Raw genomic sequence first — 43,809 nt, forward strand, 5'->3', positions numbered from 1 at the left:
TGAAGGGGAAAAGCAAATCCTCATCATCGGTCACTACGATACCGTATGGCTAGAAGGAGAGGCGGCTCGCCGACCGTTTACCATTCGGGATGAGAAAGCGTACGGACCGGGCGTATACGATATGAAAGCGGGCGTTTTGCAAGCGATGTTTGCGATGCGTGCATTGGTGAAGCTGGATCGCCTGCCTACAGATAAAAAAATTGTGCTCCTGTTAAACAGTGACGAAGAGATTGGCAGCCCGACTTCTCGCAGACTGGTTGAAGAAGAAGCCGCGCGTTCGGTGGCGAGCTTTGTGTTGGAACCGCCAACCGAACCGAGCGGAGCACTCAAAACATGGCGGAAGGGAAGCGCCTACTTTACCTTGACAGTCAGCGGCATTTCCTCACACGCTGGTGTCGATCATCAAAAAGGTGTCTCTGCCATTGAAGAGCTGGCGAGACAGGTGCAATTTCTGCATGCCTTGACCGATTACGAGAAAGGAACGACGGTCAATGTGGGCGTCATCAAAGGCGGAATCGGCTCCAATGTCGTAGCCGATTCGGCTGAAGCAGAAGTTGATGTGAGGTTTATCTCGATGGAAGAGGCATTACGCATCGAGAAGGTAATGAGTGAACTCACGCCAGTACTCACGGGGACAAGCGTCAGCGTAAAGGGAGGCATTCGCCGACCGCCGATGGAGCGAACCGAAGAGACAGGCAAATTATTTTCCCTCGCACAATCTATTAGCATCAATGAACTAGGGATGGCTTTGGAAGAGTCGGGTACAGGTGGAGTAAGCGATGGAAACTTCGCTGCTGCTTGCGGAGTCCCGACACTGGATGGACTTGGTGTAAAGGGTGGCTACGCCCACTCGCCAGATGAATGGATCGAACTGGGAGAAATATCGACGCGCGCTACCTTGTTGGCGCGGTTGATAGAGGAAGTATAGAGAGAAAAGAGAAAAAGCACCTGTCCTGATGCGTGTGATGTTGCATCGGGGGGGGTGCTTTTTGTATAAAGTTTGGATATCAGACGTTATCGATCAATATGAGCTCTTTCATCTGTATAGCCCCTTCAGAGAGGGAGGAGAATGTATGTCAATATTGAAGGGATTAACACCCAGCAGTCGAATGCGGAACACAAGAGCTACGTGATGGTAGGAGCAAGGCAGAGGTGTCCAATGCCGATACATATATATTACGAATTTGGGACGGATATTTTGATGAAATAATGAGACAGATAGAGCCAGAAGAAGACGGCTGGACTGGTTTTGCCTATTACTACAATGTTGAGGAGCCTTGGTGAGAGCAACCTTGGGAAATTCCAGGCATAGCTGTGGTATTAGAGCAACTGAAAAAAATAAAAACAGCCTCTTTAAAAGAGACGGAAAAGGAACTACTTGAAGATCTTTGCAAGATGTTTTCAAGCGCTAAGACGAGCCTGTCTGGATTGCTGATGAATAGTTTCATATCGATCTGAAAATCGAGGTTGTATCAAACAACTAGAAAACCAAATCCTAAATATACTTCCAATGCTTACCCCCACTTGGAACGAAAAGTAGGAGTAAGCTTCTTTATGTATTGTGAGGTGGGTTAACTAAGTCACACACATCATTATTTCAAGAAAGAGTAAATGAAAGACTTTTATATGTGCTACAGAAGTCATTTCCCGAAATGAGGACCGCATATTTCATAGGGCACACACCTGAGCAAGGAGAAGACCTTTATACCATTCTTGTTAATACGGATACTATTGGCTGCAATTCAGTTAGATCGGTATAACCTTGATGCAAAACCTATTGTTGGAAGACTATCCTTGCAAGATTATTACAAAGGACTTAGTGAAATAAATCAATTAAAAATAGCTGTTGCTCTTGATTTAGCCCAGAGAGACTTAGAAAACCTTTAGGTACTTGAGTATTTCAAACTTAAATCATGCGCTAGGAAAGGGATTTTTTCGCACAAATCCCCTCTCCAATAGGAGATAATGGAAGAGCACTCCTATTTTGAAAAGAGGTCGATTACAATATGAAATACTACCGACTCGGTGGCAGTGGATTGAAGGTATCGGCATTGGGATTAGGCACGAACTCATTCGGAGGGCGTGCGGATGAGCAAACGTCTGTAAACATCATTCATACCGCGATCGAAAACGGGATTACCTTTATTGATACGGCGAATATTTACACGCAAACAGAATCGGAGCGAATCATCGGGCTGGCGCTTTCAGGGAAGCGGCACGAGGTCGTCTTGGCGACCAAGGCTGGTTTGGTAAAAGGTGAAGGACCGAATCAGAGAGGCTCATCGCGTTACCATCTGATGCTGGAGCTGGAGAACAGCTTGAAGCGTTTGCGCACCGATTATGTGGACTTATATCAAATTCATACTTTTGATCCAGAGACACCTTTGGAAGAAACACTCCGCGCACTTGACGACATGGTTCGATCCGGGAAGGTGCGTTATATCGGGGCTTCCAACTATGCGGCTTGGGAATTAATGAAGGCAATTGGCATTAGTCAGCGGGAAGGGCTGAATCGTTACGTATCGACGCAGGTTAGCTACTCGCTGGCGGATCGAACACCGGAGCGTGAACTCGTACCGCTTTGTCTTGACCAGGGGGTGGGGATCATTCCGTACTTCCCGCTTGCTGGTGGAATTTTAACAGGCAAATATACCTCCGCAGAACAGGCCCCGGCTGGTTCGCGGGCAGACAAAGAGCCGCGTTTTGTCCGGTTGCTGAGCGAAGACAAGCTGGAGTTTGGACGCAAAATCAGTCAGGTAGCGGCGGAGCTAGGAGTATCCTCCAGTGTGCTGTCCTTGGCTTGGCTTATGCACAAGCCAGCTGTCTCTTCGGTGATCGTGGGCGCGACGAGTGTAGAGCAGCTTACGGATAATTTGCAAAGTGCATCCGTGGAGCTGGATAACACAACTTTGGCAGAGCTGGACCGCCTAAGTGATGCATACAGAAACGGAGAGCCGTTTGCGGTATATCGGTTGCCATAGTCATCGTGTTTTATTGAGGGACCTCCCTGCGGGGCAATCCCGAAGCCGCCTTTAGGGTGGCTTTTTTGTGTTCTGCTGGACCTGAGTGCTCTGGGAGAAAGACGGACTTGGCTTGTACAAGACGAAAGGGATGTCTTTCCGCGATGTGACATTTCCTTATGAATGAAGAAACAGTCTGCTAGAACGCTGCAGACTGTTTCTTGCTTCCTCACGAATCAATTGTATTACTCGGCAGCCATGCTGCTTTCTTTCAAGATAACGTCATGTGCGCCGCCTTCTACCAGGCTAGTAGCGGAGATGACTGTGATTCGTGCTTTTTGCTGAAGCTCTGAGATGGAGAGCGACCCGCAATTGCACATGGTCGATTTGATTTTGCTCAAGGTACGGTCCATGTTCTCGCGCAAGCTTCCCGCGTATGGTACGTAGGAGTCTACGCCTTCTTCAAAGACAAGACCGCTTTTGCCGCCAGTGTCATAGCGTTGCCAGTTGCGGGCGCGATTGGAGCCCTCTCCCCAGTATTCTTTCACGAAGTTGTTGCCGATCTTCACTTTTTTGGTCGGGCTTTCGTCGAAGCGAGCGAAGTAACGTCCCAGCATGACAAAGTCTGCACCCATAGCCAAAGCAAGAGTCGCGTGGTAGTCATGTACGATTCCTCCGTCGGAGCAGAGTGGAACGTAAATCCCTGTTTCTTTGAAGTACTCATCGCGGGCAGCTGCCACTTCAATGAGGGAAGAGGCTTGACCGCGCCCGATTCCTTTTTGTTCGCGGGTAATGCAGATGGAGCCGCCGCCAATTCCTACTTTGACGAAATCAGCGCCTGATTCTACGAGGTAGCGGAAGCCTTCCTTGTCGACGACGTTACCTGCACCGATGGGAACATTGAAGTTTTCTTTTACATATTGAACCGTCTCGCGTTGCCATTCGCTGAAGCCGTCGGAGGAGTCGATGACGAGAATATCAACGCCTGCTTCCACCAACGCAGGGATACGCTCCTTGTAGTCCTTTGTATTGATACCTGCACCTACGATATAGCTCTTGTTCGCGTCCAAGAGGGACAGCGGATTGTTTTTACGGGAATCGTAGTCCTTGCGGAAAACGAGGAAGTCGAGATTTTGACTATCATCTACGATTGGCAAGCAGTTGAGCTTGTGCTCCCAGATCAGGTCGTTGGCTTCGGAGAGCGTAATGCCGGATTTGCCATAGATCAGCTTCGAGAATGGTGTCATGATGTCGCTGACGAGTTTGTCCTGAGAGTCGCGGCTGATACGATAATCGCGACCTGTTACGATTCCGAGCAGCTTGCCTTTTGCCGTACCATCTTCCGTAATGGCAACGGTGGAGTGGCCTGACGCCTCTTTCAACTCCAAAATATCTTTCAGCGTATGGCTTGGTGTCAGGTTGGAGCGGCTAACGACGAATCCAGCCTTGTAGCCTTTTGCTTTGCGAACCATGGTTGCCTGGCTCTCGATGGACTGGGAGCCAAAAATAAACGAAATACCGCCACATCTAGCCAATGCGACCGCCATATGATGGTCGGAAACTGCTTGCATGACTGCGGATGAGAACGGTATGTTTAGTGTAATGGCAGGCTTTTCACCTTTTTTATACTTGGTAATCGGAGTGGATAAGTCCACATTGTTTGGTGTGCATTCTTTTGTGGTGAGATTTGGCAACAGCAAAAACTCATTAAACGTCCGAGATGGTTCTGTGTAATAAAAAGCCACGATTCGCTCCTCCTAGTTGGTCTCGATTTTTGAACTGCCTCTTTATTAGAGAAATTTTTACCATGTTAACCGTGAAGCACGACAACGTCAATAGGGAATCGATAAACGCCAGCTTTTGGAGCAAATTTCGTTGGAAGATTCGTACATTTTATATGGAAATATGTACTTGCGAACGGACAGGAGCGTCGTCGTAACGGATAGCGTCCAAGGAGAATTAAGGGCCATCGGGTCTTACTTGAAGGGAATGCCGTTTCACGCGTTTTCTCTTCATGTGGTAGCGGGCGAGGGAAATTACGAGATGGAGCCGATGCTCTCGTATATGAAAGAAGTGCTAGATGGCAGCCTGCCAGATGGACAAAAGGGCGTGATTGCACTAGCAGAGCCTAGCCTGACGCGCGTACAGATTCCGAATATACGCGCTACACGTACCATGCATCTGATGAAACTAATAGATCCGGAGTGTCTTTTACCAGTGGGAGAATCAAGAATACTGGAATTATCCGAAGCACAGATCGTGGAGAAAATGGCGGCAGAGCTCGGCATGATTAGCTTCCGGGCTGAGGAAGTAGCAGAAATGCCACACATCGCGCTCTTTTCTGAAGGTGGGGAGCCAATGGCTGTAGCAGGCTTTCATGTCTATGATGAAGCCTACGTAGAAATCGGGAACATTGGCACATCTGTTCATCAGCGGCAAAAAGGGTTGGGCACGCAAATCAGCTCAGATATTTCGCGGATTGGCCTGGAAAAGTCTGCGAATGTCTATCTGGTTGTCTTTGCAGATAATCCCACGGCAATACACTTGTACGAGAAGCTCGGATTTGTCACGGTATCTTCCTACGCGTTTATTGAATTTCTCTTATAGAATAGAAAAAGAGAGGACAAATGTCCCCTCCCAGTGCGTGTTCAAAAAGTTGGCTTTTCAGTACCGAGAAGATGGCGAGAACCGAACGAAGGAGGAGCGGAGTGTAGTCAACTACATGAGCACCGGACTTCGGAGGTGAACGCCATATTCGATGTCGATTAAGCTTTCTGGACTACTTCGTGATCAAAAGACGACTTTTTGAACAACTCCTATCAGTTCAATCGGCCTTTAAACTCAACAGGTACAATCATCGTAAAGCAAGGTCCATCTGGATCATTGCGGGCATCGATCGTCCCTTTATGTGCTTCCAAGACGGCACGGGCAATAGCGAGTCCAAGCCCATGCTTGCCCGACTTTCCTTTGCGGAAACGCTGGAACAAATTCGGCAGCAGTGCATCCTCAATGGGTGGCCCATCATTGGAAATGGCGACGACAACGCTTTTTCCCGCGTGTCTTCCTGTGATGGTAAGTCGGCTTTTGGCGTAGCGTAGTTGATTTTCCATGATATTGACAAAAGCAGTGCTCAACTGCTCGCCGTCTCCCTCCACGATCAAGTCGGCTGACAGATTTAATTCCCACTCGATTTGCGGGTTGAGTACGGAGAGTCGCTGCTTCAACAGGTGCATCATCTCTGACAGGTCGACGCGGTCGACTTGCATCATTTGGGAGACAGACTCGATCTTTGTGATATACAAGAGCTGTCCCACGACCTTTTCGAGGCGCTTGCTCTCCTCCATGATGATGGAAAGCCCTTTTTCAGCCTGAGGCCCCTGAAAGACGCCTTCAATGAGTCCTTGTGTGTATCCTTGAATCGCCATGATCGGTGTTTTGAGTTCATGAGAAATATTTTGGACAAAGTGTTGCTGCGACTCGTCGTATTCCTTCAGTTGGTTTTTCATCATATCGAATGAGCGGGCGAGCTGTCCGATCTCATCTCCGCGATCCATCGTAAGCGGGATATCGAACTGACGACGAGCTATCTTTTTGCACAGATCTTCCAGTGTGCGCAGCGGTCTGCTCAAATACCCGCTAAACCACACAGCCAATAGCCAGCTTACGAGAAGCAGCAGACCAAACACGAACAAAAACTGACGTGTCAAAATCGAGTTGATCTGGTTGAGCTCCTTTTCCTTGGAGAAGAGCACCATGTAGTAGGGGAAGCCGTGGTAATCCATTTTCTTGCTGACAAACAAATAACTCTCGTCTCCACGGTCCAGCGAACCATGCTGGAGCTTGTTGCTTGGATACGAGGCGGCTTGTTGGAACAATTCCTTGGCATCCTCGTACGGAATGCGGCCATTGCTTCGGCTGCCCAGCTCTCGTCCGTTTTCAGCATAGACGATCATATCAAATGAGTACTCATAGCGTTGGAGCAAGAGCTGTAAAAAGTAAGGGGCCGCAGCCGGGACAGGCAGCAGCTCATTATGCTCGTTGAAGGAGATATGCTGAGATAATGTGTTAAACTCTTCTTCCAAGAGCGTGTAAGTGTTGGATACCAGATACTGTTTGACAGCCAATGGATACCCGATGCCAAGGCCAACCCCGAGGACGCTTGTCAGGATCATGAACAAAATGAGGATTTGCCTGGATATCGGCAGGTTTTTCAGCCGGAATTTGCTCATATACGCGTCATCCGGTAGCCGAAGCCATACACCGTCTCCAATGGAAACTTGGGCATTTTCTTGCGGATGCGCTTCACCAAGTCATCGACAGCCCTGTCTGAGCCGATGTAGTCTTCCCCCCAGATGGAGGTCAGAATCTGCTCGCGATTTAAGGCCAGGCCTTGATTGTGCAAAAGGTAGACGATGAGCTCGAATTCTTTTGTGGTTAAATCAATGAGTTCGTCGCCTTCTTTTACTTGTCTGCCTTTTTCTGAGATCATATAAGGATCAACCGTTACCCAATCTTGGAAGGTTTGGGTAGAGGAGGCAGTGGCACCGGGTTTTTCATAGGTGCGCTGTAGTAGCTTTTTCGCACGGATGACCAGTTCGCGAGGGAGAAATGGCTTCGCCAAGTAGTCGTCGCTGCCCAGTTCCAGTCCAATAATTTTATCGACATCTTGATCGCGAGCGGAAATAAAGATGATGGGTACATTCGACTTTTCGCGGATGAGACGCAAGAGCTCATATCCGTCGATGTCGGGCATCATGATGTCCAATATCCACAAATGTGGCTGTGTTTCATCATCAAGTAAAGGCAATACGTCTTTGCCACTAGAAAATGCTTTTACCTGCAATCCGGCACTTTGCAAATACGATTGCAGCAACTCCAACAGGTTCGCTTCATCGTCCACCAGATAGACGAGGTAGGGAGTATTCATAGATTTCGGCCTCGCTTTGCATCTGTTTTATACCGATATTGTAGCATAGCCAAAAACAAGATGTGTGGCACGGGCGTATGAGAATCGTGGAAAACGTGTGGAAGCAGGATTCCCCTGTATCCTTCTGGAAAAAGAAACAAGGAAAAAAAAGACAACGAGAGATGGAAAGGAGCGATTCATATGAAACGAACAGTCAAATCGTCTCTCATGGTACTAGCCTTCATGCTCTTAACGACGGCTTGCGCTCAAAAGCCGGTGGACACCCAACCAAGTCCGCAGATACCTGATCCGATTGTGCAAACGCCATCGGAAACGAATCAGCCCGTCGAGTATGCATATAAGGCACCGATGACAGGACTTGGCAGTCATGAAAACCTGGCAAGCAAACGCCCGATCATGGTAATGATCAACAACGCTCCGCCCGCCCGTCCACAAACAGGCGTCAACAAAGCGGACATGATTTATGAGGTATTGTCAGAAGGGGAAATGACCCGCTTTCTTGCGATATTCCAAAGCCAAAAGCCAGAAGTAATTGGACCTGTCCGCAGTATCCGCCCTTATTTTATCCAGATCGGGAACGGCTTTGATGCGGTCCTCGTTCACGCGGGAGGCAGTCCGGATGCGCTGGAAACCTTGGCGCGAAAAGACTACAGCCATCTGGATGAAATCCCGAACGGCAAATACTTTTGGAGAGAAAAGTTCCGGAAAATGCCACATAACCTGTACACCAAGCCAGAGCTCTTGGAAAAAGCGATGCAGGATAAAGGGATGCGACAAACGGCAGAGGTGCCTCACTTCACTTTCCTGAAGGAGGACGCCGAGATCAAGGAAGGCGAGCCTGCAACACAGGTAGATCTGACTTTCCACTCATTGAATAAAGCTGCTTTTACCTATGATGCCGAGCAAAAGAAATACATGCGCTTTACAGCAGGCAAGCCGCATTTGGACTTGAGCGACAAGAAACAGTTGTCCACGACCAATCTGTTGGTCATCTCCGCCAAACACCGCGTGCTGGATAAAGAAGGGCGTCTATCGGTCGATGTAATCGGGCCGGGGGACGGTTATTTATTCCAACAAGGAAAAGCACGCAAGGTTAAGTGGAAGCGCAGCAATGGTGTCATCCGTGCCTATGAGGACGCGGCTTTGACGCAAGAGGCACCGCTTTTGCCAGGAAATACATGGGTGGCGATATTGTCGACCTCACCGGGTCTGTCGAAGTCGCTCAAGTTCCAGTAAGGATTAGGGCTTGCGGATGAAGGCGGTTTCTTCTAAGATAATTGTTGAAGCTTTAGTGCTTAAAAATTGTACAGTGAGAAACCGTTTGAAAGACGGACTATATAACAGAGGTGACAGACATGCAATTGGAAAAATTAAAAGGAAAAGGGCTCGAACAGTTGTTTGAAGCTGTTCTTTCCCTGGAAACGATGGAAGAGTGCTATCAATTTTTTGACGATCTGTGCACGGTGAACGAAATGCAGTCGCTCGCACAACGCCTGGAAGTGGCGAGAATGCTCCGCAAAGGCTTTACTTACAATCAGATTGAAGCAGAGACTGGCGCAAGTACGGCGACCATTTCCCGCGTCAAACGCTGTTTGAACTATGGAAATGACGGATACCAGATGGCGCTTGAACGGATCGGAAAATAGCTAGGAGGCAGGCAACGTTGATTGACTATCGTGGCTGGCGCCATACATTTAAACTAGACCCGGATAAAGCAATCGATGACGAGGCCTTGGAGGCGATTTGCGAGTCCGGAACAGATGCGATCATTGTAGGCGGCACGTACGGTGTGACCTATGACAATACGCTCGAGTTGATGTCCCGATTGCGTCGTTACGCAGTACCGGCTGTCCTGGAGATTTCCTCACTGGATGCTGTTGTGCCGGGATTTGATTCGTACTTGATCCCGCTCGTACTGAACGCTGGCGATCCTGACTGGATTTTTGCTCCGCATGTATCGGGGCTTCAAGCGTTTGGCGCTTATATTCATTGGGATGAGATCATTACAGAAGGATATATCATTGCCAATCCAGACGCGGGCGTGGCACAGCTGACAAAAGCACGTCCGATTGCGGATGCCTCGCAGGCCAAAGCGTACGCACAGGTAGCGACGAACATTTGTCGTTTGCCGATTGTCTACATGGAGTACAGCGGTACATACGGCGATCCGGCAATCGTAAAGGCTACTAAAGCAGGCGCGGGCGAAGCCCACCTCTTTTATGGCGGCGGGATTCGTAACCCGGAGCAAGCGGCAGAAATGGCTGCGATTGCAGATACGGTTGTCGTAGGGAATGTCATTTATGACGATCTGGCTGCTGCATTGGCTACTGTGAAGGCTGTAAAAGGAACCGAAATCTAAAAAAACCACCTTTCCCATGAGCTGTTACAGTTTCATCAGGAAAGGTGGTTTTTCATTTTTGCGTTACTTCTTCAAAGGAATGGCTACGCTCCAATCCATGTCTTTTGCTCTGTTCACTTGTTCCTCGATCGTAAGAGTCAGCTCTTTCGGGATTGCGTCCATATTGTCGATGAGTTGACCTTTCATGATAAAATTACCTTTTTCATCTTTTGTTGTGGAGCCCATGAAATTGAAATCGTATTGTTCGCCCTGGTCGTCAGCACCCTCCCAGGAGTCTAAGAAGACCACACCCGGTGCCAAAGTTGCCTCAAGCTGTAATGTACTACGCAGCATTTTATGTTTGACAGATGTTATTGGATTTATTTTTGTTATCTCTTCTACTGCAAAGTTTGAAAAGGTGAGCGTATTTCCATTGTGCTTTATCGTTACAGGCTGGGTCTTCAGAGTCTCAATGGACAGCTTTTGCTTAAAATTCGAAGGAACCTGATCGTAAGTACCGCCCACTCTAAAGGTCAGATTATTATCAGCTGGCAAGGAATGAAAGGTGATGAAGTGAATATTTTTGTCCTCATTTGCACGGACGAAATACTCCCTGCTTACATTTTTGAAAAATGGATTCGGCTCCTCGCCAAATTCACTCGATAGATCCAGTTTGCTCCAGGCCGCCAGGACAGCTCCCTTGTCGTCCACAACTTCATAGGTTAAGGGCTGAGAACTACCACCTTCACCCGTATTCTCGATCACGAATTCAGTCTGGCCAGGTGTCACCATCACTTGCTTCAGATCAATCACTTCGCCATTAGGAGCGGTGTATTGCTCGTTGATCGGGATAATTCTCGTTTCTTTTTTTGCTTTGGAAATATCAACAGGAATGGTCACGCTCCAATTTCCGTCAACTTTGTCCAGCTTCTTGATGCTAAGCTCGATGTTCAGTTTGTCAGGAATCTTGCTGACATCTGTAAAATATCTGCTAATCGGTCGGCTGACCATCAAGTACTCATCTTTTTCGCCGTTGCTTTCCATCTTGTTATATTTAAGATGGTACTTATCATTTGTCTCAAGAACGTTTCCATCTTCATCTGTGATTTTGATTTCATAGGTTTCGTTCAGTTCATCTTGACCACCCAGTGGAAAATTCCGGAACAACTTTTCAAGCTGCTTGCCATTCTTATCCTTGAAGCCGAAAATAATCCGGACATCCCTCGTGTCTGCCATGACTTCTCTTACTTCCAGCGTCATTCCGTTGTCGATGGCTTTCAAATCTAGCTTCTTGTTATAACCTTCTTCCAGTCCGCGCTGGATGAGGGCGTCCTCGGACGCTTCTTCTGCAAACAAGCTGCTCTCTGTCTGCTGCGGCTGTGATTTTATGGTAGCGGCATACAAGTCATTTACATAAGTCGCAAAAGATGGTGAAGTCAGTGTTCCAAAATAGACGACTGCTGCCATTCCTGCTACGGCGATAGTTGCTTTTTTCACGATATCCAGGCTCCTTTTCTTCCAATCGATTTTCTTCTGTAATTGATGTCTCTCTGATCGTTTCAGAACGTGTATGGGGTAAGGAGGCAGATTCACCATAATGTCATGAATGACAGCATCGGTTGGCTCGTCTGTCGCTAGCGATTCTTCCGGATCTTCCAGCTCGTCCAGCTCCTGCTTCAACTTCAACTGACAATGACGGCATTCTTCCAAATGGGATGCTATGGCCTCGGCTTCCTCTGGTTCAAGCAGGTCGTATAGATACAAAGCAATTTGTCCTTTATCTAAACATTTCATAGATGAAAGTCCCCCCCTTGCCCTGCATGCCCGATCGCTTCCCTTAGCTTGTCCTTTCCACGAGACAGGCGCGTCCGCACAGTGCTCGACGGAATCGACAGTCTATGGCTGATTTCTTCACAGCTCAATGATTCGAAGTAGCGCATTTCGAGGACGATCCGATACTTTTCTTCGATGGACATCATCCTTTGACGCAGCAAGCGCTGACCTTCCTTATTCAGAAAGGCAACCTCCGGTGTGTGGCTATCCACTGGCTCTATCTTTTCATTCGAGCTGAGCGCAGGCTTCCGTTTGCGTTTACGCAGCTCGTCCAGACAATGGTTGGCAGCAATCCGGTACAACCATGCAGAAAAATCGTAGTTTGTCTTATATTCTGGTAAATGGTAGTACGTCTTAATGAAAATTTCCTGCACGATATCTTGTGCATCCGGTGTATGTCCCAGCATCTTACGAAGAATGGAACTTACTTTTCCGTGGTATCTGGATATGATCTCGGAGTAGGAGTCTTTGTTTCCTTGCAAGACCCGCCCGATGATCACTCGATCTTCCTCCATTTGTGCTCCCCCTAGGCAAAAAAGGCTCGCTGCGCAGCTTTTCCTTTTTTGATCAAACAAAAGTGATCTTGGTGAAAATTGCTTATTACATCCTAGTACTACGTATCCCGAAATGAAAGTGTCCCAAATGCAGGGGCATTTTCCAAAAAGATTGAAAAATATTTCCCTTAAAGAAGGAATTCTGAGAATATTCATAGAAAATGGAAGGAAATTACTATTGCATACGAAATAAATAGTCGAATATTACCAGAATATATAAATTTGTGCTAATATTTGTAGATTTCTGTAAATTCATGAAATATAATGAACTTGTCTTAATCATTGATCATAGAGAGGAGGCACCACCCATGAAAATCCAAGCGAAAAAAGTTGAAAGCGTTCGCACTACTGCAGTAGCAGCTTAATTCTCTTAAAAAGAGGGGGAATAGCACACGAGCTATTCCCTTTTTTTATCTAAAATGAGCCGGGTTAGCGAACCTACTATTGGGAGGTGTTTTGTATGGAACGTCGTCCTTTATTTAAACCAGTGCATCCCGTTTATGAAGTAACAGAGCAGATGATCCGCTTGGGAGAGGCTCCTGGCTATACTTTCGAATTGGAAGACGAGAATGGGTCCATCCGCAAGATGATCAAACTGATGGATGGCACTCGTACTATCGGTGAAATACATACATTATTGGCTGTGGATTACCCTGAAATTTCGTATGAAGAAATAGTGGAAGCCGTGGAATCATTGAGTGGCTTGGGCTTCCTGATGGATCAGGCGAAAGAAGAGGCTTCCGTTCTGACTGCGGAACAAAAGGAAAGGTATAAAGCGAATATCCGCTACTTCTCCTTGTTTACCGATCTCAATCAAAGTCCAAGCGAGCTACAGGAGCAGGTAAGTAGCAAAAAAGTGACGATCCTGGGAATGGGTGCTTTTGGCTCAACGCTGCTGGTCAATCTGGTAGGAGCGGGCATTCAGCATATCAAGCTCGTGGATTTTGATAGAGTAGAGCTCAGCAATTTGAACAGGCAAATGGTCTTTAACGAAAAGGATATAGGGCGCCTGAAGGTGGAAGCGGCACGTGATTTCATAGGAAGGCTTCATTCTGAGGTGTTGATTGAAACGGAGACGATGCAAATTAAGTCCAGTGAAGACGTGGAGCGGGTTATTTCCGGAAGTGACCTCGTGATCCTCGCAGCCGATCAGCCCTTTTTCTTTTTGCAGAGATGGGTGAATCTCGCCTGCACCAAGCAGCAAATTCCGTTCATCGCTGGGGGATTCAATCTGATCGAAGGACAGTTCTTCATGGTAGAACCGGGTAAGACAGGCTGTATCGACTGCATGCATTTGCATCGTTCCAGTCAGATAGAAGACTACCCGCAGTTGATCCAAAAGCTGCTTGATACCAATTTTATCCTGCCTACCGCCACCATTGCCCCCAACACCATGATGATTACGGGAATGATGGCTTCCGATGCGATCAGGTATTTGACAGGAATCGCTCCGGTACAATCAGCAGGCAAGTTTATCATTTTCGACTTCAACACGTTGGAGAAGAGCGTGTTCTTTGAATGGGAGCGAAATGAAGCTGAATGCCCGACTTGCGGAGGTGGCAGCGGAACGGAGCCGATTTTTCATATCAAGAGAAATGAAGTGCTCGCAAAGTAAGGAGTCGTTCCTGTAAGAGAGGAAGGTGTCTGTCAATTGAACATCTCGGGAGAAAGCATTCTGAAGATGCACCCGCTTGCGCGTCGGGCGGAAAACGAGGAAGAGATCCTCATTGGACGAACGGATATCAGCAATTTCATTGTGCTTCCGGCCATTGGTGTCGAGATCATCGATATGCTGGATGAAGGGAAAAGCATCAATGAAGTCGCGACGATCATGGAAGAACAGTTGGGCGAACCGGTGGATGTGCTTGACTTTGCGCAGGATTTAATTGGTTCCTATCAATTTGTGTACATGGTAGATGGAGAAGTTGTCAACGAGCCAGTTCCAGTTGAGGATCATTTCTCTTGGATCAAGCAGGGTACGGGTCAGTTTTTCTTTAATCGTGTTGCCTTTGGATTATACGGTCTCTTATTTTTCACAGGTCTTATGATTTGTGTGTTTACAGGCAAGTATATCCCGGTCTATTCCGATATTTTTGTTTCTTCTTCCGTGACAGTTTCGGTTGTGGTTTCTTTCGTGGCCACTTGGGTTTTTCTATTTTTCCACGAGATGGCCCACTTAATGGCGGCCCGATCATTGGGAATCGGCAGTCGTATTGGTCTGGGGCATCGACTTGTTTTTGCTGTAGCAGAGACGAATATGTCCAATATTGTTCTCGTTGAGCCACAGCGCAGATACAGGGCGTTTTTGGCGGGAATGTCCTGGGATGCGATGTTTATGGGAATCGGTGTGATTCTGTTGTTTGCCAATGATCAAGGCTGGCTGACGCTTGTGCCTTTCATGGAAGCATTCATTCGTATGCTGAATGTGATCCTGCTCATGGCCTTGGCCTTTCAGTTCATGGTTTTCATGCAGACCGACTTGTATTACGTGTTGGCAACCAAGTTCCACTGCTCCAATTTGATGGTGAATACACGCCTGTTTCTAAAAGGGAAATTCCGTTCCTTGAAGCAGGATGAGCAGGAGGAATGGGAGTACGTAGCCGACCATGAGAAAAAAGTCATCCGTTGGTACAGCTGGGTCTACTTAATCGGATCGGTTTGGGGTATCTGGTTCTTCGTCCAGTACCAGCTACGCATGGCGGTCGATTTTATCTGGATCATCGCGGATGATATGAAAAACGCTACACTTCACTCGTGGGAGTTTTGGGACGGCATCTTGTTGATCCTGTTGGTTCTGGTTCCGTTTCTCATTTTGGGCTGGTCGTGGATGAGGGCCTACCGGCAAAGGAGAAGCGAAAGAGAGCGGGAAAAATCCTTGCAGGGCACATAAATTGCGTCTTCACCTAGCAAAGTTATGCTGTTACGCTAGGAGGAAGAAATAGATACCCAGGCAAAGGGAGTGCTCACATGAACCCGATGATCAAAAATATTATTCATCTGCGAAAAGAAGGGCATCTGGACGAAGCGATCCAGCTTGCCCTTCAGCTCGTCAGCCAATCCCCGACTGATCCTGTCGCCCATTATCAATGTGCTTGGTGCCACGACGCAGCCGGATTGGAGAAGGAAGCCGTTCCCTTTTACGAGAAAGCGATTGAGTTTGGACTGTCTGTCGAAGACGACCTGCAAGGGGCATTGCTTGGTCTGGGCAGTACGTATCGCACGCTGGGACAATATGAGCAGGCAGCAGCTACGCTCGCGAAGGGGATGCAACAGTTCCCCGAGGACCGTTCCTTTCCGATTTTTCTTTCCATGGCGTATTACAATCTCGGGAAGCATCATGAAGCCATGACTCTCCTCTTGAAAAACCTCGCAGAAACTTCAAGCGATCCTACGATTTTGGCCTATCAAAAAGCGATTCTGTTCTATGCAGATGATCTGGATAAGACGTGGTAGTGTCATACCAGTCCACTGGCAGGAAAACATTCGCCTCCCGTTGTACATGTACAACAGCGGGAGGTGCCTATGTATAAGCTGATATTGGTAGACGACGAAGAAGATGTAAGAGAAGGGGTTAGCCAAGAAATTGACTGGCATAGCCACGGATACGAGGTGGTTGCCAAAGCAGAAAACGGTAGAGAGGCATTGGAGTTGGTAGAGAGGCTGCGACCGGACGTCGTCGTAACCGACATCAAGATGCCCTTTATGAACGGACTTCAGCTGGCGGAGTCCATCGGGCGCGAGTACCCTGCCATTCGCATCATTATCCTGACGGGGTTTGATGAGTTCGAGTACGCGCAAAAGGCCGTGAAGCTGCAAATTGATGAATATGTGCTCAAGCCGTTTTCCGCGAGTGAGCTGCTGGAAGCGCTGGACAAGGTCAAGCGACGTATGGACGAAGAGGCGGCTCATCGGGAAAACTTTCAGCTTCTGCGCGATAGCTATCGAAAAAGCTTGCCGGTTTTGCGGGAAGTTTTTTTATCATCTTTGTTGAGTCGTCAGCTCGTTCAGTACGATGTTTTTTCAAAAGCTTGTGAATACGGGATAGAGCTCAAGAGTCCCGAATATCTTGTGGCGGCAATCTGTATAGACCAGCCCAAGCAGGAGGAGCAGCAACTGTTTCTTTTTGCTGTGAAAAATATCGCAGAAGAGCAGCTGAACGCAGGCAAACAGGCGGGTATCGTGTTTCTCCATGAAGATCAGGTTGTGCTGCTCATGCAAACCAGAGTAGACGACACGCAGCGAATCGAAGTACGAACACAAAATATCGCAGAAGAAATCAGGCGGACGATTGAAAAATATATGAGCATCACTGTAACGATCGGAATCGGCAACGTCGTTACGGATGTAGCGACACTCCCTTACTCGTATGGGGACGCTATGCAGGCACTCGACTACAAAAGCATCCAGGGATGCAATCGGGTGATTGTGATCAATGACGTGGAAAAGCAAGCGAGTGAGCAGATCCGCCTTGATGAGAGAAGAGAGCATGAATTTGTTCGATGCATCAAAATGGGGACGAGTACTGAGTTGCGTGCCGTCATCGATGAATTGTTTGATCAAATGGCGGGTGTACCCATATCGATCGAGGATTATCGAATTTTTTTGTTGGAGATGATGACGACGATTTTGAAGACTGCTCATCGAGCCGAGGTTGACATGGATCAACTGTTTGACGGGCAATGTCACCTGTTGCAGGTCATGACGACTTTTACCGGTATAGAGGATGCACGAGAACAGATCAAAGAAATTTGCGAGCGCATCATGGCAAGTGTCGCAAGTGGACGGCAAACGACATACAAGCGATTGATCACCCAGGCATTGGACTACACTCACGAGCATTATTATTCTCCCGACATATCCATCCACAGGGTGTGCGATCATCTGCACATCAGTCTCGGTTATTTTAGCAGTATTTTCAAGAAAGAGACGAAAACCACCTTTGTGTCCTATCTCCTGTCATTGCGCATGGAAAAGGCCAAAGAGCTTTTGCGGACGACTGATTTGAAAACGTTTGAAATCGCAGAGAAAGTAGGATATACCGATCCCAATTACTTTAGCTTTAGTTTTCGCAAATATGCCGGGATATCCGCCAAAGAGTACCGAAGTCAGAGCGAGCAGGAAGGCTAACCATGAAACGATTGCTTGAGGTGATTAAGGTCAAAGGCATTCAATTTATCATTACCACTTCCTTTACACTCGTGACGGTACTCGTCATGCTGTTTGTCGGGGTGATGCTGTACGGAAAATTTGCGCAGACGGCAGAGCAAAACGCCTACCTGCACACGCAACAAATCCTGGAGCAGGTGAAATACAATCTGGACAGCTATTTGAATGGAATGACGCAAATTTTTGAACTCGTCGATGACAAGATCAGAAGAAGCAAGGGGCTTACGGCAAACAAGCTGAGCGAACAGCTTGAGACGATCGTAGAAACGAGAAAGGACATCGTCTCCATCGCGGTTTTTACACGGGACGGAACGTTATTGGCTACAACGCCTTCCAAAGTACTGAGGAGAAACACGCGTTTGACCGAACAGAGCTGGTTCCAAAAGGCTATCGAGGACCCAACGAACCTGTCCTTTTCGCTCCCGCATATCCAGAACTTGTTCAAAGGAGAGTACACCTGGGTCGTTTCGATGAGTCGGGAAATTCTTCTCCACGGACCTGACGGAGAAATTCCTGCCGTACTGTTAGTCGATGTGAATTTCAAGGAGATTGATGACTTGTGCCAGAGAGTGGGCTTGGGCAAAAAGGGGTACGTCTACATCATCGATCTGGTCGGGAACATCGTCTACCATCCACAGCAGCAGTTGATTTACGCCGGATTGAAAAATGAAAACCGTTCCTTGCCGCTGAAGCATTCCTACGGCAGCTATGTAGAAGAGACACAGGACGAAGCGCGCTTGATTACCATCAAGACGAACGATCAGCTAGGCTGGAAAATCATTGGGGTTTCCTATATGGACGAGATCGTGACGACTAAAAAAGAAATCAGTCGCTTCATTTTTTGGCTGCTCATCTTTGTGATTGTTATTGTGTTGTTCGTGCTGCACTATCTCTCTGCAAAAATTTCACGACCGATCAAGCTGCTAGAGCGATCGATGGAAAAGGTGGAGCAGGGAGACTTTTCAGAGAGTGAACCGATCCGAGGAAGCCATGAGGTCGAACAGCTTTCCTTGCGTTTTCACCTGATGGTCGCGAAGGTCAGGGAATTGATGCATCAGATTATTCGGGAACAGGAAGCCAAACGAAAAAGCGAGCTGGAGGTGCTACAGGCGCAGATCCATCCGCATTTTCTGTACAACACGTTGAACTCTGTGGTCAGAATGGTCGGTATCGGAAAAAACGAGGATGTCATCACCACGATTACTTCGTTGTCAAAGCTGTTTCGGATTAGTCTTAGCAGAGGCAAGAACATCATCACGGTGCAGGAAGAGCTGGAGCATGTACGTCATTATCTTATTATTCAAAAAATGAGGTACAAGCAAAAATTTGAGTACGAGATCGTGGCCGAGGATGAGGTGCTCCACTGTCTGACGCTGAAGCTATTGCTCCAACCGATTGTGGAAAACGCCATCTACCACGGAATTGAGCATCTGGCTGATCCGGGCCGGATTCGCATATTTGCAGCACTCATCGACGGGAAGGTGTTATTACAGGTAAGCGACAATGGCTTGGGCATGTCCCCTGATGTTCTTGCCCAAGTAAAAGCTGGCTTTTACAGAAGGGAAGAAGGCTCGGGAGTTGGGATTCAAAACGTGCAAGAGCGCATCCGCTTGACCTTCGGCGAACAGTACGGTTTGGAAATAGAGAGTGAACAGGAGGAGGGGACTGTGGTGCGTGTATGGATTCCGCGCCAAATTGCAGAGGAGCGAGATCGTTTATGAGGATGGCAGCGGTAAAATGTATGAGCGTATACGGACTGTTCATGTTGGTAGCGGTGACGCTTTTTTACTCGTGTAGTGCTCCGTTTACGGATGTGGAAGTAGACAAGAAAAAAACAGTGGCGCTGATCGTCCGTATGAAGCACGGCGATTATTGGCGAACGGTCAAGCTCGGGGCGGAGATGGCTGCCAAGGAATATGAGCGAAACCTGAATTTTTACGCGCCGGATTATGAGGAGGACGCCCGGAGGCAAATGGAGCTGGTGCAGCAGGCAATAGCGGATGGATCCGAGACAATCGTGGTGGCACCTAGTGACGAGCAAGTTTTGCGAGAAGCCATCAAGCTGACAAGGGAGCGGGCGATCCCCCTCCTTGTACTCGATACAGTTGGAAAAGATTCAGCCGTCAAAAGCTACATTGGGACGGATAACTACGATATGGGCATGAAGGCATTCGAAAAAATGGTGTTCCTGATCGAAAAAAAGGGACAAATCGCATTGCTCGGCACAGATCGGGTAAAGGCAAATGCTAAACGAAGAGAACAGGGCGTCCTCGATTTGCTCCCACGGGAAACGCAGGTGGAGCTGATTGCCAACGAACGTGTTCCCTTGGATAAAAAGCAGATTGGTGAGTGGACACGCGAACTGATCCGCAAGTATCCACAGATGAAAGGAGTGATTGCACTCGATGCCAGTACAGCGATTGGGGTGGCCGAGGAAATGGAAAACAGTGGACTGCGGGACAAAGTCAAAATCGTAGCAATCGACAGTCCGCCAGAAGTGCTGGAGTATTTGCAGGAAGGGATCATTTCCGCGACGATCATCCAGAAGCCGCTATCGATGGGATATCTCGGCGTCAAATACGCAGTCGAGGCGAGCGACGGAGGCTCTGTGCCCAGTCTGGTCGACACCGGAACAAAAGTAATTGATCGGGAGAATATGTTCTGGTCGGAGAACCAAAAGCTCCTCTTCCCCTTCGTAAAGTAAGCCACCGAAAAACAGATGAGAATTTTGATAGAAATGCGCAGGATTTTCGATGGAACACACTCGGGAAAACGCTTACATTTGGTATATATCAGATGTAAACACAGGGGATAAAGGGGGATTATCGAATGAGAAAGCTGATTGCCACTACACTGGTAGCCGCTGTTACACTCTCGGTGGTTGGATGCTCACAATCTGGCGGTTCGCAGCCAGCAGCGTCCGGGGGAGGATCGGCTCCTGCGGGGAATCCCAAAATCGGAGTTGCCATCTACAAGTTCGATGATACGTTCATGACGGGAGTGCGCAATGCGATTTCGAAAGCCGCGGAGGGCAAAGCGGAAGTGGACATAGTAGACAGCCAAAATGCCCAGCCTACGCAAAATGACAAAGTAGATTTGTTCATTAACAAAAAGGTAAATGCTCTCGCCATCAATCCAGTGGATCGCACAGCTGCTGGCGTCCTTATCGACAAGGCGAAGCAAGCCAATATTCCCGTCGTCTTCTTTAACCGTGAGCCGATGCCAGAGGATATGCAGAAGTGGGATAAGGTCTACTACGTGGGAGCAAAAGCGGAGGAATCCGGCACGATCTCTGGGCAGTTGATCGTCGATTACTGGAAGGCAAATCCGGAAGCAGATAAAAACAAGGATGGTGTCCTCCAATACGTGATGCTAAAAGGCGAGCCAGGGCATCAGGATGCTGAATTGCGGACGAAGTTTTCAGTGAAGGCGATTGAAGATGCGGGGATTAAAGTAGAGAAGGTCGCGGAAGATACGGCCATGTGGGATCGCGTAAAAGGGCAGGAAAAGATGGCAGCCTTCCTCGCAGCTGCCGGTGACAAGATCGAAGCCGTTCTTGCCAACAACGACGATATGGCACTGGGGGCAATCGAAGCACTGAAGGCATCTGGCTATTTTGCGAATGGCAAGTACATGCCCGTTGTTGGTGTGGATGCCACAGCGCCTGCGCTAAAGGAGCTGGAGGCGGGAACCTTGCTCGGAACGGTCCTCAACGATGCGAGTAACCAAGGAAAAGCCACCCTTAGTATTGCTTCGTCATTGGCGAAGGGCGAAACGCCAACGAAAGATTCCACAGGTTTTGACATTACGGACGGCAAGTACGTGTGGGTGCCCTACAAAAAAATCACCAAGGAAAACATGAACGACGCGAAATAAAAAGCAGGGGAGTCGGTGAAGAGACGAATCCGACTCTCCTGTTTCGGTGATGGGGATGATTTTGCAAAGAGGAGGGCATTCGCATGGTCCAGCAAGCGTTTTTGTTGGAAATGAACCACATTCATAAGGAGTTTCCAGGAGTCAAAGCACTCGACGATGTCACGCTAAAAGTCCGTGCCGGAACTGTTCATGCCCTGATGGGAGAGAATGGAGCAGGCAAATCGACCCTGATGAAGTGTCTCTTCGGAATATATAGGCCAGATGCGGGAGAAATCGTGTTAAACAATGAGCAGGTGACGATGAACAACTCAAAGGACGCACTGGCACATGGCATCTCCATGATTCATCAAGAGCTGCATCCGGTGCCCTTTCGCAATGTCATGGAAAACATATGGCTGGGACGTTTTCCGGTCAAAAGAATCGGTCCTTTTCCGATTGTGGATGAGAAAAAAATGCTTACGGATACAAAGAAGCTGTTTGCTGATCTGGGAATGGACTTGAATCCGCATGCGATTGTCCGTGATTTGTCTGTATCCAAGGTACAGTCGCTTGAAATTGCCAAAGCAGTCTCCTACCAATCCAAAGTGATTATTATGGACGAACCAACGTCTTCTTTGACGGGAAACGAAGTGAGGCAGCTATTTGCGATTATCCGCGAACTGAAGAGCAGAGGTGTCGCCATCATTTATATTTCACACAAGATGGAAGAAATTTTACGGATTGCGGATGACGTGACGATCATGCGCGATGGCAAGCTCATTGGAACATGGCGGGCTGCCGAACTGACGACAGATTTGATCATCTCTAAAATGGTCGGACGGGACCTGACGCAGCGTTTCCCGAGTCGATCCAATACGCCAGGGGATGCGATTTTGAAGGTAGAAGGACTGAGCTCCCCATTTTCCCAGTCATTTCAGCACGTATCGTTTGAATTGCGAAAAGGAGAAATATTGGGTGTAGGCGGCCTCGTTGGTGCACAACGAACAGAGCTGATTGAGGCATTGTTTGGACTGCGCACGGTGTCAGCAGGAAAAGTGTCGATCAACGGTCAGGAGGTACGAATCAAATCACCGAAGGATGCGAAGAAGTACAAAATGGCGCTCTTGACGGAAGAGCGACGAGTCACTGGCATCATTCCTGTCTTATCGATTCTGGAAAATACGGTAATCGCGAATTTGACCAGTTACCAAACACCTTTTCTGCTCCTCAATGAGCGCAAGCAAAGAGCGGATGTCAGCCGAAGTATCGAGATGCTCCGCGTCAAGACACCCTCTATGAAAGCCTTGATCAAAAACCTGTCAGGAGGCAATCAGCAAAAGGTTCTGCTGGCGCGGTGGCTATTGACTGATCCGGATATTTTATTGCTGGACGAACCTACGCGTGGAGTCGATGTCGGCGCCAAATACGAAATCTATTCCATCATCGCGGAGCTGGCGAGCCAAGGAAAAGGCATCATTATGATTTCTTCGGAAATGCCGGAGTTGCTTGGAATGTCAGATCGGATCATGGTCATGTGCGAAGGTAAGCTTTCAGGTTTTTTGTCAGGTACAGCGGCAACCGAAGAAGAGATCATGCGGCTCGCTACCAAACATCTTGCATGAGAAAGGAGGGGACCAGGCATGTCTCAGTTGTCTGCTAAACAGGTGCAAGGCTTTGTTACGCAACACGCCATCTATATCGTTCTGGTTTTATTGATAGCGGGAATTGCGATTTACGATTCCAATTTTCTTTCCATTACAACGCTTCGGGATATTTTGATGCAATCCTCAACTCGCGCCATTATCGCCTTGGGTGCTGCGTTTGTTCTGATTACAGGCGGAACGGATCTTTCTGCAGGGCGAGTGGTCGGATTGACGGCTGTCATCTCCGCCTCGATGCTGCAAAGCCAAGACTATCCGCGGAGGTTTTTCCCGGATTTACCCGATTTACCGCTATTTATCCCCATTCTCATCGCAATTGCTGCGGGCTTGCTGGTTGGCTTGATCAACGGCATTATTGTGTCTCGCTTCAGTGTGCCACCTTTTATCGCCACGCTAGGCATGATGGTCATTGTGTACGGTTTCAACTCCATCTATTTTGATATGGAGCCCAATCAATCGCAGCCAATCGCTGGACTGCGCAGTGACTTCAATCATCTTGGGACAGGGTACATCGGCCCGAGTGGCCCGTATTCGATCCCGTATATTGTCATCATTGCGATCATGGTAGCGTTCATCGTATGGGTGATCTTCAACAAAACACGGCTGGGTAAAAACATGTACGCCATCGGAGGCAACATGCAGGCCGCAACTGTTTCCGGGATCAACGTCGCCTTCAACCTCATGATTATTTATGCCATTGCTGGTGCCTTGTATGGACTCGGAGGTGTCCTGGAGGCAGCACGGACAGGTGGCGCGACGAACAACTACGGTAACATGTACGAGCTGGACGCCATTGCAGCCTGTGTAGTAGGCGGAGTCTCGACGTCTGGCGGAATTGGGACTGTTCCGGGGGTGCTTGCGGGTGTCCTGATTTTTGGCGTCATCAACTACGGTCTCACGTTTATCGGAGTCAGCCCGTATTGGCAGCTCATTATCAAAGGACTGATCATTGTGGCAGCCGTTGCTTTTGACATTCGCAAATACTTGGCCAAAAAATAAAAGGAGACCCCGGTCCAGCTGTTAGGCAGCTTTTCTGGGGTCTTCGATTGTTTATTTTCGCAGCGGTGTGATTTTCATATACGTAAATAATCTCCATACCCATTCAAGTGGCCCCATGCGGAAAACAGATAGCCAGAGTACGCTAAAAACCATTTGCACCGCGTAGATACCAAGGCAGATCAGTGTCGTTTGCAGGTAGCCGAGATTGCCAAACCAATCGAACAAGTAGCTTCCCACAAGGATCAATACGGTTTGTCCGACGTAGTTAGTCAAAGCCATGCGACCGTAGCTGGTCAGCGGAGAGAGAATGGTCTGGACGGTTTTGTTTTGCAGCACCCGAATCAAGGTCGTTGTGTAAAAGGCAGCCATGACAAGACCTGTGGAGGTCAAGGCAATCGTGTAGTTCATTAGCTGCTGAAGTGTTTCTTCCGATATCGTTTCATCCACAACTAGGTTCGCACCAGCCATAGACGGATCGGCCGGAGTTAGCTGGTATTGTACATACAACCCGAGTAACGAAAGTACGAAGGTCACTCCCTGCACTTTTTTGATCACAGGCAAAAACCTTGGAATATCTTGGAATACTCCGTACTGTCCGACAGCAAGTCCTAAAATAAACAACGGAAGTACCAAAAGCGGCTTGAAACCGGTAGCGCAGACAGCGATAGATAGTAGTAGGCCGATGATCAGATTGGTTTGCGCCTTCAATCGATAAAAAGGCAATAAGATGAATCCGAAGATGGCGTAGATGAAGAGTGCTTCGCCAGGATGAAACATTTTATGCACAAAGCCAAGAGCGAGTAGCGCAATCAGACGCCGAATGAACAAAACGGTGCTGTTGGCGCCTTTTTCTTTTGCTCGACTGATGAAAATATAGAAGCCCACGCCAAACAAGAAGGAAAAGATCACGAAGAAGCGAGATTCCACAAAGAAATTGAAAAACTGGAACAGCCAGTGGTCCACACTTCCTGGTTCAGGTGTTTGCGCATATAGCAATGCCACGATGTTGACGAGGAGAATGCCCATTAAGGCAAAGCCCCGTACGGTATCTAGTGTATCAATTCGTTGGTTCATGGTAGGTGCGTTTTCTTTCAATCCCATCACTTCCTTCTCTCGTTGTTAGTCGTCCGATCGCGCACTTTTCCTATCCTAGCTCATGCGGTAATGGAGGAGAAATGGTGTTTGCTTACGTCTCGCTTACAAAAGTGTAAGAAGTGTGGGACTCTCCAGTATCCAACCGCAACTTCCTACCAAATTCCTGCGTCTATTGTAATAATCAGGAAGTCGGGGTGGGTAATGAAACCGATCGCACGGGGAAAGTGGCGTTTGGCAGCAGGCATGGCTTATTTTCGTTGGAAAAGGTATGTACAATGGACATTTGGTCAAACGAGGTTCGCTCATGAGAAAAGAAGCGAATTGTTGCGTTATGTCCATTATTCTCATCAAACGATTTTGTTACGCCCATTGCAGAACGTGGAAATGTGGATGCAGCACAACAAAGTGATCAATTTGCGTCTGGCGATTGCACGACTAGGCGGATTGATCATCCATCCCGGGGAAACCTTTTCATACTGGAAGCAGATTGGCAAGCCGACCCGTAGCAAAGGCTATGTAGAGGGCATGCTGCTCTCACAGGGACGCGTCACAGCCGGAGTTGGCGGAGGACTTTGTCAGCTCTCGAATCTGTTGTACTGGATGACTCTGCATACGCCATTGACAGTGACGGAACGGCATCGACATAGCTACGATGTTTTTCCCGATTCGAATCGGACTCAGCCGTTCGGAAGTGGAGCGACTTGTTTCTATAACTATCTGGATCTGCAAATCACCAACCAGACGCATCAGCCCTTTCAACTGGATGTCTACCTGACCGATACACATTTGGTAGGGGAATGGCGTTCAGACATGCCACCGACACGGACGTATGTCATTATCGAGAAAGAACATGAGATCCGCCCTTCGATTTGGGGCGGGTATGAGCGGAAGAATGAATTGTATCGTGATGTTTACTCGCTGGAAGGAGAATGGGTGGAGCAAGAATGGCTGACGCAGAATCGGGCGTATTTGATGTACGAGCCATTGCTGCCGAAAGGATGATCTTTCCTGTTCGGGATACGAACTGGAACTCCACTGCGATCTGTGCGAAAATAGGAACATATGCTTTCGTCGAGGGAACGTGGAAAGGTGGATTTATACATATGTCTTTTGCAGATCGTATCACAGCAGGCCTGAACCCGGAGCAGCGGGAAGCAGTGCTTACAACAGAAGGCCCCGTCTTGATTCTGGCCGGTGCGGGTAGCGGCAAGACCAAAGCACTGACACAGCGCATCGCTTACCTAATCAGTGCCAAACAGGTAGCGCCTTGGAGCATTTTGGCGATCACCTTCACCAACAAAGCAGCACGGGAGATGCAAAACCGTGTGGCTGCCATTATTGGTGGGGCGGCAGCGCAGGATGCATGGCTGTCGACATTTCACTCCTTGTGTGTGCGGATTTTGCGCAGGGATATCGACCGACTTGGCATCAATCGCAGCTTTTCCATTTTGGATTCCGGTGACCAGTTGTCTGTCGTCAAGCAATGTTTAAAAGAATTGAACATCGATCCGAAGCAGTATGAGCCGCGTTCGATTTTGGCTGCGATCAGCGGAGCGAAAAACGAGCTGACCGATCCAGAAACCTATACGCGTCTTGCGGGCGATGCATTTGCACAAGTGGTAGCCAAGGTTTACACGGCTTATCAGAAAAAGCTGAGAAATAACCAGTCGCTGGACTTCGACGATCTGATCATGACAACGGTTCGTCTGTTTAAAGAAGTGCCGGAAGTATTGGAGTTTTATCAAAAGAAATTCCGTTACATACACGTTGACGAGTATCAGGATACCAACCGGGCGCAATACCTTCTGATTTCCATGCTGGCAGACAAGTATCGAAATGTATGTTGTGTGGGGGATGCTGACCAAAGTATTTATAAATGGCGCGGGGCAGATATCTCGATCATCTTAAACTTTGAAAAAGACTATCCCGAAGCCAAGCTCATTAAGCTCGAGCAAAACTATCGCTCCACCAAAACGATTTTGCAGGCGGCGAACCAGGTCATTGGCAACAACAAGCTGCGCAAGGAAAAGAAGCTCTGGACGGAGAATCCGGGTGGCGACAAGATCATGTGCTTCCAGGGCGATTCCGAGCATGACGAGTCGTATTTTATTGTCGATACGATTCGCAAGCAGATGGCACAGTACAAGCGCTACGACAAATTTGCGGTCCTATATCGGACGAATGCACAGTCCCGCGTGGTCGAGGAAGTTTTCATCAAGTCGAACATTCCGTACACCATCGTCGGCGGAACCAAGTTCTACGATCGCAAAGAGATTAAGGACATCTTGGCTTACTTGCGTCTCATCTCCAATCCGGATGACGATATCAGCTTGCAGCGCATTATCAACGTACCGAAGCGTAATATCGGGGATACGACAGTCGATAAGCTGCAAGCGTATGCGAACGCAAATGGTCAGTCCCTTTTCCAAGCGATTCAGGAGACGGCTTACATGGGGCTGCCTTCACGCACAACAAATGCGATCCTGTCCTTTAACGATCTCATCTCGAGTTTGATGCAAATGACCGATTACTTGAGTGTGACTGAGCTGGTGGAAGAGGTGCTCAAGCGCTCTGGATACCGCGATTCTTTAAAAGAAGAAAAAACTCTGGAAGCACAGGCACGTCTGGAGAATATCGAGGAGTTTCTGTCTGTAACGCAGGAGTTCGAGCGCAAAAATGAAGACAAGAGCTTGCTTGCCTTCCTGACCGACCTTGCGCTGGTGGCAGACATTGATTCCTTGGGAGATGACGGTGCCCAGGAGGAAGTATCGGCAGAGGGTCAGGTTGTATTAATGACCTTGCATAGTGCCAAAGGGCTGGAGTTCCCTGTTGTGTTCCTGGTTGGTTGCGAAGAAGGTGTCTTCCCGCATAGCCGCTCTTTGTTTGACGACGCTGAGATGGAGGAAGAGCGCCGTCTGGCTTATGTAGGAATTACACGGGCGGAGGAACGTCTGTACATGACATGTGCCCGTATGCGGACGTTGTTTGGACGGACCAATGTGAATGCGCCGTCTCGCTTCCTGCAAGAAATTCCGGCTGAGCTGTTGGAAGGAAATCCAGCGACAGCAGACCGAGGCTTCGGCGGTGGACGCAGCAGTGCATTTGGACAGCGTGATAGCAGTGCATTCGGACGTGATACGGGAGCGAGACCGTTTGGAGCTCCCTCCTCACAAGCAGGCTCTGCTCCGAAATTTGGCATGGGTCAGCGAACTGCAAGCAGCACACCTGCTACGTTTACCCGTCCGGCGGGTGAAAAACTGCCTGGACACGGTCAAGGAGCAGGCGTTGATTGGAAGGTTGGCGATAGAGTGGCGCATGGCAAATGGGGCAACGGTACGGTCGTCAAAGTAAAAGGAACGGGCGACGACATGGAGCTCGACATTGCTTTCCCAAGCCCGACTGGCATTAAAAAGCTATTAGCGAAGTTCGCCCCTATTCAAAAAGGATAGTGTGCAAATGCAAATACAGCCAATCGCAAAAAAGGTAGTTCAAAAAGTCGTCTTTTGATCACGAAGCAGTCCGGGAAGCTTATTCGCATCGATAATGGCGTTCACCTTCGAAGTCCGGTGCTCATGTAGGTACCTACACTCCGCTCCTCCTTCGTGCGGTTCTCGCCATTATCTTGGTGCTGAAAAGACAACTTTTTGAACAGGTTTGAGTAAGAAAGGATGAACGAGATGGATCGATTGACGGCGGAAACAAAAATGAAAGAATTAGCGAAACGAATTGAGCGGCATAACCGTCTTTACCATGAAGAGGATCGACCTGAGATTTCTGATCAGGAATACGATCAATTGATGCGGGAGCTAAAAGAGCTTGAAACCAGCTTCCCTGATTTGCAGTCACCGGATTCTCCTTCCTTACGTGTAGGTGGAGAACCACTGCCTTTCTTTGAAAAGGTCGTTCATAAGACACCGATGCTCAGTCTCGGCAACGCCTTTAATGAGGAGGATATCAGGGATTTTGACCGCCGGGTGCGTCAGGCCGTTGGCAGTCAGGCTATCCGATATGTAGCTGAACTGAAAATTGATGGTCTGGCCGTGTCACTTCATTATGAAAATGGGCTGTTCGTCCGCGGAGCTACACGTGGAGACGGAACAACAGGCGAAGACATCACACAAAACCTGAAAACGATTCGTTCTATTCCTTTGCGCCTGACGAAGCCGTTAACCCTTGAGGTTCGCGGTGAGGCATACATGTCCAAAGGAGCTTTTGAAAAGCTGAACAAAGAGCGCGAGGAGCGTGAAGAAGCGTTATTTGCTAATCCGCGCAATTCCGCAGCAGGTTCACTCCGTCAGCTCGATCCGAAGATTGCCGCATCCCGTCAGCTGGATACGTTTATTTACGGCATTGGCGATTTGCAGGGGGAGACAGTGGAATCGCACAGTGAAGGCCTTGATTTGCTGGAGACGCTTGGCTTCATGGTGAATCAGGAGCGACGTGTATTTGACGACATCGATGAACTGCTCGCTTTTATTGCAAGCTGGACAGAGAAACGTCCTCATTTGCCTTATGAAATCGACGGCATGGTAATCAAGGTCGACAGTTACGCTCAGCAGGAGGAGCTCGGATTTACTGCGAAAAGTCCGCGTTGGGCCATCGCATACAAATTCCCTGCTGAAGAAGCAGTTACGATTCTCGAAGGTATTGAAGTATCCGTGGGGCGTACAGGGAGTGTCACCCCGACTGCATTATTGAAGCCAGTCAGTCTGGCAGGTACGACCGTGAAGCGTGCTTCCTTGCACAACGAAGATATTATTCGGGAAAAAGGTCTTCTTATCGGCGATCATGTTGTCGTCAAAAAAGCAGGGGACATTATCCCGGAAATTATCGCCGTCTTGCCTGAGCGTCGCACTGGAAATGAAGTACCGTTTGCCATGCCAACGCATTGCCCAGAATGTGGGAGCGAGCTGGTACGCTTGGAAGAAGAAGTGGCCCTGCGCTGCATCAATCCAATGTGTCCGGCACTGATCCGTGAAGGCATGATTCATTTCGTGTCCCGAACTGCCATGAACATTGACGGCTTGGGGGAAAAAGTGGTCGCACAGCTTTATCGCGACGGTATTATCCACAGTGTCGCTGACTTGTATTATTTGCACCAGCAGCGCGATGTTCTACTGGGTATGGAGCGCATGGGTGAAAAGTCTGTAGATAATTTGCTCGCGGCTATTGAAGCGAGCAAGGAAAACTCGCTGGAGCGCGTATTGTTTGGTCTTGGTATTCGCTTGGTCGGAGCCAAGGCGGCACGTGTTCTCGCGGAGCATTTTGGCAATATCGATGCCATTATGCAGGCATCCGAAGAAGAGATTACGCAAATCGATGAGATCGGGCCGAAAATGGCTGCGAGTCTCGTGAACTACTTCGCACAGCCGCAGGCTCAGGCTGTTATTGAGAGACTGCGAGCGGCCGGAGTGAACATGGAGTACAAAGGAATCCGCATTGAAACTGGCACAGACCTCCCATTCTCAGGCAAAACAATCGTTTTGACCGGCACACTGACGCAAATGTCGCGGCAGGAGGCAGAGGAAGCGATTGCGCGCTTGGGTGGCAAGGTAACAGGCAGCGTCAGCAAAAAGACAGACCTGGTGATTGCAGGAGAAAAGGCCGGCTCCAAGCTGGAGAAGGCAGAAAAACTAGGCGTGGCTGTTATGGACGAAGCAGGCTTCCTGCAAGTATTGGATAGCAACGCCTAAGAAAACGGTGGCGACAACGGATGAGTAAGGGAAGGGACGTGAAGAGCATGAATAGCTTCCTGAAATGGGGAATCGGTGCAATAGCCATGCTGCAATTGGTTGGCTGTGGAAGTAGCAGCAGTACTGGCAGTGAACAAATCAATACGAATCCTCCAACAGTTACGGCTGCTGCTCTACAAGGGAACTTGACCTATCAGGACGTATTGGAGCAGGGAGCAACCATTCACAATCTAATGATGACCGATGATGCTCGTCAAATATGGGTTGGTACCAATTCAGGGATGTATAGCTCGGCTGGTGGTGGATCGTGGGGATCTCTCTCGACAGATTTAGAGCAGTATACAATCGAAGGCTGGTTTGTGGACCCGGATGATCCAAAGCAAATATTTGTCGGTGGAATTGATGGGGTTCTTCATTCAACAGATGGCGGTAAAAAGTGGACTTCTGTCAACAATGGGTTGCCAGAGCCTGCGAATATCAGCAGCTTTGTGGGGATTCGCCAAGGAAACGAAGTACGTCTGTTTGCCTTTGTCTCGGGTGAAGGCATTTATCAATCGACGGACGAGGCCCAATCATGGAGCCTGTGGCAACCGATGGATCAGGAAGTATTTGCCATGGACTTTGATCCAGAACAAGACCGTCTCTATGTAGCGGCCCAATTCAGCTTGCTCTATAATGAAGAGGGGCAATGGAAGACAGAGGCGATTCCTAGAGCACAGCAGATCTATTCGCTCGCCATTAACAGACGAACTGGCACTCTCGCTGTCGCAACCGAACAAGGTATCTATGAGAAAATCAAGGGCGAATGGCGTTTGCTTGATGCTCGCTCACCAGAAAAGCTGATTGTCATTGCTTCAGGGGGCGAGGATACAAAATGGGTGGGAATTGGCGAATCGGCATTGATCTACAAGCTCGAAGACAATCGGTGGATCAAGTGGAACGAATGATTTGTACATCGCCCACTTTTGGATACGAAAAGGAGTAATCTATGAAAGTGAAGTTTTTGACAGGATGCAGGTTCTTGACAGCTTTACTTCTTGTGATGGCATTGACTGGCTGCTCGTTGATACCTGGGGGCAAGGACAAAGCTCCTGAGCCTACTACACCGTCCTTGTCGGAGGTAGTGGAAGTATCCGAGGATTACTACGGTAGCATTACCCCGTACCAGCCGAACCAGACACGAGGAATGCTTGCTAATACGAGATATCGCATCGATTTCAATCATCTTGAATTAGGCCTGATGGAGTTTGCCCGGGAGACGTTCCCGACGTCCGATTATTATTTCCAAGAAGGTCAAGTGGTGAAAAAGGAGCAAGTAACCCAGTGGATCGCACAGGAAAAGACGGGCGGAGCAAACGGGAAAAAGAAGAGTGGGATTCTGGTACACGTGTTGGAGCACGATTACCTGAGTAAAAAGGATAAGAGCTTGGTTGGCATGGTGTTGGGCTTGTCACTCTCGCCCAACTACCAGGATGCAACCGGTCAAGACAAGGTGTACACGACGCAGGAATTGCAGGCAAAAGGTCAGCAGGTCGCAGCTCGTATTGTGCAGTCTGTACGTGCTAACAGCCCGCAGGTTCCGATACTGATTTTGATGTATCAAGTACCGGAAGCGAATTCTTCCCTGGTGCCTGGGAACTTTATCATGTCAGGAACAGTAGGGGCGAATGAAGCGACTGTATCCAAGTGGTTGCCGATTGAAGAGGAATTTTTACTATTCCCAAGCTCAGAGGCTGAGAAAAAGTACCCAGAGGTGGCCTTGCAGTACGATAAGCTCATGCGCCAGTCTAAGGGTTATTTCGGTGAGTACATCGGGATGACTGGTCTGGGGCGCTTCATGGATGGCAGGCTAACGGAAATGACAATCACAGCTACGGCAGAGTATGACTCCAGAACAGAGGTATTGCAGTTTACGCAATTTGCAGCAGGAAGCATTAATCAGCTCTTCGACAAAAACGTTCACGTGAACATGTACGTACAGTCGATGAACAAACCATTGTCGCTCTATATTCGACCGACAAGTGGTGAGCCGTATATGCATATTTACAGACAATAAGGAAAAGCACAAAACACCCGAATGATCGCCTAAGAAGGTGACGAGTTCGGGTGTTTTTTTGTACACAAAAGATAGTGGATTGAACAAATGTGTGAAATGTTGAACGAAGCGTGTACAAAAGTGTTCGGTATACTTCTTGAATCTTGTCGGTGATTTTTCGTCAAAAATGCAAACACTAATAGAGTCGAGCTTTTAATTGTTTTGTTGGTATGATCCTTGCATATGTTTTATGAGTGATCCGAACATGGAAGATATCGATAAGGAGGCGTCACAGATGCAAGTGGAATTCAAAAACGAGGCGTTCACCAATTTTAGTCTGCCAGAAAATAAAAAGGCATTTGAAGAAGCGCTCGCTAAGGTAGAAAGTGAGCTTGGCCGTGAGTATGCGCTTATCATCGGCGGCGAACGCATCACAACTGAAAAGAAATCTAGCTCCTTCAACCCTTCTAATAAAGAACAAGTAGTGGGCGTTGTTTCCCAGGCTGACCAAGCACTGGCTGAAAAAGCGATCCAAACAGCTGCTAGCACATTCGAAACATGGAAAAAAGTGCCTGCACAATCGCGTTCCCGCTATCTGTATAAAGCAGCAGCAATCCTGCGTCGCCGCAAGCATGAGTTCTCTGCTTGGCTCGTAAAAGAATCAGGAAAAAGCTGGGCAGAAGCTGACGCTGACACAGCAGAAGCAATCGACTTCATGGAATACTATGGCCGTCAAATGGATAAGCTGTCCCAGCGCCATGACTTGCCACGTATTCCGGATGAGGACAACGAACTGTACTACGTTCCACTTGGCGTAGGTATCGTAATCCCGCCTTGGAACTTCCCTCTGGCGATCATGGCTGGTATGACGACAGCAGCTCTCGTAGCGGGTAACACTGTTGTATTGAAGCCTGCTTCTACCACTCCAGTTATCGCTGCGAAATTCATGGAGATCCTCGAAGACGCTGGCGTACCAGCTGGTGTTGTGAACTTCGCACCAGGTTCCGGTAGCGAAATCGGCGATTACCTCGTAGAACACAACCTGACTCGTTTCATCAGCTTCACAGGCTCCCGTGACGTAGGTCTACGTATCAACGAGCTGGCTGCGAAACACCGTCCAGGTCAAAAATGGATGAAGCGTCTGGTAGCTGAGATGGGCGGTAAAGACTCCATCGTGGTTGACAGCGACAGCGACATCGAATTGGCTGCACAGTCCATCGTGGCTTCTGCATTCGGCTTCTCCGGTCAAAAATGTTCCGCTTGCTCCCGTGCCATCGTTCACCAAGACGTGTACGATCAAGTACTGGGCCGCGTAGTAGAGCTGACAAAACAACTGACTGTAGGCGACATCAGAACCAACGATTTCTACACAGGTCCTGTAGTTGACGAGAAAGCTTACAACAAAATCCTCGAATACATCGAGATCGGTAAAACAGAAGGCAAACTGGTTGCAGGTGGCGAAAAAGGTCCAGAATCCGGCTACTTCATCATGCCAACTGTATTTGCAGATGTAGATCCACAAGCTCGCATCATGCAAGAAGAAATCTTTGGCCCAGTGGTAGCATTCACGAAAGCAAACGATTTCGATCATGCATTGGAAATCGCGAACAACACCGAGTACGGTTTGACTGGCGCTGTCATCAGCCGCAACCGTGAGAACTTGGAGCGCGCTCGCGAAGAGTTCCATGCAGGTAACCTGTACTTCAACCGCAAGTGCACAGGCGCTTTGGTAGGCGTACATCCATTCGGAGGCTTCAACATGTCCGGTACAGACTCCAAAGCGGGTGGACCAGACTACCTCCTGCTCTTCACACAAGCAAAAATGGTTTCCGAAAAACTGTAAGCTTCGTAATAAGAAAGGCTGCCTCTTTTACAGGGGCGGCTTTTTTGTTCCCATTTTGTCCACACTAAAGACAAAATGAAGGGCAAAGCAGGTGAGGGTAGCTGTTTACTTATATCGTGTCAGGACTCTCCTCGTTTTTTGTTGTGTATTTGTTGATGCCAGTAGCGAATTGGCTGGCCTGGAAAACAAAGCTGCTAGATATGCCAAAGGGGAGAAAGGGACATAGTAGACCGATCCCATTATCTGGTGGTTTAGCGATGTTCGTCGGTCTCTTATTGGTGTCAACTTTTTTTGCAGGGGCGCAAAAAACTGTTGCAGTTTTGGCAGTTGGAGGAGCCGTGCTGGTGGCTATTGGATGGGTAGACGATACGTACAAGTCGAAGAAAAAAGAATTTCCCGCACTGCCGAAGCTGATCGTGCAGCTATTGGTAGCCACGATGACATTCCTCATGGATATTCGCTTTCGGGGAATCAATTTGATGTGGTTGGGGGGAGAGGAAGGGACGTATATCTCATTTCCTATCCTTGCTTCCCTGCTGATGACCGTCCTGTGGATTGTTGGCTTGATCAATATGGTAAATTTTTTGGATGGTGTGGACGGACTAGCAGCAGGTGCAACGGTGATTTCAGCGGTAACCTTGTTCTTTTTGTCCATGATCAAAGGTCAGGAATTAACAGCATTATTGGCAGTCGCACTGGCAGGTGCTGCACTCGCTTTTCTCCGCTTTAATTTCTATCCGGCAAAAATGTTTATGGGCGACGCGGGATCGATGTTTTTGGGATTCGCTCTCGGCGTGATCTCATTGGAAGGAACGATGAAAGGGGCAACGCTCATTTCGTTAGTCGTGACTGTGCTAGCAGTAGGCTTGCCCGTCATGGACACTATACAGGTCATCATCAGCCGGCTTTTGGCAGGCTCTCCCATGTACCAAGCGGATCGTCGGCATGTCCATCATCGGCTCCTGTCTAGGGGGCTGTCTACGAAGCAAACCGTCATGATCCTGTATGTGGTGAGCTTGCTGTTCTCCGTCTTGGCTGTGTTTTTGTTTTACAGTCAATAATCAATGGGGTCATAGAAAGAGAATCGATTACGCCCTGTCTTTTTGGCCTGATAAAGTGCTTTGTCTGCATTGCTCAACAGTTGTTCAGCTTCGCTTGCCGATGCCGGGTAGAGGGCAATGCCTATGCTAGTGGAAAACGGAATGGCCCGGTCCTCGATCATCCATGGTTCTTGCGTCGCAAGCAGGATGCGGTTAGCAATTTTTTCAACCTGACCCTCGGAGTGAATGCCAGTCAGGACGATGGCAAATTCGTCTCCACCCAACCGTGCAACGATATCTCCATCTCGAACAGATGACTTGAGGCGTGTAGCCAGCATCTGCAAAAACAGATCCCCTGTGTCATGTCCCCACGTATCGTTGATTTCCTTAAATCGATCACAGTCCAGATAGAGGGCAGCGACTATCTCCTCTTTTGATTGGGCAGCACTCAGAGCTTGACGGAGCTTTTCGGAGAGGAGACGCCTGTTAGGCAATCCAGTGAGCACATCATGATACGCCATATAGGCCAGCTGTGACTCCAGGTTTGTTCGCTCAGTAACATCGCGGGTAATGGAAAATACATGCGTACATACGCCATTACTATCGTAGACAGGAGAAAGAATGGATTCACCAACTATGTCCCCATTGGCGGTAAAGTGGATCGGACTCCCGCTTTTTACTGCCTGTGTGTACATGTGCTGCAATAAGCTGACTTTCTCATGAGGGTAAACGTCTTCCAACGTTTTGCCGTATGCTTCCTCGCACAATTGAGCATTGTGCATAGCGGATGGATTCATCAAGACATAGCGGAACTGATACTCCCCGTCCGCAGCTTGTTCGACAGCCATGAGAAAGAACATGTCCGACATATGGTCGAATAGACTGGTTAGGATATCACCATGTTGACTGACGAGTGTAGTAAAATCGATCTTCTTCACCATAACCGATATCTCCTGATAATGTGTGTTCAAAAAGTCGATTTTTTGAACAACCACTGATAGTTGGCTTGTTAGAATGATTATAGTATAGCAAGACTGTCGAAGAAAATGATGAACCTCTGGTAATAGTGCGGGGTTTACTGGCTGTTAGCAGAAGTGGTAAAGTAAGGGTATTGTTTTTTTACGAAGGAGCATTTCTTATGGGCAAAAAGCTGCTCCCAGGTCTCATCCATCGCTTGCCACAAAACGCGATGTCACGGACTATGGGTAAAATTACCGCTACTCCCTTTAGTCGATTAGCTATTCAACGATACATAAAGCATTATGAAATTGATACGTCCATCATAGAAAAGCCGGTTTCGGAATACCGTACACTGAAGGAGTTTTTTTCGCGTCGTCTTAAGCCTGCCGCGAGACCGATTGCACCTGACACAGATACGATCGTCAGCCCGGTAGATGGAACCGTTTCGCAGTTAGGTGACATTTCCGAAGGGACCTTGATTCAAGCAAAGGGAAAAGAGTTCAGCGTGATTGAGCTGTTGGGCGGTTCGGAGGAAGAGGCCAAGCGTTACTACGGTGGTAAATTTATCACTATTTATTTGAGTCCAAGAGACTACCACCGGATTCATATGCCAGTAGCTGGCGATTTGAGCTGTTACTGCTATTTGCCTGGCAAACTCTATCCAGTCAACCAGCTCGGGATTGAAAACGTAGACCGTTTGTTTGCCCGCAATGAACGCTTGGTAACTCACATCAAAACAGACGACCTGGGCGATATGGCCTTGGTTAAAGTAGGGGCATTGTTTGTAGGCAGCGTGAAGGTCTGCTACAACACAGCTACGACGAACATCAAGCACGGTCGCCAAACTCACGAGAAGATTGCTGGGACACCTCGTTATGAAAAAGGGGCGGAGCTGGGCTGGTTCGAATTTGGATCAACCGTTATTTTGCTATTGGAGTCCAACGAGCTCGATTGGGCAACAGGCGTTGAAAAAGGAAAGCCTCTCTTGATGGGGCAGGCCTTGGCGAAAAAGAAGGCGGAATAGCAAGAGATAACAGACGCACAGTCCAGGGCAAATGCCTTGGGCTTGTTTTTCTTAGTAGTTGAAGTTTTCTAGTAGATGTGGCTGTGGTGGGGAGAAGAATATTTCCAGTCTAGGCTCCAGGCTCCGTCCTGCTGAGGGCTAAGACTGCCCGCTCCGAAGGGATTCGCGGGGAAACGCAAAAGTGGCCCGCTCATCCCTTCTCCGCTTGGTAGGACTCCACAAGTCGCTACGTCTGGAAATATTCTTCTCTGTCGTAACTGAATAGGTTCTTCGTTCTTTCACTTCTATAAAAAACGATTAACTCGGAAAGCTCGTAGAGGAAACAGGAGAAAAAAGCGAAGATCTTTGGTACACCGACCGAGACGGAATGCAAAAAGCGAAACATGTTCTTAAGCGTCCACCTCTGAAATACATCCTGAAAGGACTACTTTGGACGCGGTTTCGCTTTTTGCATGGAGGCGGGCAGTCAATCCCACAGCGGGTGTTCCAAGAAGCTGAGCGTTTTCTCCTGTTTCCTCCCCACCACAACAGCCGAACAAAGTTTTTATTGGTTAATAATCGATCAATATTTTTTTGTCGAGAACATTATTTGTTTCCACTGTTGAAATCCCTGCGAAAATTGACTGAACCTGCTCTTTTCAAGTAAGATCAAAGTTATGTGATACGATTCGGAGGTGGAAAGAATGAGTGCCATTACTCGCAAAGAAGTAGAACACGTAGCTAATTTGGCCCGTTTGCAGCTTACTGAGGAAGAAGCGGAGCGGTACACAAAAGACCTGAATGCGATTCTTGATTTTGCAGCCAAGCTGAATGAGCTCGATACATCCAATATTGAGCCAACTAGCCATGCTACAGACGTGAAAAACGTCATGCGCGAAGACGTAAACAGACCGTCGCTGCCGCGTGAGGACGTGCTGAAAAACGCACCGGATCACGAAGACGGACAGTTTAAAGTACCGGCTGTATTCGAATAACCTACTGGATAACGAGAAGGGAGGAACCCACTGTGTCGCTGTTTGACAAGCGATTGTCTGAGATACATAGCGCCCTGGGCGCAAAAGAACTTTCGGTAACGGATCTGGTGCAGGCTTCCATCGCGAGCATCAAGGAGCATGATGGAGAAATCAAATCCGTCCTGCATGTAGATGAAGAGGGAGCTTTGGCTCATGCCCGTCAATTGGACGAGCGTCTGGTCAAGGGAAATGAGGAGCTGGGTCTTCTCTACGGCTTGCCTGCCGGACTGAAGGACAACCTGGTTACAAAAGACATACGCACCACTTGCGCGAGCAAATTTTTGGCGAACTACGATCCTGTCCACGACGGGACTGCATCCAAAAAGGTGAAGGATGCCGATGCTGTAATTGTTGCGAAGCTGAACATGGACGAGTTTGCGATGGGCGGCTCCAACGAAAATTCCGGCTTTTTCCCAGCGAAAAACCCGTGGAACACCGACTACGTTCCGGGCGGTTCTTCTGGTGGCTCTGCGGCAGCAATGGCTGCCCGTCATTTTTACTTCACACTCGGCTCTGATACAGGTGGCTCCATCCGTCAGCCTGCTGCTTTTTGTGGCGTTGTCGGCTTGAAGCCTACGTATGGACGCGTATCTCGTTTCGGGTTGGTTGCGTTCGCGTCCTCGCTGGATCAAATCGGACCTGTAACGAAAAACGTTGAGGATTCTGCGTATGTGCTGCAAGCGATTGCGGGACATGATGAATATGATTCTACCTCTGCCAATGTGGAAGTTCCGGATTACTTGTCTGCCTTGACTGGCGATGTAAAAGGACTGCGTATCGGAGTACCGAAAGAGTTGATCGGAGAAGGGATTGACCCTGAGGTTCGCGATGCTGTTCTGGCAGCGTTGAAGCAGCTGGAGAGCATGGGTGCTACATGGAGCGAGGTTTCCATGCCACACACGGAATATGCAGTGCCAGCTTACTACCTCTTGTCTTCGTCTGAGGCTTCGTCCAACCTGGCTCGTTTTGACGGCGTACGCTATGGTGTACGTGCAGACAATGCGGCAAACCTGATCGAGCTGTACAAGGAATCCCGCAGCCAAGGCTTTGGTCCAGAAGTGAAGCGCCGTATCATGCTCGGAACCTACGCGCTCTCGTCTGGTTACTACGACGCTTACTACAAAAAGGCTCAGCAGGTGCGTACCCTGATCATTCAGGACTTCAACAACATTTTTGCCGACTACGATGTGATCCTGCATCCAACCACGCCTTCTACGGCTTTCAAAGTAGGCGAAAACGTAGACGATCCGGTGAAAATGTACCTCGAAGATATTTGCACAGTTCCTGTAAACCTGGCGGGACTGCCAGCGATCAGCGTGCCGTGCGGATTCTCCAAAAACGGTCTGCCGATCGGTTTGCAGATCGTAGGTCGTGCATTTGACGAATCCACCGTATTGCGCGTAGCCCATGCGTATGAGCAAACAGCAGGCTTCTACGGGCGCAAACCGGAATGGGTGAGGGGGTAAGAGCATGAGCAAGTACGAAACCGTCATTGGCTTGGAGGTTCACGCCGAGCTATCGACCAACAGTAAAATCTTTTGCGGCTGCCCGACTGAATTTGGTGCACCGCCGAATACACATACATGCCCGATTTGCTTGGGACATCCAGGTGTACTGCCTGTAACGAACAAGCAAGCGGTAGAATTCGCGATGAAAGCAGCACTCGCCCTCAACTGCGAGATTTCCCGCGAGACCAAGTTTGACCGCAAGAACTACTTTTATCCAGATTCGCCAAAAGCGTATCAAATCTCGCAGTTTGACCAGCCGATCGGCTACAATGGCTGGATCGACATCGAAGTAAACGGTGAGACGAAGCGCATTGGCATCACTCGTCTGCATCTGGAAGAAGATGCGGGCAAGCTGACGCACAGTGATTTTGGCGCAGAATCCTTGATTGACTTCAACCGCGTAGGCGTGCCGCTCTTAGAGATCGTCTCCGAGCCAGACATCCGTACGCCAGAAGAAGCGCGTGCGTATTTGGAAAAGCTGAAAGCAATCATTCAATACACGGAAGTATCTGACGTCCGTATGGAACAAGGCTCCTTGCGCTGCGACGCCAACGTTTCGATCCGTCCATACGATCAAGAGGAATTCGGAACCAGAGCAGAGCTGAAAAACATGAACTCCTTCCGCAATGTACAAATGGGGCTAGAGTACGAGGTGTTGCGTCAGTCAGAGATCCTCACTTCTGGTGGTACAGTCGTTCAGGAAACGCGCCGTTGGGACGAAGCGAACAAGAAGACGTTGACGATGCGTTCCAAAGAGGAAGCGCACGACTATCGTTACTTCCCAGACCCTGATCTCGTTCGCATGCAGATTTCCGAGGAGTGGATTGAAGCAGTTCGCGCAACCATTCCAGAGTTGCCAGATGCACGTCAGGCGCGCTATGTGAACGAATTTGGCTTGTCCAAGGATGATGCCGGAGTCATTACGATCTCCAAGGAGACGGCTGATTTCTTTGATGAGACTGTGAAAACAGGAGCAGAGCCGAAGTCAGTAGCGAACTGGCTGATGGTTGACCTGTTGGCACACTTCAACGCCAACAATCTGGTGTTTGCCGATGTGAAAATGACACCAAAAGGCTTGGGTGAGATGATCAAGCTGATCGAGGACGGAACCATTTCCTCCAAAATCGCCAAAACCGTCTTCAAAGAGATGGTCGAGACCGGCAAAGAGCCGAAACAGATCGTCGAAGAAAAAGGACTTGTCCAAATTAGCGATGAAGGCGCTCTGCGTCAAGTCGTCGTCGATGCGGTCAATTCCAACCCGCAAGCCGTGGCAGACTTCAAGTCTGGAAACGAAAAAGCAGCAGCTTTCTTCGTAGGTCAGGTCATGAAGCAAACCAAAGGAAAAGCAAACCCGGGAATGGTAAACAAGTTGATTTCGGAAGTATTGAACAGCCTGTAGGGCACATAGACAAGCAGCACTTTCTTCTTAGGAGGAGAGTGCTGCTTTTTTGTAAACTGAAAAATCGTGTGGAATTATCCGAAAATAAAAGAAGAGATATCAATCCAAACATCATAGCAGATGAGGAGAATCGTGATGAAGCATAAATGGAAGGGTACCGCATTCGTTTTCACAGCGATGCTACTGGGAGCAAGTACACAGGCTTTGGCTGCAACTCCTGAAACGATCATGAAAAGCACAGCATCCACTACGACAAGCGAAGTCAAGCTGCCTGCTGGTGCAGAGAAGGTTGTGGCTACCTTGGAAAAGCTGGAGCCTGGGTTTAAGGTTTTGACGAAACGGTCAGTCGAGGTTGTCGAAAGATATGAAAACCTAGTGAGACTGTATATGGAAAAACCGGACGATGAATACTCGAATGCGACTGTATATTTCGATCGGAAAACCGGAGAGTTGATTAGCCTCGAAGTTTCCATCAACAATGGGAACAAGGGAAAAACGGAAAAAGCAACGGACGAAGTGATCCTGCAACGGGCTGAAACGTTTGTGCAGGAGTTGCTGGGGGCAGATAAAAGAAAATTAACAGGTGCTCCCCAATTATACCAAGCCGAAGAGGACAATAACCCAGATGCCCCCCTCGATGAGGATGCTGTATATCGGTTGATTTATTATCCTGCCTTGCTGAATGGCTTGAAGTTGGACGAAAGCGATTTTGGCATAAGAGTGGTCACGGATTATGCAGGACATCTCGTAGAGTTAACGTTCAATCCTATTGATTTGAAGGGGGCAAGCGTTCCTGATCCGAAAAAAGCTTTGTCACCAGCAGCCATACAAAAGCAAATTTTCACGCCTGACCGTCTTGATTACGGTTATATAGGGGAAGGGAAAGACGGTAAGCCCACTTTGGAGTACATTTTGAGGACGTCTCCTGTTTTTGACGCAATATCGGGCAAGCAGATCGATGGCCAGCGTGGTACCCAGATAGAGGATGGGAAACGCAACGCTACCAATCATAAGAACGTCACGATAAAACCCCAGGCGAAGCCACTCATTGCCAATAGTGCAGAGGAGGCAGAAAAAATCGTAGTAAATTTGTTTGGGGTCGATACGAAGAAGGCTTATTCCCACTATAAAAAGGAAGAGTACGGGGACAATATCGCTCATTATTGGACAGAAGAATATCAAGACAGATTCGCTTCCCTTACCGTTGACAAGTCGACTGGACAGGTTTCCATGGCGAATAATTGGACAATCACGGAAGAGATCCCGGTACCACTGACAGAAGAACAGGCTATGCAAAAAGCGATTGCCTTTATAGAGCCTTATGTGGAAGCAGCGGATTGGCAAGTAGAAATCATTGAACCAGAAAAAGATGCACCATTGGCGGATTGGATGATCAAGCTGTACGAAGAAGAAGGGACGGATGTGGAGTCATCAAATGGACTATACGGTTTTAGCTTTAAACAATTGCACCATGGTGTACCTATCATCGATAACTACTATTGGGTAATGGTCGATGTCGCAACAGGACATGTTGTGCGTATGGAGACATCATTGCCAATCAAGGATCGCACTTATCCTGTACTAAAACCAACTGTGACAGAGCAACAGGCCGCTGAAATATTGGGCAAAAATATACCGTTAGAACTGAGTTATACCTGGACGACTTTTTACGGAGAAAGAGCTCCTTATCTTACACTCGTCTATACCTTGGATACGAGCAAAGGCTGGCCTTACGTAGATGCCATAAGCGGATCGTTCCAATGGAGTGAGTACGAAGAAGAATAGTACGAAAAAGAAGAACCGTCAGCGAAAAGCTTGAACTGCACCCCAATTGTTAGACACAACTAACGATTGGAGGTGCAGTTTTTTCTATGACTAAATTTTCTACAGACGATAAACTATCAGC

34 protein-coding genes (1 of these 34 cut by a window edge) are annotated in these 43,809 nt (G+C 48.5%); 27 read left to right on the forward strand and 7 right to left on the reverse strand.

All coding sequences use genetic code 11. The annotated features are described in order from the left end of the window. Nucleotides 1-928: the 3' portion of a M20 family metallopeptidase gene (locus ACFYU8_RS24485; protein WP_390304556.1), read on the forward strand. The gene continues 209 nt to the left of window position 1, outside the view; only the last 928 of its 1,137 coding nucleotides appear in the window; its start codon lies beyond the left edge, outside the window; its stop codon occupies nucleotides 926-928. A 1,078-nt stretch (nucleotides 929-2,006) separates the two neighbouring features. Beyond that, complete coding sequence (locus tag ACFYU8_RS24490) at nucleotides 2,007-2,981, forward strand: aldo/keto reductase (protein WP_390304554.1); 975 nt, start codon at nucleotides 2,007-2,009, stop codon at nucleotides 2,979-2,981. Nucleotides 2,982-3,205: 224 nt separating this feature from the next. Here ACFYU8_RS24490 and ACFYU8_RS24495 read toward each other — a convergent pair whose 3' ends face one another. After that, entirely contained in the window at nucleotides 3,206-4,705 is a 1,500-nt protein-coding gene (locus tag ACFYU8_RS24495; protein WP_390304552.1) for an IMP dehydrogenase, read from the reverse strand. Between the two features lie 130 nt (nucleotides 4,706-4,835). Here ACFYU8_RS24495 and ACFYU8_RS24500 point away from each other — a divergent pair, with 130 nt between their 5' ends. Then, the gene (locus tag ACFYU8_RS24500; protein WP_390304550.1) at nucleotides 4,836-5,567 is read left to right on the forward strand and encodes a GNAT family N-acetyltransferase; all 732 of its coding nucleotides are present in this window, start codon (nucleotides 4,836-4,838) and stop codon (nucleotides 5,565-5,567) included. Between the two features lie 212 nt (nucleotides 5,568-5,779). On the opposite strand, the gene ACFYU8_RS24505 is transcribed toward ACFYU8_RS24500, so the two are convergent. Both ACFYU8_RS24505 and ACFYU8_RS24510 read right to left on the reverse strand, forming a co-directional pair. Continuing rightward, complete coding sequence (locus ACFYU8_RS24505) at nucleotides 5,780-7,189, reverse strand: HAMP domain-containing sensor histidine kinase (protein ID WP_390304548.1); 1,410 nt, start codon at nucleotides 7,187-7,189, stop codon at nucleotides 5,780-5,782. Further along, nucleotides 7,186-7,887, reverse strand: a complete 702-nt coding sequence (locus tag ACFYU8_RS24510) for a response regulator transcription factor (RefSeq protein ID WP_390304546.1) — start codon at nucleotides 7,885-7,887, stop codon at nucleotides 7,186-7,188. The genes ACFYU8_RS24505 and ACFYU8_RS24510 overlap by 4 nt, the downstream gene beginning before the upstream one ends. A gap of 180 nt (nucleotides 7,888-8,067) precedes the next feature. Here ACFYU8_RS24510 and ACFYU8_RS24515 point away from each other — a divergent pair, with 180 nt between their 5' ends. The 3 genes from ACFYU8_RS24515 (at nucleotide 8,068) to pcrB (ending at nucleotide 10,246) form a co-directional block, all read left to right on the forward strand. Further along, on the forward strand, nucleotides 8,068-9,123 hold the full coding sequence (locus tag ACFYU8_RS24515; RefSeq protein ID WP_144617826.1) for a DUF3048 domain-containing protein: 1,056 nt from the start codon (nucleotides 8,068-8,070) through the stop codon (nucleotides 9,121-9,123). A 119-nt stretch (nucleotides 9,124-9,242) separates the two neighbouring features. After that, nucleotides 9,243-9,533, forward strand: a complete 291-nt coding sequence (locus tag ACFYU8_RS24520) for a YerC/YecD family TrpR-related protein (protein WP_007717484.1) — start codon at nucleotides 9,243-9,245, stop codon at nucleotides 9,531-9,533. A gap of 17 nt (nucleotides 9,534-9,550) precedes the next feature. Further along, nucleotides 9,551-10,246 carry a heptaprenylglyceryl phosphate synthase gene (gene pcrB / locus ACFYU8_RS24525; protein WP_144617825.1) on the forward strand — a complete coding sequence of 232 codons (696 nt, stop codon included), beginning with the start codon at nucleotides 9,551-9,553 and terminating at the stop codon, nucleotides 10,244-10,246. 63 nt (nucleotides 10,247-10,309) lie between these two features. Here the strand turns inward: pcrB and ACFYU8_RS24530 are convergent, their stop codons facing one another. Together ACFYU8_RS24530 and ACFYU8_RS24535 are read right to left on the reverse strand one after the other, a co-directional pair. Next, entirely contained in the window at nucleotides 10,310-12,019 is a 1,710-nt protein-coding gene (locus ACFYU8_RS24530; protein WP_390304543.1) for a DUF4179 domain-containing protein, read from the reverse strand. Next, entirely contained in the window at nucleotides 12,016-12,573 is a 558-nt protein-coding gene (locus tag ACFYU8_RS24535) for an RNA polymerase sigma factor (RefSeq protein WP_390304541.1), read from the reverse strand. Before ACFYU8_RS24535 ends, ACFYU8_RS24530 begins: the two co-directional genes overlap by 4 nt. Before the next feature lie 499 nt (nucleotides 12,574-13,072). On the opposite strand from ACFYU8_RS24535, the gene ACFYU8_RS24540 reads away from it, so the two are divergent. From ACFYU8_RS24540 to mglC, 9 genes are all read left to right on the forward strand, one after another. After that, complete coding sequence (locus tag ACFYU8_RS24540; RefSeq protein WP_390304539.1) at nucleotides 13,073-14,227, forward strand: HesA/MoeB/ThiF family protein; 1,155 nt, start codon at nucleotides 13,073-13,075, stop codon at nucleotides 14,225-14,227. A gap of 36 nt (nucleotides 14,228-14,263) precedes the next feature. Next, a complete protein-coding gene (locus tag ACFYU8_RS24545) occupies nucleotides 14,264-15,502 on the forward strand; it encodes a PqqD family protein (RefSeq protein ID WP_390304537.1) in 1,239 nt (412 codons plus the stop codon). A gap of 77 nt (nucleotides 15,503-15,579) precedes the next feature. Beyond that, the gene (locus ACFYU8_RS24550) at nucleotides 15,580-16,065 is read left to right on the forward strand and encodes a tetratricopeptide repeat protein (RefSeq protein WP_390304535.1); all 486 of its coding nucleotides are present in this window, start codon (nucleotides 15,580-15,582) and stop codon (nucleotides 16,063-16,065) included. Nucleotides 16,066-16,134: 69 nt separating this feature from the next. Continuing rightward, nucleotides 16,135-17,739, forward strand: coding sequence for a response regulator (locus tag ACFYU8_RS24555; RefSeq protein WP_390304533.1), 1,605 nt, complete (start codon nucleotides 16,135-16,137; stop codon nucleotides 17,737-17,739). A 2-nt stretch (nucleotides 17,740-17,741) separates the two neighbouring features. Further along, nucleotides 17,742-19,499, forward strand: a complete 1,758-nt coding sequence (locus tag ACFYU8_RS24560; protein ID WP_390304531.1) for a cache domain-containing sensor histidine kinase — start codon at nucleotides 17,742-17,744, stop codon at nucleotides 19,497-19,499. Then, a complete protein-coding gene (locus ACFYU8_RS24565) occupies nucleotides 19,496-20,482 on the forward strand; it encodes a substrate-binding domain-containing protein (RefSeq protein ID WP_390304529.1) in 987 nt (328 codons plus the stop codon). The genes ACFYU8_RS24560 and ACFYU8_RS24565 overlap by 4 nt, the downstream gene beginning before the upstream one ends. A 125-nt stretch (nucleotides 20,483-20,607) precedes the next feature. After that, a complete protein-coding gene (locus ACFYU8_RS24570) occupies nucleotides 20,608-21,654 on the forward strand; it encodes a galactose ABC transporter substrate-binding protein (RefSeq protein ID WP_390304527.1) in 1,047 nt (348 codons plus the stop codon). Between the two features lie 83 nt (nucleotides 21,655-21,737). Continuing rightward, on the forward strand, nucleotides 21,738-23,255 hold the full coding sequence (locus ACFYU8_RS24575) for a sugar ABC transporter ATP-binding protein (RefSeq protein ID WP_390304525.1): 1,518 nt from the start codon (nucleotides 21,738-21,740) through the stop codon (nucleotides 23,253-23,255). Between the two features lie 18 nt (nucleotides 23,256-23,273). Next, nucleotides 23,274-24,293 (forward strand): galactose/methyl galactoside ABC transporter permease MglC, encoded by a 1,020-nt coding sequence (gene mglC / locus ACFYU8_RS24580; RefSeq protein ID WP_390304523.1) that lies wholly within the window; start codon nucleotides 23,274-23,276, stop codon nucleotides 24,291-24,293. 51 nt (nucleotides 24,294-24,344) lie between these two features. On the opposite strand, the gene ACFYU8_RS24585 is transcribed toward mglC, so the two are convergent. Continuing rightward, a complete protein-coding gene (locus ACFYU8_RS24585) occupies nucleotides 24,345-25,394 on the reverse strand; it encodes a DUF418 domain-containing protein (RefSeq protein WP_390304756.1) in 1,050 nt (349 codons plus the stop codon). Nucleotides 25,395-25,589: 195 nt separating this feature from the next. Between ACFYU8_RS24585 and ACFYU8_RS24590 the strand changes: the two genes are divergently transcribed. From ACFYU8_RS24590 to ACFYU8_RS24620, 7 genes are all read left to right on the forward strand, one after another. Next, nucleotides 25,590-26,390, forward strand: a complete 801-nt coding sequence (locus tag ACFYU8_RS24590) for a VanW family protein (RefSeq protein WP_390304521.1) — start codon at nucleotides 25,590-25,592, stop codon at nucleotides 26,388-26,390. 101 nt (nucleotides 26,391-26,491) lie between these two features. Continuing rightward, nucleotides 26,492-28,837 (forward strand): DNA helicase PcrA, encoded by a 2,346-nt coding sequence (pcrA, locus tag ACFYU8_RS24595; RefSeq protein ID WP_390304754.1) that lies wholly within the window; start codon nucleotides 26,492-26,494, stop codon nucleotides 28,835-28,837. Between the two features lie 228 nt (nucleotides 28,838-29,065). Further along, nucleotides 29,066-31,081 (forward strand): NAD-dependent DNA ligase LigA, encoded by a 2,016-nt coding sequence (ligA, locus tag ACFYU8_RS24600; protein WP_390304519.1) that lies wholly within the window; start codon nucleotides 29,066-29,068, stop codon nucleotides 31,079-31,081. A 20-nt stretch (nucleotides 31,082-31,101) separates the two neighbouring features. After that, a complete protein-coding gene (locus ACFYU8_RS24605; RefSeq protein WP_390304517.1) occupies nucleotides 31,102-32,028 on the forward strand; it encodes a WD40/YVTN/BNR-like repeat-containing protein in 927 nt (308 codons plus the stop codon). Nucleotides 32,029-32,069: 41 nt separating this feature from the next. Beyond that, nucleotides 32,070-33,137 (forward strand): CamS family sex pheromone protein, encoded by a 1,068-nt coding sequence (locus ACFYU8_RS24610; RefSeq protein WP_390304515.1) that lies wholly within the window; start codon nucleotides 32,070-32,072, stop codon nucleotides 33,135-33,137. A 274-nt stretch (nucleotides 33,138-33,411) separates the two neighbouring features. Next, nucleotides 33,412-34,959, forward strand: a complete 1,548-nt coding sequence (pruA, locus tag ACFYU8_RS24615) for an L-glutamate gamma-semialdehyde dehydrogenase (RefSeq protein ID WP_390304513.1) — start codon at nucleotides 33,412-33,414, stop codon at nucleotides 34,957-34,959. Nucleotides 34,960-35,114: 155 nt separating this feature from the next. Beyond that, nucleotides 35,115-36,020, forward strand: a complete 906-nt coding sequence (locus ACFYU8_RS24620; RefSeq protein ID WP_390304511.1) for an MraY family glycosyltransferase — start codon at nucleotides 35,115-35,117, stop codon at nucleotides 36,018-36,020. Here the strand turns inward: ACFYU8_RS24620 and ACFYU8_RS24625 are convergent. Further along, entirely contained in the window at nucleotides 36,014-36,940 is a 927-nt protein-coding gene (locus ACFYU8_RS24625) for a diguanylate cyclase domain-containing protein (protein WP_390304509.1), read from the reverse strand. The genes ACFYU8_RS24620 and ACFYU8_RS24625 overlap by 7 nt on opposite strands. Nucleotides 36,941-37,137: 197 nt before the next feature. Here ACFYU8_RS24625 and asd point away from each other — a divergent pair, with 197 nt between their 5' ends. The 5 genes from asd (at nucleotide 37,138) to ACFYU8_RS24650 (ending at nucleotide 43,688) form a co-directional block, all read left to right on the forward strand. Beyond that, on the forward strand, nucleotides 37,138-37,983 hold the full coding sequence (asd, locus tag ACFYU8_RS24630; protein ID WP_390304507.1) for an archaetidylserine decarboxylase: 846 nt from the start codon (nucleotides 37,138-37,140) through the stop codon (nucleotides 37,981-37,983). Between the two features lie 683 nt (nucleotides 37,984-38,666). Then, on the forward strand, nucleotides 38,667-38,957 hold the full coding sequence (gene gatC / locus ACFYU8_RS24635) for an Asp-tRNA(Asn)/Glu-tRNA(Gln) amidotransferase subunit GatC (RefSeq protein ID WP_007717539.1): 291 nt from the start codon (nucleotides 38,667-38,669) through the stop codon (nucleotides 38,955-38,957). 32 nt (nucleotides 38,958-38,989) lie between these two features. Then, the gene (gene gatA / locus ACFYU8_RS24640; RefSeq protein ID WP_390304505.1) at nucleotides 38,990-40,462 is read left to right on the forward strand and encodes an Asp-tRNA(Asn)/Glu-tRNA(Gln) amidotransferase subunit GatA; all 1,473 of its coding nucleotides are present in this window, start codon (nucleotides 38,990-38,992) and stop codon (nucleotides 40,460-40,462) included. Nucleotides 40,463-40,466: 4 nt separating this feature from the next. Next, a complete protein-coding gene (gene gatB / locus ACFYU8_RS24645) occupies nucleotides 40,467-41,903 on the forward strand; it encodes an Asp-tRNA(Asn)/Glu-tRNA(Gln) amidotransferase subunit GatB (protein ID WP_390304503.1) in 1,437 nt (478 codons plus the stop codon). A 135-nt stretch (nucleotides 41,904-42,038) separates the two neighbouring features. Next, nucleotides 42,039-43,688 carry a YcdB/YcdC domain-containing protein gene (locus ACFYU8_RS24650; RefSeq protein ID WP_390304501.1) on the forward strand — a complete coding sequence of 550 codons (1,650 nt, stop codon included), beginning with the start codon at nucleotides 42,039-42,041 and terminating at the stop codon, nucleotides 43,686-43,688. Nucleotides 43,689-43,809 lie beyond the last annotated feature (121 nt).

Source organism: Brevibacillus sp. NPDC003359 (assembly GCF_042878995.1).
GTDB lineage: Bacteria > Bacillota > Bacilli > Brevibacillales > Brevibacillaceae > Brevibacillus.

Excerpts from the sequence above, each read along its gene's own strand:
- ACFYU8_RS24650 (WP_390304501.1), top strand. The coding sequence starts at position 42,039 with ATGAAGCATAAATGGAAGGGTACCGCATTCGTTTTCACAGCGATGCTA.
- ACFYU8_RS24560 (WP_390304531.1), top strand. The coding sequence starts at position 17,742 with ATGAAACGATTGCTTGAGGTGATTAAGGTCAAAGGCATTCAATTTATC.
- ACFYU8_RS24515 (WP_144617826.1), top strand. The coding sequence starts at position 8,068 with ATGAAACGAACAGTCAAATCGTCTCTCATGGTACTAGCCTTCATGCTC.
- ACFYU8_RS24505 (WP_390304548.1), bottom strand. The coding sequence starts at position 7,189 with ATGAGCAAATTCCGGCTGAAAAACCTGCCGATATCCAGGCAAATCCTC.
- gatB (WP_390304503.1), top strand. The coding sequence starts at position 40,467 with ATGAGCAAGTACGAAACCGTCATTGGCTTGGAGGTTCACGCCGAGCTA.
- pcrA (WP_390304754.1), top strand. The coding sequence starts at position 26,492 with ATGTCTTTTGCAGATCGTATCACAGCAGGCCTGAACCCGGAGCAGCGG.
- ACFYU8_RS24510 (WP_390304546.1), bottom strand. The coding sequence starts at position 7,887 with ATGAATACTCCCTACCTCGTCTATCTGGTGGACGATGAAGCGAACCTG.
- ACFYU8_RS24565 (WP_390304529.1), top strand. The coding sequence starts at position 19,496 with ATGAGGATGGCAGCGGTAAAATGTATGAGCGTATACGGACTGTTCATG.
- ACFYU8_RS24555 (WP_390304533.1), top strand. The coding sequence starts at position 16,135 with ATGTATAAGCTGATATTGGTAGACGACGAAGAAGATGTAAGAGAAGGG.
- ACFYU8_RS24575 (WP_390304525.1), top strand. The coding sequence starts at position 21,738 with ATGGTCCAGCAAGCGTTTTTGTTGGAAATGAACCACATTCATAAGGAG.
- ACFYU8_RS24620 (WP_390304511.1), top strand. The coding sequence starts at position 35,115 with ATGCCAGTAGCGAATTGGCTGGCCTGGAAAACAAAGCTGCTAGATATG.
- ACFYU8_RS24605 (WP_390304517.1), top strand. The coding sequence starts at position 31,102 with ATGAGTAAGGGAAGGGACGTGAAGAGCATGAATAGCTTCCTGAAATGG.
- ACFYU8_RS24520 (WP_007717484.1), top strand. The coding sequence starts at position 9,243 with ATGCAATTGGAAAAATTAAAAGGAAAAGGGCTCGAACAGTTGTTTGAA.
- ACFYU8_RS24590 (WP_390304521.1), top strand. The coding sequence starts at position 25,590 with ATGAAACCGATCGCACGGGGAAAGTGGCGTTTGGCAGCAGGCATGGCT.
- ACFYU8_RS24540 (WP_390304539.1), top strand. The coding sequence starts at position 13,073 with ATGGAACGTCGTCCTTTATTTAAACCAGTGCATCCCGTTTATGAAGTA.
- ACFYU8_RS24610 (WP_390304515.1), top strand. The coding sequence starts at position 32,070 with ATGAAAGTGAAGTTTTTGACAGGATGCAGGTTCTTGACAGCTTTACTT.
- ACFYU8_RS24585 (WP_390304756.1), bottom strand. The coding sequence starts at position 25,394 with ATGGGATTGAAAGAAAACGCACCTACCATGAACCAACGAATTGATACA.
- ACFYU8_RS24570 (WP_390304527.1), top strand. The coding sequence starts at position 20,608 with ATGAGAAAGCTGATTGCCACTACACTGGTAGCCGCTGTTACACTCTCG.
- ACFYU8_RS24490 (WP_390304554.1), top strand. The coding sequence starts at position 2,007 with ATGAAATACTACCGACTCGGTGGCAGTGGATTGAAGGTATCGGCATTG.
- pruA (WP_390304513.1), top strand. The coding sequence starts at position 33,412 with ATGCAAGTGGAATTCAAAAACGAGGCGTTCACCAATTTTAGTCTGCCA.
- ACFYU8_RS24550 (WP_390304535.1), top strand. The coding sequence starts at position 15,580 with ATGAACCCGATGATCAAAAATATTATTCATCTGCGAAAAGAAGGGCAT.
- asd (WP_390304507.1), top strand. The coding sequence starts at position 37,138 with ATGGGCAAAAAGCTGCTCCCAGGTCTCATCCATCGCTTGCCACAAAAC.
- ACFYU8_RS24530 (WP_390304543.1), bottom strand. The coding sequence starts at position 12,019 with ATGAAATGTTTAGATAAAGGACAAATTGCTTTGTATCTATACGACCTG.
- ACFYU8_RS24535 (WP_390304541.1), bottom strand. The coding sequence starts at position 12,573 with ATGGAGGAAGATCGAGTGATCATCGGGCGGGTCTTGCAAGGAAACAAA.
- mglC (WP_390304523.1), top strand. The coding sequence starts at position 23,274 with ATGTCTCAGTTGTCTGCTAAACAGGTGCAAGGCTTTGTTACGCAACAC.
- ACFYU8_RS24625 (WP_390304509.1), bottom strand. The coding sequence starts at position 36,940 with ATGGTGAAGAAGATCGATTTTACTACACTCGTCAGTCAACATGGTGAT.
- ligA (WP_390304519.1), top strand. The coding sequence starts at position 29,066 with ATGGATCGATTGACGGCGGAAACAAAAATGAAAGAATTAGCGAAACGA.
- gatC (WP_007717539.1), top strand. The coding sequence starts at position 38,667 with ATGAGTGCCATTACTCGCAAAGAAGTAGAACACGTAGCTAATTTGGCC.